47 protein-coding genes, 1 tRNA gene and 5 pseudogenes (2 of these 53 running past the window's edge) are annotated in these 57,058 nt (G+C 67.2%); 23 read left to right on the top strand and 30 right to left on the bottom strand.

Annotation, left to right across the window (positions count from 1 at the left end; genetic code table 11):
- The 4 genes and pseudogenes from QM682_RS04915 to QM682_RS04900 all read right to left on the bottom strand — a co-directional run.
- Window positions 1–319: the start of an ABC transporter substrate-binding protein gene (locus QM682_RS04915; RefSeq protein ID WP_415127683.1), read on the bottom strand. 1,316 nt of this gene lie to the left of the window's left edge; 319 of the gene's 1,635 nt are visible here — the first part of the coding sequence; it begins with the start codon at window positions 317–319; its stop codon lies off the left edge, out of view.
- Window positions 320–718: 399 nt separating this feature from the next.
- The gene (locus QM682_RS04910; RefSeq protein ID WP_415127681.1) at window positions 719–3,043 is read right to left on the bottom strand and encodes a molybdopterin-dependent oxidoreductase; all 2,325 of its coding nucleotides are present in this window, start codon (window positions 3,041–3,043) and stop codon (window positions 719–721) included.
- A 24-nt stretch (window positions 3,044–3,067) separates the two neighbouring features.
- The gene (gene msuE / locus QM682_RS04905; RefSeq protein ID WP_415127679.1) at window positions 3,068–3,631 is read right to left on the bottom strand and encodes an FMN reductase; all 564 of its coding nucleotides are present in this window, start codon (window positions 3,629–3,631) and stop codon (window positions 3,068–3,070) included.
- A gap of 156 nt (window positions 3,632–3,787) precedes the next feature.
- Window positions 3,788–4,215 (bottom strand): annotated as a pseudogene (locus QM682_RS04900) (hypothetical protein); the annotation flags it as partial.
- A 470-nt stretch (window positions 4,216–4,685) separates the two neighbouring features.
- On the opposite strand from QM682_RS04900, the gene QM682_RS04895 reads away from it, so the two are divergent.
- From QM682_RS04895 to QM682_RS04850, 10 genes and pseudogenes are all read left to right on the top strand, one after another.
- A complete protein-coding gene (locus QM682_RS04895; RefSeq protein ID WP_415127677.1) occupies window positions 4,686–4,997 on the top strand; it encodes a hypothetical protein in 312 nt (103 codons plus the stop codon).
- A gap of 38 nt (window positions 4,998–5,035) precedes the next feature.
- Window positions 5,036–5,626, top strand: coding sequence for a vWA domain-containing protein (locus tag QM682_RS04890; RefSeq protein WP_415127675.1), 591 nt, complete (start codon window positions 5,036–5,038; stop codon window positions 5,624–5,626).
- Window positions 5,627–5,640: 14 nt separating this feature from the next.
- Window positions 5,641–6,105, top strand: a complete 465-nt coding sequence (locus QM682_RS04885) for a hypothetical protein (protein WP_415127673.1) — start codon at window positions 5,641–5,643, stop codon at window positions 6,103–6,105.
- Complete coding sequence (locus QM682_RS04880) at window positions 6,105–6,809, top strand: S1C family serine protease (protein WP_415127738.1); 705 nt, start codon at window positions 6,105–6,107, stop codon at window positions 6,807–6,809. The genes QM682_RS04885 and QM682_RS04880 overlap by 1 nt, the downstream gene beginning before the upstream one ends.
- A complete protein-coding gene (locus tag QM682_RS04875; protein WP_415127672.1) occupies window positions 6,806–7,615 on the top strand; it encodes a hypothetical protein in 810 nt (269 codons plus the stop codon). The genes QM682_RS04880 and QM682_RS04875 overlap by 4 nt, the downstream gene beginning before the upstream one ends.
- Before the next feature lie 65 nt (window positions 7,616–7,680).
- Window positions 7,681–8,229, top strand: coding sequence for a hypothetical protein (locus tag QM682_RS04870; protein WP_415127670.1), 549 nt, complete (start codon window positions 7,681–7,683; stop codon window positions 8,227–8,229).
- 24 nt (window positions 8,230–8,253) lie between these two features.
- Window positions 8,254–8,817, top strand: a complete 564-nt coding sequence (locus tag QM682_RS04865; protein ID WP_415127668.1) for a virulence factor SrfB — start codon at window positions 8,254–8,256, stop codon at window positions 8,815–8,817.
- A 61-nt stretch (window positions 8,818–8,878) separates the two neighbouring features.
- Window positions 8,879–9,193: pseudogene (locus QM682_RS04860) on the top strand (transposase); the annotation flags it as partial.
- A 165-nt stretch (window positions 9,194–9,358) separates the two neighbouring features.
- Window positions 9,359–9,443: transfer RNA gene (locus QM682_RS04855), tRNA-Leu, on the top strand.
- A gap of 490 nt (window positions 9,444–9,933) precedes the next feature.
- Window positions 9,934–10,156, top strand: a pseudogene (locus tag QM682_RS04850) (transposase); the annotation flags it as partial.
- A gap of 17 nt (window positions 10,157–10,173) precedes the next feature.
- Here QM682_RS04850 and QM682_RS04845 read toward each other — a convergent pair.
- The gene (locus tag QM682_RS04845; protein ID WP_415127666.1) at window positions 10,174–10,626 is read right to left on the bottom strand and encodes a hypothetical protein; all 453 of its coding nucleotides are present in this window, start codon (window positions 10,624–10,626) and stop codon (window positions 10,174–10,176) included.
- A gap of 4 nt (window positions 10,627–10,630) precedes the next feature.
- Between QM682_RS04845 and QM682_RS04840 the strand changes: the two are divergent.
- A pseudogene (locus QM682_RS04840) lies at window positions 10,631–11,072 on the top strand (IS5/IS1182 family transposase); the annotation flags it as partial.
- A 189-nt stretch (window positions 11,073–11,261) separates the two neighbouring features.
- On the opposite strand, the gene QM682_RS04835 reads toward QM682_RS04840, so the two are convergent.
- Entirely contained in the window at window positions 11,262–12,359 is a 1,098-nt protein-coding gene (locus tag QM682_RS04835; protein WP_415127664.1) for a tRNA-dihydrouridine synthase, read from the bottom strand.
- A 387-nt stretch (window positions 12,360–12,746) separates the two neighbouring features.
- The gene (locus QM682_RS04830; protein WP_415127662.1) at window positions 12,747–14,018 is read right to left on the bottom strand and encodes an MFS transporter; all 1,272 of its coding nucleotides are present in this window, start codon (window positions 14,016–14,018) and stop codon (window positions 12,747–12,749) included.
- Here QM682_RS04830 and QM682_RS04825 point away from each other — a divergent pair.
- Both QM682_RS04825 and QM682_RS04820 read left to right on the top strand, forming a co-directional pair.
- Complete coding sequence (locus QM682_RS04825) at window positions 13,993–14,259, top strand: hypothetical protein (RefSeq protein ID WP_415127660.1); 267 nt, start codon at window positions 13,993–13,995, stop codon at window positions 14,257–14,259. The two genes, QM682_RS04830 and QM682_RS04825, sit on opposite strands and share 26 nt — an antisense overlap.
- Window positions 14,260–14,341: 82 nt before the next feature.
- A complete protein-coding gene (locus tag QM682_RS04820) occupies window positions 14,342–14,593 on the top strand; it encodes a hypothetical protein (protein WP_415127658.1) in 252 nt (83 codons plus the stop codon).
- Between the two features lie 30 nt (window positions 14,594–14,623).
- Here QM682_RS04820 and QM682_RS04815 read toward each other — a convergent pair whose 3' ends face one another.
- The 3 genes from QM682_RS04815 to QM682_RS04805 form a co-directional block, all read right to left on the bottom strand.
- Window positions 14,624–16,336, bottom strand: a complete 1,713-nt coding sequence (locus QM682_RS04815; protein ID WP_415127656.1) for a glycosyltransferase — start codon at window positions 16,334–16,336, stop codon at window positions 14,624–14,626.
- A gap of 288 nt (window positions 16,337–16,624) precedes the next feature.
- Window positions 16,625–17,626, bottom strand: coding sequence for a tRNA dihydrouridine(20/20a) synthase DusA (gene dusA, locus QM682_RS04810; protein ID WP_415127736.1), 1,002 nt, complete (start codon window positions 17,624–17,626; stop codon window positions 16,625–16,627).
- A gap of 220 nt (window positions 17,627–17,846) precedes the next feature.
- Window positions 17,847–18,851, bottom strand: coding sequence for a zinc-dependent alcohol dehydrogenase family protein (locus QM682_RS04805; protein WP_415127654.1), 1,005 nt, complete (start codon window positions 18,849–18,851; stop codon window positions 17,847–17,849).
- 139 nt (window positions 18,852–18,990) lie between these two features.
- On the opposite strand from QM682_RS04805, the gene QM682_RS04800 reads away from it, so the two are divergent.
- Window positions 18,991–19,341, top strand: a complete 351-nt coding sequence (locus QM682_RS04800; RefSeq protein ID WP_415127652.1) for a winged helix-turn-helix transcriptional regulator — start codon at window positions 18,991–18,993, stop codon at window positions 19,339–19,341.
- Between the two features lie 254 nt (window positions 19,342–19,595).
- On the opposite strand, the gene QM682_RS04795 is transcribed toward QM682_RS04800, so the two are convergent.
- The 9 genes from QM682_RS04795 to QM682_RS04755 all read right to left on the bottom strand — a co-directional run bounded on the left by QM682_RS04795 (window position 19,596) and on the right by QM682_RS04755 (window position 27,777).
- Complete coding sequence (locus QM682_RS04795; RefSeq protein ID WP_415127650.1) at window positions 19,596–20,339, bottom strand: amino acid ABC transporter ATP-binding protein; 744 nt, start codon at window positions 20,337–20,339, stop codon at window positions 19,596–19,598.
- Window positions 20,340–20,354: 15 nt separating this feature from the next.
- The gene (locus QM682_RS04790) at window positions 20,355–21,155 is read right to left on the bottom strand and encodes an inositol monophosphatase family protein (RefSeq protein ID WP_415127648.1); all 801 of its coding nucleotides are present in this window, start codon (window positions 21,153–21,155) and stop codon (window positions 20,355–20,357) included.
- 7 nt (window positions 21,156–21,162) lie between these two features.
- Window positions 21,163–21,876, bottom strand: a complete 714-nt coding sequence (locus tag QM682_RS04785) for an ABC transporter permease (RefSeq protein ID WP_415127646.1) — start codon at window positions 21,874–21,876, stop codon at window positions 21,163–21,165.
- Window positions 21,873–22,571 (bottom strand): ABC transporter permease, encoded by a 699-nt coding sequence (locus QM682_RS04780; RefSeq protein ID WP_415127644.1) that lies wholly within the window; start codon window positions 22,569–22,571, stop codon window positions 21,873–21,875. Before QM682_RS04780 ends, QM682_RS04785 begins: the two co-directional genes overlap by 4 nt.
- A gap of 69 nt (window positions 22,572–22,640) precedes the next feature.
- Complete coding sequence (locus QM682_RS04775; RefSeq protein ID WP_415127642.1) at window positions 22,641–23,432, bottom strand: transporter substrate-binding domain-containing protein; 792 nt, start codon at window positions 23,430–23,432, stop codon at window positions 22,641–22,643.
- Window positions 23,433–23,458: 26 nt separating this feature from the next.
- On the bottom strand, window positions 23,459–24,256 hold the full coding sequence (locus tag QM682_RS04770) for an amino acid ABC transporter ATP-binding protein (RefSeq protein ID WP_415127640.1): 798 nt from the start codon (window positions 24,254–24,256) through the stop codon (window positions 23,459–23,461).
- 368 nt (window positions 24,257–24,624) lie between these two features.
- Window positions 24,625–25,578 (bottom strand): pyridoxal-phosphate dependent enzyme, encoded by a 954-nt coding sequence (locus QM682_RS04765; protein ID WP_415127638.1) that lies wholly within the window; start codon window positions 25,576–25,578, stop codon window positions 24,625–24,627.
- The gene (locus tag QM682_RS04760) at window positions 25,575–26,543 is read right to left on the bottom strand and encodes an ornithine cyclodeaminase family protein (RefSeq protein WP_415127636.1); all 969 of its coding nucleotides are present in this window, start codon (window positions 26,541–26,543) and stop codon (window positions 25,575–25,577) included. The genes QM682_RS04765 and QM682_RS04760 overlap by 4 nt, the downstream gene beginning before the upstream one ends.
- A 73-nt stretch (window positions 26,544–26,616) precedes the next feature.
- Window positions 26,617–27,777, bottom strand: coding sequence for a M20 metallopeptidase family protein (locus tag QM682_RS04755; RefSeq protein ID WP_415127634.1), 1,161 nt, complete (start codon window positions 27,775–27,777; stop codon window positions 26,617–26,619).
- A gap of 89 nt (window positions 27,778–27,866) precedes the next feature.
- Here QM682_RS04755 and QM682_RS04750 point away from each other — a divergent pair, with 89 nt between their 5' ends.
- Both QM682_RS04750 and QM682_RS04745 read left to right on the top strand, forming a co-directional pair.
- Window positions 27,867–28,511 carry a helix-turn-helix transcriptional regulator gene (locus QM682_RS04750; protein WP_415127632.1) on the top strand — a complete coding sequence of 215 codons (645 nt, stop codon included), beginning with the start codon at window positions 27,867–27,869 and terminating at the stop codon, window positions 28,509–28,511.
- A 3-nt stretch (window positions 28,512–28,514) separates the two neighbouring features.
- Window positions 28,515–29,399, top strand: coding sequence for a hypothetical protein (locus QM682_RS04745; protein WP_415127630.1), 885 nt, complete (start codon window positions 28,515–28,517; stop codon window positions 29,397–29,399).
- 26 nt (window positions 29,400–29,425) lie between these two features.
- On the opposite strand, the gene QM682_RS04740 is transcribed toward QM682_RS04745, so the two are convergent.
- The 3 genes from QM682_RS04740 to QM682_RS04730 form a co-directional block, all read right to left on the bottom strand.
- Window positions 29,426–30,550, bottom strand: coding sequence for an aminotransferase (locus QM682_RS04740; protein ID WP_415127628.1), 1,125 nt, complete (start codon window positions 30,548–30,550; stop codon window positions 29,426–29,428).
- Window positions 30,551–30,565: 15 nt separating this feature from the next.
- The gene (locus tag QM682_RS04735; protein ID WP_415127626.1) at window positions 30,566–31,504 is read right to left on the bottom strand and encodes an ornithine cyclodeaminase family protein; all 939 of its coding nucleotides are present in this window, start codon (window positions 31,502–31,504) and stop codon (window positions 30,566–30,568) included.
- A 124-nt stretch (window positions 31,505–31,628) separates the two neighbouring features.
- Window positions 31,629–32,594 carry a LysR family transcriptional regulator gene (locus QM682_RS04730; RefSeq protein ID WP_415127624.1) on the bottom strand — a complete coding sequence of 322 codons (966 nt, stop codon included), beginning with the start codon at window positions 32,592–32,594 and terminating at the stop codon, window positions 31,629–31,631.
- Between the two features lie 153 nt (window positions 32,595–32,747).
- Here QM682_RS04730 and QM682_RS04725 point away from each other — a divergent pair, with 153 nt between their 5' ends.
- The gene (locus QM682_RS04725) at window positions 32,748–34,136 is read left to right on the top strand and encodes a VOC family protein (protein ID WP_415127622.1); all 1,389 of its coding nucleotides are present in this window, start codon (window positions 32,748–32,750) and stop codon (window positions 34,134–34,136) included.
- Between the two features lie 26 nt (window positions 34,137–34,162).
- On the opposite strand, the gene QM682_RS04720 is transcribed toward QM682_RS04725, so the two are convergent.
- From QM682_RS04720 to QM682_RS04705, 4 genes are read right to left on the bottom strand one after another with little or no spacing between them, the layout of a single operon-like run.
- Window positions 34,163–35,110, bottom strand: coding sequence for a hypothetical protein (locus QM682_RS04720; protein ID WP_415127620.1), 948 nt, complete (start codon window positions 35,108–35,110; stop codon window positions 34,163–34,165).
- Window positions 35,107–35,682: an SCO family protein gene (locus QM682_RS04715; RefSeq protein WP_415127618.1), complete on the bottom strand. Its 576-nt coding sequence runs from the start codon at window positions 35,680–35,682 to the stop codon at window positions 35,107–35,109. The genes QM682_RS04720 and QM682_RS04715 overlap by 4 nt, the downstream gene beginning before the upstream one ends.
- Complete coding sequence (locus QM682_RS04710; RefSeq protein WP_415127616.1) at window positions 35,679–37,430, bottom strand: hypothetical protein; 1,752 nt, start codon at window positions 37,428–37,430, stop codon at window positions 35,679–35,681. The genes QM682_RS04715 and QM682_RS04710 overlap by 4 nt, the downstream gene beginning before the upstream one ends.
- Window positions 37,427–44,515: a hypothetical protein gene (locus tag QM682_RS04705; protein ID WP_415127614.1), complete on the bottom strand. Its 7,089-nt coding sequence runs from the start codon at window positions 44,513–44,515 to the stop codon at window positions 37,427–37,429. Before QM682_RS04705 ends, QM682_RS04710 begins: the two co-directional genes overlap by 4 nt.
- Window positions 44,516–44,846: 331 nt before the next feature.
- On the opposite strand from QM682_RS04705, the gene QM682_RS04700 reads away from it, so the two are divergent.
- Entirely contained in the window at window positions 44,847–47,456 is a 2,610-nt protein-coding gene (locus tag QM682_RS04700) for a trypsin-like peptidase domain-containing protein (protein WP_415127612.1), read from the top strand.
- A gap of 189 nt (window positions 47,457–47,645) precedes the next feature.
- Here QM682_RS04700 and argE read toward each other — a convergent pair whose 3' ends face one another.
- Complete coding sequence (gene argE, locus QM682_RS04695) at window positions 47,646–48,782, bottom strand: acetylornithine deacetylase (RefSeq protein ID WP_415127610.1); 1,137 nt, start codon at window positions 48,780–48,782, stop codon at window positions 47,646–47,648.
- 312 nt (window positions 48,783–49,094) lie between these two features.
- Here argE and QM682_RS04690 point away from each other — a divergent pair, with 312 nt between their 5' ends.
- The 5 genes and pseudogenes from QM682_RS04690 to QM682_RS04670 all read left to right on the top strand — a co-directional run bounded on the left by QM682_RS04690 (window position 49,095) and on the right by QM682_RS04670 (window position 54,603).
- Entirely contained in the window at window positions 49,095–49,334 is a 240-nt protein-coding gene (locus tag QM682_RS04690) for a hypothetical protein (protein WP_415127608.1), read from the top strand.
- 129 nt (window positions 49,335–49,463) lie between these two features.
- Window positions 49,464–51,610, top strand: a pseudogene (locus QM682_RS04685) (TonB-dependent siderophore receptor).
- A gap of 239 nt (window positions 51,611–51,849) precedes the next feature.
- Window positions 51,850–52,395 (top strand): biotin transporter BioY, encoded by a 546-nt coding sequence (locus tag QM682_RS04680; protein WP_415127606.1) that lies wholly within the window; start codon window positions 51,850–51,852, stop codon window positions 52,393–52,395.
- 4 nt (window positions 52,396–52,399) lie between these two features.
- Window positions 52,400–53,515, top strand: coding sequence for an AMP-binding protein (locus QM682_RS04675; RefSeq protein ID WP_415127604.1), 1,116 nt, complete (start codon window positions 52,400–52,402; stop codon window positions 53,513–53,515).
- The gene (locus QM682_RS04670) at window positions 53,512–54,603 is read left to right on the top strand and encodes a thiolase family protein (RefSeq protein ID WP_415127602.1); all 1,092 of its coding nucleotides are present in this window, start codon (window positions 53,512–53,514) and stop codon (window positions 54,601–54,603) included. Before QM682_RS04675 ends, QM682_RS04670 begins: the two co-directional genes overlap by 4 nt.
- Here the strand turns inward: QM682_RS04670 and QM682_RS04665 are convergent.
- From QM682_RS04665 to QM682_RS04655, 3 genes are all read right to left on the bottom strand, one after another.
- Window positions 54,600–55,289, bottom strand: coding sequence for a nitroreductase (locus QM682_RS04665; protein ID WP_415127600.1), 690 nt, complete (start codon window positions 55,287–55,289; stop codon window positions 54,600–54,602). The two genes, QM682_RS04670 and QM682_RS04665, sit on opposite strands and share 4 nt — an antisense overlap.
- Window positions 55,290–55,535: 246 nt before the next feature.
- Complete coding sequence (locus tag QM682_RS04660; protein WP_415127598.1) at window positions 55,536–56,573, bottom strand: AbrB family transcriptional regulator; 1,038 nt, start codon at window positions 56,571–56,573, stop codon at window positions 55,536–55,538.
- A 120-nt stretch (window positions 56,574–56,693) separates the two neighbouring features.
- Window positions 56,694–57,058 carry the 3' portion of a glycerol-3-phosphate dehydrogenase/oxidase gene (locus tag QM682_RS04655; RefSeq protein WP_415127596.1) on the bottom strand. The gene runs 1,285 nt beyond the window's last position, so the window shows 365 of its 1,650 coding nt (coding positions 1,286–1,650); the start codon falls outside the window, past its right edge; the stop codon is at window positions 56,694–56,696.

Here is a 57,058-nt window from a genome sequence, read left to right as displayed (position 1 = left end):
CCTTGAGCTTCAGGGTGAATTCGGTCGCGGATTCGTTTTGCTCCCAGCTTTCGGCGATCCAGGGGCTGGCCGCGCCTTCGGGATCGACATAGATCAGCTTGTCGGTCACATGCCCCCAGATATGGCCCTGGAAGCTGGAAATCGAGCCGTTGTTCGGGATCCAGGTCGGCCCGAGGGAGTCGATCAGAAAGACAAGATCGCCACCGGCGGCGCCTTGCGCGAAAAGCTTGTTTCCGACCAGCGAAGCGGCGGTCAAAGCCGCGGACCCGACCAGCAGTTGGCGGCGCGACAGGTTGGGAGTGGGATAGGGGGTGACCATCTGGTTCATTCCTGTGAAAGTGTTCTGTTCGTCCCGGCGGCGGCGATGTCGCACAGCGGCAGCGGGAAATCCGGTTGCAGCCGTCAGGCTGGGTTGGGGTATGCGCGGTCCATGGCCCGACAGCTTTGGTCAAGGCAGCGACAGGGCATGGATTTTTCGATGGTATACGGGCCTCTGTCCGACATCCGGTCGTCCTTGTTCGATCCTGCTCATGCTGGCTATCCGCCTGGGCAGAGGCTTTCCAAGGCTGGTGCCGAAAGCCTTGCCTACAGGAGCAGATTGCGTCTCATCCAGAGATAGACTGACCTGTCCGTAGTGTCTATTTCGTAGGCTTGTCGGGATTGGGAAGCATATTCCTTCCTGACCCAAGGAAACAGATCGCCTCTCCTTTCGGGCGAGTCATCCTGTCTTGTCCGCCGAGAGATCAAGAATCTCGTGATGAGGCACGGTTCGAGGCGCTGTTCGTCCAAGCCGCTCCACGGAAACCCGCGTCAGTTGGCCGGTGCATCCCTGGCTCAGGATCGAGGCGGGGGCATCGGAAGTGACCGCATTCGGATTGCCATTCACGCAGACGCGCCCCAGCCCTGGCAGATCCATGGGCGCATACCAGGCGCCGGTGGCCAATTGTATGACACCGGGACGGATCGCGTCCGAGAGCATCGTCCCCGCCAATACCCCGCCGCGATCATTCCAGATGCGGATCACATCGCCTGCGGCGACGCCCAAAGCGCGCGCGTCGACCGGATTCAGCCGCGCGACCTCGCGCCCATCCTGCTTGGCGGCCATGCTGCCTGGGCCGAAATCCAACTGGCTGTGCAGGCGCGTGGCGGGTTGGTTGGCGACAAGCTGGAACGGATGGGCGGCTGCGCGAGGCGATCCCGAGGATTCCATGCCCGGCATCCAGACCGGATGGCCGGGCAGGCCCGCCGCCGCGACACGTTCGGAATGGATCTCGATCCTGCCGGACGGGGTTGGAAGCGGGTGCGCCACGGGATCGCGATGAAAGCGCCGTATAAGACCCTCGGCGGTGCTCAGCGGCAAAGGCACGACCATGCCCTGACGAAAGGCATCGTAATCGGGTATCGCCAGGCCGCGCTCTGCCAGCGCCGCCTGGGTCCGGGCGTAAAGCCGTCGCAGCCAGCCTGCGCTGTCCAGCCCTTCGGTAAAGCGCGCCTCGCAACCGATCCGGGCGGCCAGCGCGGTGAAGATGGCAAAGTCGTTCCGCGCCTCGCCAAAGGGTCGGCCAAGCGGCTCCATCGCGATAAGGAAAGGGTCGTTGCCGGCGGCGCCGATATCCTCGCGTTCGGCGCTTACCGTGGCGGGAAAGATGATATCGGCATGGGCGGCGGTGGCGGTTCCCACACTGTCATGCAGGATGATCGTGTCCGGCTTGGCAAAGGCGCGGGCCAGTCGCGTCAGATCCTGATGATGGTGGAAAGGATTGCCCCCGGCCCAATAGACAAGGCGGATGTCGGCATAGCGATGGGTTTCGCCCATATAGGTGAACGGGGCGCCGGGATGCAGCAGCAGATCGGCGATCCGCGCCACCGGAATGAAATCCGGCACGCCGTTTCGTCCCTGGGGCAGGGTCGGCAACGGAATGTCCATCGGCGCCTTGCCTATATTGCCGATCGAGCCCAGCCCATAGCAGAAACCCGCGCCCGGCAGATGCCCCTGTCCCAGCATCGCCGCCAGCGTCAGCGCCATCCAGACTGGCTGTTCGCCGTTCTCGGCCCGCTGAAGCGAATAGGTGACATTGATCAGCGTTCTCGCCCGCGCCGCCCGGTCGGCCAGCGCCATGATCTGCCGGGCGGGCAGATCGCAGATTGCCGCAGCCCAGTCGGGCGTCTTGGGAACGCCATCGGCATGGCCCGTCAGATAGTCAAGAAACTGTTCGTATCCAGTGGTGTAGCGATCAAGATAGGCTCGGTCGTCCTGGCCGGTCCGATGCAGATGCCACGCCATGCCCAGCATCAAAGCGACATCGGTTCCGGGGCGCGGGGCAAGGCGTGCAAGCCCTGGCAGATCCGTCATGTCATCGGCCACGGGGCTGACGGACACGAAAGCACAGCCGCGCCGCGCCGCGCGGTCCAGCACCTGCCCGACCAGATGGCGGGTATTGCCGCCGCTGCTGACGGCGGTGTTGCGCAGGGGCAGGCCGCCGAAGGTGATCAGCAGCTCGGTTTTCTCGGCCAGTTCCTCCAGATAGGGATGGTCGCGGTTCAACTGCATCGCATCGCCCCAGACCATCCGAAGAATGACCGATCCGGCGGCGGTGGAATAGGTGTCGACGCCGGACACATAGCCCCCGAAAGCCGTGTTCAGAAATCGATGCAACTGGCTTTGCGCGTGGTGAAACCGGCCGGCCGAGGCCCAGCCGTATGAGCCGCCGAACACGCGCGCGCCGTGTAGCGGGCCATCGGCGGGCGGATCGCCGCCCGCACCCAGCCGCCGCAGTTCTTTCGCGGCAAGGTCCAGCGCGGTGTCCCAGTCCAGCTCGACATATCCGTCACGCCCACGCCGCGCATCGGGGCCGGGACCGTCCTCTAGCCAACCGCGCCGCACCAGAGGCCGCCCAAGGCGTGCCGGATGATCGAGCGCCGCGGGAATGTTTACGAGAAGGGGCGAAGGGTCGGGATCCTCGGCAAGAGGATGAACTTCCAATGCGCCATCGGCACCGCGCCCCGCGCGGAAGGCACCCCAATGGCTGCTGTGCAGAAGCATATCCCTGATGCGCGACATCGCCGGTTACGCCGCGCGATCGTCTTGCGGACGGCCAGGCGCGGGGCTAAGCGCGGGGCCAAGCTGCGCGATGCCGCGATCCAGCCGCGCCAGCAGCGGCAAGGATTGCGGCATTCCGTCGATGAAATCGGACGGGCCGGCATAAAGGCCCGTCGGCAGCACCGCAGCCTCGAAAAAGGCGAACAGCGGGCGCAACTGATGCTCGATCACCAGGGCGTGTTTCTCTCCTCCGCCGGTCGCGGTCAGCAGAACGGGCTTCCCGGCCAGGTCGGCAGGCTCGATCAAGTCAAATAAATGCTTGAAAAGGCCGGAATAGCTTCCCTTATAGACCGGGCTGCCAACGATCAGGACATCGGCCGCGACGATGGCATCAACCACCTCGCGCGCGGGCGGCGGCAGGTCAGCCAGCGCAGCCGCCGCGCCAAGATGGGGCTGAAGGTCAAGCAGGTCGAAGATCTTCACCTTTCCGCCGTATCGTTCTGCGGTGCGCATCGCGGCAACCTCCACCAGAGCGCGGGTTTTCGAGGGGCGGTGAGGGTTGCCGGCAAAGCCGACGATCTGGATGGCCATTCTTGCTTCCGATGCAGACAGGTTTGTCTATCAATAAGGTGTCGGCGACCGAGGTTCCATTCCAAAGATATACGCTGCGCACCATGACCGCTCTCTCTTTTGAAGCCTCCAAGGAAGAACCCTTCCACCGGCAGGAAGCTTCGCTTGCGTTGAGGCCTGAATGCGCTGTCGGATCAGAAGTTCCCGGATGCGGAAGATCGAGCCATGGTGTGCCACTGGTTCGAGCGCCATGGCGAGGTGCGGCCCCTTGCATCTCTTCGCCCTTCACCGGCACAAAGCGCATCGTTGGACGCGTTCATCGGGGCAACCAGCTTGATACCGCGCAGATCGCCTCGGCGTCCGCAGCATCATTCTTCTGGCGCTTGACGAAGAGCTTCACATAGGCGGGCGGGATCAGCCGCACCTCATGGCCCGAGCTTGCCGATCCAGCGGCCCCAGAAATGCGCTCCTCCGCAGGCTTCCATGGCGATAGCGCAAGGCGGCAGCTGGCTGAAGAACGGCAGCACCTGGCCCGAGGCAGCAGCCCCATGCGCCTGGAACACGTTCTTGGCCAGATAGAGACCTACAGTGGCAATCTCCGACATGACTGCTCTTTTATGTGTATCATCGCAGGCCCACCCTGGCACACAGATGCCGTCGGGGGTGGTCACAGTATCAGAGGCCAGCGGACCCTTGGGCGGCATTAATCAGAATGAAACGATCAGGTGTTATTTGGTGAAAAAATGGGCGAATACCGGGGTGGCAGTGGAAACGAAAGGGGATCACGACCGAAAAACCGGGCCTGGAACTGCGCTTTTGAACAGGAAGGGCAGAAAATCATCAATCCCAAGTCACACGTACAGTAACATTGACGTGATTACGATTCGCATGGAAATGGCACGGGAAGGAGGCGGAAAGGGGACAGATGGGTTTAGTCTTGCAATTTATTGATTTTATATAATTAAAAATGAATTTTTCCTTTGTGGATCTTCTTAATGGTTAATGCCTGATGCCTCGTGTGATTCCCGCAGTTCTTTGGGTCGCCTTTGCCTTGGCGCTGGTTTTCGCAGGGGTCATGATCACACGCGCGTGTGGGGCCGGTTGGGCCTGGCTGAATTTCTGCCCGGCGAAGGTTTCGGAATTCGACCGGCTTGGCGAACGCCATGCCGCGCTGCTGGCCGCGCGTGAAAGCCGTATCGAAGTCCTGCGCCGCGCGCCGCAATGCCGCGCCCCGGAACCGGCGGCGCAGCCCCAGCCCGAGGAACAGGCCGCGCAGCAATGCCAGCCGCCGCCCACGGATGAGACGCTGGTGCTGGTCGATGTCTCGTTCAGCATGGAGATCGACTATAACCTGCCCCCGACATGCTGGCCGATACCGCGCGGGTGAACGCGGCGCTGGAGGCGGCGGCCAGTTCCTTGTAGCGGATGACGCTGGGGGCCGAGCTGGACCGATTGTATCAGCGTGGCAAGACCCCCGCCAGGCCGGACCGGATCGACGTGGCGCGCGACGCGCTGCGCCCGCTGGTCGCGGGATTGCAGGGCGATGCGCGGCTGAAGCTGATGAGCTTTGCCGAATGCCGGGTGCGGCTGCGGCAGGAAGGCAGCTTTGGCGCCGGCGATGCGGCGCCCTATCAGCGCGCCGTGGACGGGCTGCGCCTGCGCTCCTATACCGCGCTGGCCGAGGCGTTGGAGCAGTTGCCCGCCCAGACCGAGGCCGGGCGCAGCCCCGACCGGCCGGTCAATATCGTCATCCTCTCGGATGGTGAGGACAGTTGCGGCGGCGATCCCTGTGCGGCAGCGGACCGGCTGCGGCAGGCGCTGCCCCATGCCCATGTCAGCCTGGTGGCGCTGGTGCCCGGTGCCGCCGCGAACAGCTGCATCGCCGACCGCACCGGCGGCCGCTTCCTGACCGCCGACAATGCCGATGAACTGGTGATGCGGCTGCGGCAGACCACAGGACAACTCGACGCCGCGGAATGCGCCACCCTGGACGCCGCCGCCCCTCGCCCCGAATGAGGGAGAGCAAGACCGTGACCCAAGACCCCCAGCCCCAGAACCTGCCTGTCGCGGCCCGCCCTTGGCTGGCACCGGCAATTGCGCTTGGCCTTGCCCTGCTGTTCCTGCTGTTCCTGCTGTTCCTGCTGTTCCTGCTGTTCCTGCTGGTGCTGATGGTGCCCGGCGTGCTGCGCTATCGCGGCGCCCCGGACGAGGCCGCCGTGGCCGCGCTGCGCGATTCCAACGCGGCGCTGGAGCAGGAGATCGCGCGGCTGGGCCAGGCCGATCCGGCGCAGATCTGCATGTATGAGGGCGACCTGTTCTCGCGCTCGGTCGAGCAGTCGCCGACGCCGCCGGGTCCGGCGCAGCGGTTGGACCTGTGCCGCCGCTTCCCTCGCAATCGGTCCCCGCGCCCGAGGTTTTGCCCGAGGCCCTGCCGGGGGGCGACGACCAGGCGGCGGCGGGCAATGTGGACGAATTGCTGCGCCGGGGCACGGTGATGCTCCTGGCCGAGACGGCCGAGGGCTTCGGCAACGGCTCGGGCTTCTTCATCGATCGCCGGCATGTCGCGACCAATGCGCATGTGGTCGAAGGGGCGCAGCGAGTCATGATCACCAACGATACCATCCGCCAGCCGTTGCAGGCGACCGTGCTGGCGCGCACCGTCGACGACGGCTCGGGCGCGATGCCCAAGGAGGATTTCGCTATCCTGCGGCTGGATGCCGATGTGCCCTCGGCCATGCCGATGACCCTGGGCGCGGCCAGGCGCATGCAGGCGGTCTATGCCAGCGGCTATCCCGGCTTCTACCTTGAGAACCAGATTCGCGGCTATTTCGCGGCGATCCAGCAGGGCCAGCCCGCCACCCCGCCCGAGGCGGTGGTGACCAACGGCATGGTCACCACGATCCAGACCGCGCAGCGCATGGGCGGTCCCTTGGGCTATATCCCCCATACCTCCAAGATTGCCCCCGGCAACAGCGGCGGCCCGCTGGTCGACAACTGCGGGCGGGTCGTGGGCATCAACACCTTCGTCACCCAAAGCGACGAGGGGAACCTGCTGTTGCAAGGCGATTACGCGCTGACCACCGATGCGCTGGGACGATTCCTGCAAGCTAACGGCATCACCGCCCGCAACGCCCAGGGCGAATGCCAGCCCAGCCGCTTGGCCCAGGCCGGCGCCGCGCCCGAGGAAGCCCCGGAATGATGCGCCGCTTCCTGAAAGAGACCCCGGCGGCGGGCCTGCGCCCGTTGACGGTGGGCCAGCACCTTGTCCATGATAGCTGGGACCAGATCCACGCCCATCTGTCCGATACGCTGGGGCCCGCCCATGCCGCGCTCTTCGTTGAGCCGTTTCGCGGTGCCGGGTCGATTTCCTGGATGGCCAGCACGCCCGACGATGCTGTGCCCTATAGCCAGTTGCCGCCCGACCGGCAGGAACGGGTGCTGGGTCGGCTGAACGAACTGCTTGAGGATATCCGCCGCTTTGCCGCCGAATGCAACGCCGGCAAGAGCGATGCGAACCGGCAATGGGGCGCTTTGCTGGAGGCGATCCAGCATCAGCCCTCGGAAGTCGAACTGCGCGACCGGCTGTTCGTCGCCGGCGACCAGCCGGTGCTGATCCTGTGGGGCTGCCGCGACGAGGGCACGGTCTCGACCGGCAGCCTGCTGCGCGAGACTCGGGCGCTGATCGGCCAGCCGCCGCCGGTGCTGCAACCGCGCCCGCCCGCCGCGCCGGTCGTCCCCCCCGGTGGCGGGCGTCGCCGCGATCCAGGCTGCCCCGGTGGTCGTGGCCGCCGGCGGATCGGGATGGTGGCTGCCGGCACTGCTGTGGCTGCTGTTCCTGGGCGCGCTGGGGTTGATCTACTGGCTGCTTCTGGTGGCCTGCGCCCTGCACCTGCCGCCGTCCTGGCAAGTGGTGGGCAGTTGCCAGGTTCGCGCCTCGGCCGCGACCGAAAAGGCGCGTCACGACGCGCTGCTGGCGGAGTTGGCCCGGCTGCGCGGGGGGGCTGACCGCCGCCCCGCAATGCCGCATCCAGGGCGGGCCTTCGGCGCCATGGACGCGGCCGCCGCTCACGATGCCGCCCACGATGCCGCCCCAGCGCCGCACCGAGACCCCTCCGGCCCCCGGCGTGCCCGAGCGGCCCAACCTGCGCCGCGAGGAAACTGACCTGGACCGCGCGCGCGACCGCGTCGGCGGGCGGGTCGGCGACGTTACCGTCACCCTGCTGTGGAACGGCCGCAGCGATCTGGACCTGGTGGTGCGCTGCCCCAATGGCGAGGAACTGACCGGCGCCAACAGCCAGAACGTCATGCGCTGCGGCGGCCAGATCGATGTCGATGCCAATTACTGCACCAACCGCCCCGGCCCCATGGGCAATGCCTGCGACCGCTACCAGTCCGATCCCGTCGATAACCCGGTCGAGAACGCCTATTTCGTTCTGGACCAGTCGATGCCCGGCCGGTTCGAGATCTGGGTGCGCCATTACGCGGCCGCGCGCGGCGAGACCGCCCCCACCCCGATTCCCTTCGTGCTGCAACTGCGCCAGGGCGAAGAGCGCGAGCTTTTCGAGGGCACCGCCCGGCCCGGCGCGCAGGATCGCGTCGCCGAGTTTCGGATCGAATAGCCAGATTGAACAGGACCGTTGACATTGCTCAAGACCACGCTTGATTTCAACCGCAACGAGACCGTCACGCTTATCCCCAATTCCGGCGTGCAATTTCTGAATTTCGCCTTCGACATCGCCGAGGTCGAGCGGTTGAGCCGCCTCGTCACCTATGAGCGCGACGCGGTCGAGGACAACCGCGAGGACCTGGTGCTGTATCCCGTGCGCCAGGATTCCGAGGGGCTGCGCCTTTATCGCCCCCGAGGCAGCGCGGCCGAGCATGAGGCCGACGAGGAATGCACCTACAGCATGAAGGCCGAGGCGGCGCTGTCGCGGCTGGGCAGCAACCTCAACACCATCCTGGCCGAGGTCGAGCGCGAGCGGATCGCGATCAGCCGCGCCAACAGCCGGGTCCGCGACCTTCAGGCGCAGCAGCGCCTGAGCGAAACCCAGTCGCGCACCCTGTCGCGCGAGATCGCAGCGCTGAACGGCGATGTGAACCGGCTGCAATCCTCGTCGGGCAATCCAGCGCAGCAGGCGCAGTTGCGCCAGCAGATCGCGCAACGCAAGGCGGCGATCAACGCCTATGCCAAGGTAGCGGTGTTCTGAAACAGCGAGGCCCCGGTTCCGGCCGGGGTCCGCACACCGGGGACCACGCGGCGATGCTACGCCAGAGATATTCAACACCGACCAGGGCAGCCAGTTCACCTCGACCGACTTCATCAAGGTGCTGGCCGCGCGTGAGATCGGGATCAGCATGGATGGCAAGGGCACCGGGCGCGACAACGTCTTCGTCGAGCGCCTCTGGCGGACCATCAAATACGAGGAGACCTGTCTGCGGGCATAACAGCGTCTCGGAGGCCCGTGCCGGGATCGGTCGATATCTGAGCTTCTACAACAACCGCCGCCCGCATTCATCGCTTGACGGGAAAAGCCCCGATCAGCCCACTTCAACCAGCCGATACCCGAAACGGTAGCCGCGTAACCGAGGCGGAAAACCACCTGGAAAACGCCCGGAACCTGTTCAGATCAGCCGGACCACCTATAAAAGCAATTCTCCCTGCGCTAAGAGCTAGAAATGTCTTTTTAGCTGTTGTATAGGAGTGCCGAGCTACCCTCAGGCGCGCTGCACGCAGGGGATAAGCACCGTGCGGGTGTGGTGGAACTGGTAGACGCGCCGGATTCAAAATCCGGTTCCGAGAGGAGTGTCGGTTCGATTCCGACCACCCGCACCACTTTCTTCAGGCATAGTGATTCTTGCCTGTGGCGGGGAAAATCGCAAGCCTCGTAGTCATCGAAACCGAGTGTCGCGCTTACCCATGCCGCCCAAGATCACGGGTGCGTGTCGCCGGCCAGCAGATTGCATTGCAGGCGCATGATTGGATCGCGACCACCTGTCAGGTTCGCGCTTGAGTCGCGAATCGCTCAATGAGCCAGGCAGCCCCAGGCCCAGGTGGCGGCTCCGTGCGATAGATTGCCTGCATCGCGTAGACCCCGGCGCTCCCTCGTTCACGTCTACGCGGATCATTGGCTCCTGCATGCTGCCCCAGCCGAGGCCAGCCAGTAACAGCGTGAACCGCCTCGGGTTTACCGGAGAGTTTCTGGTTCAATGATTAGGCTGCTTTTTCGGCGGCGTTCAAGCTTGTGTGGAGTTCCTCTGCCTGACCTGAGCCCCTGAACCTCCTCCAGATTTTGGTAGAGTCCGTCCATTCAAGGAGACAGACTATGAAGCAATCGCGGTTTACGGAAGCGCAGATCATCGGGATCTTGAAGGAGCAGGAGAGCGGATGTCTGCCGCAAGCACGGGATCAGCTCGGCGACGTTCTACAAATACAAAGCGCGGTTCGGCGGCTTGGATGTGTCGGAAGCGCAGCGGCTGAAGGCGCTCGAAGACGAGAACGGCAAGCTTAAGAGGCTTCTGGCCGAGGCGATGCTCGACTTGGCCGCTGACGTTGCCCCCGACTTTTATCCAGCGTGAGCGAGACTCCGGGTTTGAGTTTTGCCCGTTTGGGCGGGTTGGGCAACGGGGGCTGGCGCGGAGCCTTGCGGCTGGGCCTGGGCCGCGCGTGCACCGACATTTTCCAGCAGCGCCTGCGTCAGCCCGTCGACCGAGGCGCCGAAGGCCGCGACATCGCCATCCTCGATCGGGAACACCAGCGAGCGCCCGCCGGCCTGCAATTCCGTCAGCCTTTCAAGCTGCGCGATGGCATCGTCGTGATAGGCCCGCCCAGGCCGGGTCTTGAGAAACAGCGCGAAGGTCGCGATGCCCAGGTCCTCACGCAGGCGCGTCGCCAGCAGTTCCGGCGTGGTGCCTGCGACCGAGCTGCGGGCTTCGCCCACCAGCATGCCCGCGTCGCTGACATAGATGATATAGCGCCCGTCGGGCTGCGCCCAATCCTGCTGCTCGGCCAGCCGCATGCCGCTGAGCCCACCTCTGTCGGACGACCACTTCCCGGTCGATGGCACGCTTGTGGAAGCCTGGGTTTCGATGAAAAGCTTCCGGCCTAAGGCCGAGGCCACGCCGCCTGAAGACGATGATCTTCCCACCCCTGATGACACGCCCGCCAGATCCGAGACGCCCCCGATGCCCCGCCCAAAACCCACCCCCCCGCGATGCCGAGATCGACTTCCGGGGCGAGCGGCGCTTCAATGCAACCCATGCCTCGACCACCGGCCCCGACGCGCGCCTTTACAAGAAGTCGCCGGGCACCGGCACCACGCTTTGCTTCATCGGCCATGCGCTTATGGAAAACCGGAACGGGCTGATCGTCCAGGCAGATCTTACGGGTGCCAGTGGGCTGATCTGGCGAAGCGCGATGTCATCGCTGTCATTCCACCGAAATCGAACCGGCGGTTCCCGACGAGCTTCGACAAGGAGACCTGCAAGTGGCGGCACCTTGTCGAGAGTTTCTTCGGAAGGCTAAAGGAAATGTCCGAAACCTATCCCGAAAGGCCAACCCCATTAACCCACGGGGAAAGCTTCCTGCCTGCTCTTCACCATGCCTCCTCCGACCGTTTGTGGCTTTGGGAGCATAGGGCAAAGCTCAACCATTCTACGCCGATCGCGCGTAACCACCATTATAGGCATCGCTCTTTCTGCGAACCTTGGAATGTTCGACGACCCTTTCGCGGGCGATCCCCCGGAACTCATTGATCGAGGAATACCCCTTGCGCTGCATGTAGTCCCCCAGATCGCTTGTCAGTTCATGGATGAGGTTGACGCCGATGCCGCCGCTGCCCTTTTCCTCCATCGCGGCCGTGCATATTTGCAGATTTCCGGCGCCATGCGCGATGAAATTGAAGGCTTCGCGGAAACCTCTTATCCCGCCGATCCCGGAAATGGATTTATCCGGGAACGCGCGCGAAATATCCGACACGCGTTGCAGGGCCTGATGCAGGATGGCCAGACCACCCAAGCCGCCGGACGTGACCAGCCCGTCCACCTCGACCTCGAACTTCAGGGTCTCCGGGTCCATGAGCGGCAGGGAGGGGAAGGTATTGCACAGCGAGATAGAAGCGGCACCCGCGTCATAGGCGGCCCTTGCCCCGTCAACCAGCGAAGAGGATGAAGGTGTCAGCTTGACCCAGATCGGCACGCCGACCGCTTCGGTCACGGCCTTCAGGACCTGTCGGATGATGGTCTCGTCATTGGCGATATGCGCCCCCATGTCCTTGCGGTCCATATGGGGGCAGGACATGTTCAACTCGACCGCATCGCAGCCGGCATTCACGACCGCCCGCGCGAGCTTGCGCCAATGGTCCATCTCTTCCTCGCTGCCCGCGCCCGCCATGATCGAGCCGATGAGCATGCGATCCGGCCAGATGGTCTTGATTTCCTCCAGGTCGGGAAGCCACTGATCCAGCGGCTGATCCGAGATGAGTTCCCAGTTCCAGGAGGAATGCGACACGGTGTCCGGCCGCTTGCTGCGCGAGACATAAGGCTTTGTCTCGCTGGCGCGCTGAAAGATCGTTTTTGGACCGGCGACGTTCTCGACCGGATGCAGTCCGATCGTCTTGGTCACGACGCCGCCCCAGCCTGCCTCGAAGGCCCGCATGATCTTTTGCTTGCTTTCCGTCGGCGGCGCGGAAGCCAGAACGAAGGGATTGACGAACTGAAGGCCAGTGAAGTTTGTAGCAAGCTCATAGGGCATGGCGCACTCCCAGGTTCTGATAGACAGAACCCGATATTTTTACCAATCAGTCAATAATTTTCTCGATACCCTCGACGTGGGCCTGTGAAACAGGACGTTATATGGCGCGCGCTGGTCGAAACATGGGCATAATGTCGTGCTCGACATGGGTTGGCGGGGTGGAGCATTATCAGGACCAATCCCGCGCCAGCATCGGACTGGCCCCGCCGAAGATCAACATTCATCATGGCGACCGGAGGCAGGGCCCCATTGCGGCGGCAGGGTTCCCGGCTTGCCTCGCTGCCGCGCTGTTTCATGCAAGCCGGTTGAAACGGCGGTTGAAAATCCTGACGGCGCTTTCAATGGCACGAGCCGCCTGTGGCCGGAAAGGTTCACGGAACGGGCGGTTCAGCGAGGCTTTGGGATTGGATCCTGGCGGCCGTCCAGCCGCTCGATCCGGCGCAGCACCGGAAAGGCGGTCATCCAGATCGCCACCACCGCCAGCGTGCCCAGACCTCCGATCACCCCAGCCGCGACTGGTCCCATCATGCCGGCCATCATGCCGCTTTCAAACTCGCCAAGTTGGTTCGATGTGCCGATAAAAAGCGAATTGACCGCATTCACCCGGCCCCGCATCTCGTCCGGGGTCATCAACTGAACCAGGGACGACCGCACCACGACGCTGATATTGTCCGAGGCGCCCACCACCAGCAGCGCCACGATCGACAGCCAGACATTGCGCGACAGCGCGAACAGGATGGTGGCAAGGCCAAAGACCGCCACCGCCGCGAACATCTTGCGCCCCGCCCCAGAGACGATGGGCATCCATCCCAGCATGATCGACATGCCGAGCGCGCCTATCGCGGGCGCGGCCCGCAGCAGCCCCAGCCCCAATGGCCCGGCCTGAAGGATGTCCGAGGCATAGATCGGCAGCAGGGCCGTGGCGCCGCCAAGCAGCACCGCGAACAGATCCAGCGAGATCATGCCCAGCACGGCCGGAGTGCGGCGGATGAAGGCCACGCCGGCGAATACCGTCCTTAAGCTCACCGGGCTGCGCGCGATCGGCGTCGCGGTCAGCACCCGGATGGTGCCGACGCTGTAGCCCGCCGCCAGAAACAGCAACCCCGAGACGACGAAAGGCACCAGATGCCCCAGCCCATAGAGCAGACCGCCAAGCGCCGGCCCGACGATCAGCGCCGTCTGCATGAACGAGGTCGATGTGGCGATGGCGCGTTGCAGCATCGCCGGCCCCACGATCCCCGGCACCAGTGAGGCCATGGTCGGCCGCTCGAATGCCTGGGCCGCGCCCATGACGGAGACCGCGACCAGGATGCCGGTCGGGGTCAAGCTGCCCCGCCAAACCAGCAGGCCCAGAACCAGCACGGTCGCGGCTTCGACCCATTGGCAGATCAGCCCGATGCGGCGGCGGTCATAGCGGTCGGCCACGGTGCCGACCACGAAGGTCAGCATCAGCATGGGCAGGAACTGGCAAAAACCGATCCAGCCCAGCATCCAGGCCGAGCCGGTCAGTTCATAGATCATCCAGCCCATCGCCACCGTCAGCGATTGGAATGCCAGCGACGAGCAGGTGCGTGATGCGAGGAAGTGCCGGTAATTGCTGTTCTGGAGCACCGAGGGAGCCGAGAGCCGCTCCTTGGTCGAGAAATCCTGCGTCGTCATGCCGAAAATCCTGAAGCTGTCGCTTACGCCTCTGCGCCCGTCGCCGGGCGGCGTCAAGGTCATGGGGCGGGATCACGCGAATTGTGAGGGGGAGTTGGCGCCGTCGGATGCCGATCGCAAGGACAGCGCCGATTGCCGGGTCGGAATGGGTATTTGCAAAGCAAAGAAGACCGGACGCAAGGTCGATGACCGGCGCCGTGCAATCTTGCCGGTCAAAGGCAGTCTTTCGGGGCGCACATGAAATCCGTCGATCCTTTTGCCCTTGTTCTTGCGCGGCTTGTCGATTTTTGTCGCCACTCGGCTGGACAGCTATCCTCTGCCGGATGCGTTCCATTTCCGAATGCTTTGCATTGCTGTTCGGCAATCGCGACCTGGTGAAGCCGGTGGCACCGGCCATCAGGCTGGCGACGCCCTTTGTCACCGCCCTTGCCCTGACGGCGGCGGCCATGGCGCGGGTGCTGTTCGAGATGGTGGGCGGCGGCATCTCGGCCGCACGGGGGGCTTTCCTTGCCGGCCGCGCCGGCCTGGCCCGCGACGCGAGGGCATCGACAAACCGCGCTGGCCGGATTGGCTGACCGAGGGGTGCCCGCCGCATGACCCGAAAATCAGTCGGGTCGGGCCGTCGATGTCACCAGCGCCGCCAGTTGCGGGCGGCCGATCGCCCGCAGCGCCGCCACGACGCGCCGCCGGCTGTGCGGCGTGCCAGAGCGGGCAGTTTCCATGGCCAGCGCCTCTTGGTATCGCCGCAACTGGCGGGCCGGGCGGTAGAGGGAATAGAACTTCGCCTCGGTCATGCCCCCATCGACGCAATCCAGCACCACGCGGGACAGCGCATCAACCTGGCGCAGCATCTGCGCGCTGAAATGGCCGGAATAGCGGGTCTTCAGGAGTGTGACGTTTCCGCCCCGCAGGCGCTCCGCGTGGCGCCGGTCCATTTCCAGCAGCGGATCATAGAAGATCCAGGCGTCGCGCGCCTTGGCCAACCCTTCCGCCGCGTCCCGAAACAGCCCGTGCCAGTTCCACCGCTGGCCCTGGGGATAGCGGGTGTCCCACGGGACGAGATCCGGCGCGAGACTCGACTGAGGGGAGAAGGCGATCACCGTGCTACCGGGAGCCAGTGACGAGAAGGTGCAGGCGGCGAATGCTCCCATGGATGTGCCGGAGAAGACCACCTTGCCGAACTGATTGAAAAAGCCTTGCTTGGCCAGCCGGTTGAGTTCTTCGAACAGGCCCCGGTCGCGGAACCAGTTTTCCCGGAAGGACTGCACGCCAAGTTGTGACCAGTCTTGCTTTCGCGCGAAGTCGTAACCCCATGGTGCCCGCAGCCGGTCGCGGCTTCGAACCTCGGCAAGGTTGTCGAATGTGACATAAAGGATCCGCTTGTCCCGCATCACATGCTGAAGCGCGAATGCCGCGTCCGAGCGATAAAATCCACGGTGAGAGCCATCCGAAATTTCGGTCAGCCAGCCGGGCCTGGGGGCTGGGGTCTCATCTTTGCGCGGCGCGGGCAAGCCGGCGGCCTTCATGCCCGCCGGCGTCAGGAAGGCAAAATCCCGCAGGATTTCCGGCCGCACCTCATCGTCCCGCATCCTGACCATGCCCCGCTTGCGCATGATCTCGGGAGAAATCGACGTGTCATTGTTGCCATTGTTCGTGACCAGCGCCTGATGGCCGGTGATGATCACCGACCTGAACCGGCGGCCAAGGGCGAAATGGCCAAAGGAATAGACGCTTTTCGTCGGGTGGCGCACGGCGGTGCCCGCGCTCATGAAGGACACGGGCCAGCGATAGATGCCTTTCTGCTGGCCGTTCAGCACCGAATAGAGCACGCCGGCGACGCTGACCGAGAACGGCTCATCACCAGTCATAAGGGGTGAGGCGTGCTGTCGCAGCAATGCGACGAATTCGGCGCAAAGGCAGTCGTCATCGTCCAGGCGGAATTGCAGCGTGTCGGCGAAGCTGGCCCGGATCCGGTCGAAAGCGACGCATTGCGCCTCGTCCACGGCTGTGGTGCCGAAATAGAAAACCCTCACCTGCGGCACCGCCGCGCAGATCGCATCGAGGCGCGCGCGGTAGGTCGCCGGCATCTGCTCGGATGCGAGGACGACAAACCGGAAGTCCTGATCAGACTGGGCACGAAGCGATGCGAGGGTCAGGTGCTCGAACGTGGCAAGCCGGGCCTCCATCCGGTCCGGCGCGAAAAGTTCAGCCGCCTTCTCGCGATAGACGGCCTCCAGCTCGGCTTCCGATTTGCCCTGATATGCCTTCCAATCGCCTCGGCCGAGCAGGGAGAATCGGCAGATCCCGACGATATTCATGCGCGCGCTCCTATGGTTCGCGGAACCCTAGCAATGCTTCGGCAAGCGAACAACGGTTGGCGCCGACGCATATTGCGCGGCAAGGATCGTCGCCTGATACGCGTGAAGACAACCATCAAGCGGCAGCCGCTTATGTCGGCGGAAGGCGACGATCACTGCCCGCCATCCAGCGACAGCGCCACGGACCGCCGCAGTCGTCGTGGCGCTTGCTTGCTGCAACCTGGCCCGCATTCCGCATTCCGCATTCCGCCGAATGCAATGCCGCCGGCGAAACAGGGGATCAAACGGCTAGGCCGCCTCGGCCAGGGCGGCGTCATAGACGGCCAACGCCTCGGCCGGGGTCTCGGCCCGCGAGGCGCCTTCCGACAGCAGCCTCCGCCAGCCCCGCGCGCCGGGACGGGCGTGAAAAAGGCCCAGCATATGCCGGGTGAACTGATGCAGCCGCCCGCCCTGGGCCAGATGCGCCTCGATATGAGGACGCATGGCCTGGGCGGCCTCGGCCGGATGGACAAAGGGCGGCGCCTGGCCCCAGAGCAGATCGGCGCGGCCCAGGATGTCCCAGGGCTGGTGATAGGCGGCGCGGCCCAGCATCACCCCATCCATGACGGCAAGATGCCCGCGCGTCTGGTCCAGTGCCCCGATCCCGCCATTGATCGACAGATGCATATCGGGAAATTCCGCCTTCATCCGATGCACCAGCGGATAGTCCAGGGGCGGGACCTCGCGGTTCTCGCGCGGGGAGAGGCCGTTCAGCCAGGCTTTGCGGGCGTGAATGGTCATGCGGCGGATGCCCGCCTCGCGCATGGTGGCGACGAAAGCCGGCAGCACCTCATCGGGCACCTGATCGTCCACGCCGATGCGGCATTTCACCGTGACCTCGACCGGGCTTGCGGCGATCATCGCCCGGACGCAATCCGCGACCAGGCCGGGCCGGGTCATCAGCACCGCGCCGAAACAGCCCGACCGCACCCGGTCGCTGGGGCAGCCGACATTCAGGTTGATCTCATCATAGCCCCAATCGGCGGCGATGCGGGTCGCCTCGGCCAGAAGCGCGGGTTCCGAGCCGCCGAGTTGCAGCGCCAGGGGATGCTCGGCCGCGTCGTAATCCAGAAGCCGCCCCCGCTCGCCATGGATCACAGCCTGGGCGGTCACCATCTCGGTGTAAAGCAGGGCGCGACGCGAAAGCAGGCGGTGAAAGACCCGGCACCGCCGATCGGTCCAATCCATCATCGGCGCGACGGAAAGCCGGGCGGCCTCGTCCAGAGCGGGCGATCCTGGGTTGGCGGGCATATCCATGGCGGCGGGGTCCGAGGGGTTTCGCGAAGCCGGCCTTTTGCCCGAAAACCCGCCTGCTCGCAACCCGCCGGCCTTTCGACCGTCCCTGAAAGGCGAAAACAGGCCGGGAACCGCGCCGCGCACGGGCCTGTCCCGCCGGCATCGGCGGGACGCCTTCGCTTTTCACCGGCGGGCGCCTGTCCATCCTGCCGGGCTCACATGCCTTCACCCTCGCTTACCATTTGAGGCATATCTTTCCGAAATGCTTGGCGGACTTTTGCCAGGCAAAGGCTTCGGCAATGGCCTCCAACGGATAGCTGCGGTCGATGACGGGACGCCAATCGAAGCCCTCAAGCGCGCGAACCATGTCCTGCTGATGCTCGCGGCTGCCGACGATCAGGCCCTTCAGGCTTGCCTGCCTGGCCATCAGCGCGGCGGTGGGAACGTCACCCGAAAAGCCGGTCAGCACGCCGATCAGCGCGATATGGCCGCCGGGCGCCACCGCGCGGATCGACTGCGCCAGCGTCGCGGGGCCACCGACCTCGACCACGATATCCGCGCCACGACCGCCGGTCGCCGCCAGCACCGCGTCGCCCCAGTCCGGCTCGGCGCGGTAGTCGATCACAGCCTCGGCGCCAAGCGCGCGCAAGCGCAGGGCCTTTTCGGGACTGGATGTGGTGGCGATCACCCGCGCGCCCATCGACCGCGCCATCTGCACGGCCAGGACCGACACGCCGCCGCTGCCCAGCACCAGCACCGTGTCCCCGGCCTTGATGCGGCCATCGACCACCAGGGCCCGCCAGGCGGTCAGGCCGGCGGTGGTCAGTGTCGCGGCCTGTTCATGGCTATAGCCTTTGGGCGCATGGGTAACGGCGGTGGCGGGCAGCGTCACGGCCTCGCGCGCGAAGCCGTCGGTGCCGTCGCCGGGAACGGCGGCGAAGCCGGTCGGCACGGCATGACCGGCCTGCCACCGCGGAAAGAAGCAGGATACCACCGCATCGCCAATCGCGAACTCACCGACGCCCTCGCCCACCGCCGTCACCACGCCGGCGCCATCGGCCATCGGGATCAGATCGCCCATGGCCCGCGGCCCCGTCGCAACGAGCAGGTCGTGATAGTTGAGCGAGCTGGCGTGCAGGCGCAGAGTGATCTCTCCAGCGGCGGGGGCCGGCGGCGGGGGCAGATCGACCAGGCGCAGGTTTTCAAGCCCACCGGGCGCGAAAAGTTGGATCGCTTTCATGATCTCGACTCCGGTTGCTGGCCGGCATCATTGCGGGCCATCGCTTTCTTTACTAAGGTCGCCACATCGAATATCGCAAGAACGCACAATTTTCGCTTATACTGACATAAATGTAAGTCATGATCCAAGGAGGACCGGAATGCGAAAGCTGAACAGCAAGAGCGGCTGCGCGGTAGAGGTGACGCTTTCGGTGATCGGCGGCACCTGGAAACCGATCATCCTGTTCCAACTGCTGCGGGGTCGGATGCGCTTCAGCGAATTGGGACGCGCCATTCCTTCGGTCACGCAGCGTATGCTGACGCTGCAACTGCGCGAACTGGAACAGGCCGGGATCGTCTTTCGCACCGTCTACCCCGAGGTGCCTCCACGGGTGGAATACGAACTGACGCCGCTGGGCCATTCGCTGCAACCAGTTCTGGTGGCGATGCGCGATTGGGGCCGGACCTATGCCGAGAGCGCGCGGCATGCCGAGCAAGGCGAGGCGGGTTAACTGCGGCGCCAGCGTGGCCTTATGGTCGGCCAAAGCCCGCGCCTCGCGGCGATGTCGCGCCACGGGGTCCGGTGCCCGGCCCAGCCCTGTCCGGCCCATGGAACGATTTGCGATATGCGGCGGTGCGAGACCCAATGGCCGCACATCCCTCGTCCGACGGTTCCGGCACGCTCGCGGCCGGCCCCGATCCGGCGGGCCGGTTCGGAGGGGCCCCCTTGCATGTGCCGGCTGCCGGGGCCATGCCAGGCAAAGCTTCAGGCGTGCTCGATGCGCTTCAGGAAATCGCGGGTGCGCGCGTGCCGGGGCCGCTCGAAGAAATCGGCGGGCGCGGCCTCTTCCAGGATATGGCCGCCATCCATGAAGACGATGCGGTCGGCGACCTGGCGGGCAAAGCCCATCTCATGGGTGACGACGATCATCGTCATCCCCTCGCGCGCCAGGTCCACCATCACGTCCAGCACCTCCTTGACCGTCTCGGGGTCCAGGGCCGAGGTCGGCTCGTCGAAAAGCATGACCTTGGGCTGCATGCAAAGCGCGCGGGCGATGGCGACGCGCTGTTGCTGGCCGCCGGACAACTGGCCGGGATAATAGCCCGCCCGGTCGGCGATGCGAACCCGGTCAAGCAGCGCCATCGCCCGCGCGCGCGCGGCGGGGGCGCTGTCCTTGCGCACGATCCGGGGCGCCAGCATCAGGTTTTGCAGCACGGTCAGATGCGGGAACAGGTTGAACTGCTGGAACACCATCCCGACCTCGCCGGCGAAGTCGTCCATGTTGCGGCAATCGGCGGCCAGATCATGGCCCGCGACGCGGATCTCTCCGGCGCTGCGGGTCTCAAGCCCGCTGATGCAACGGATCAGCGTCGATTTGCCCGATCCCGAGGGACCGCAAAGCACGACCTTCTCGGCCGGGCGAACCGCAAGGCTGATCCCCTTGAGGATCTGGGTCGCGCCATAGGACTTGTGCAGGCCGGCGACGTGAATCATGTCGGGATCGGGCATGGGTCTGTCTCTCCGTCAATGACCGTTGAGCCGCGCCAGCACCCGGTCATGCAGCGTCGGATCGCCTGTCGCGGCGCAAAGCGCGGTGCCCGAATGCAGGCCCAGCGGGCGCCCCTGCCAATCGCTGATCACCGCCCCCGCCCCGGCCAGGACCGGCACCAGCGCGCAATAGTCGAACGGGTCCAGCCCGGCGTCCAGGCAAACATCCAGACTGCCGTCGGCAACGCGGCCATAGGCCATGCAACTGCCGCCATAGACGCACCAGGCGACATCCGCGCGCAGCCGCTGAAAGCCCGCCTGGGCCTTGGCGTCGAAGCTTTCGGGGCCGCCATTGCTGATCAGCGCGCCGGGCAGACCGGCGCAGGGGCGGCTGCGAATGGCGCGGCCGTTCAGGGTCGTCGGACGAGCTTCAAGGCCGATCCAGCGGTCCCCGGTCGTGGGGTTGTCGATCACCCCCAGCACCGGCACGCCCCCGCGCGTCAAAGCGATCAGCGTGCCGAAGACCGCAAGCCCGCCGACGAAGGCTTTGGTGCCGTCGATCGGGTCGATCACCCAGACATATTCCTGGTCAAGCCCGGTCGCGGCGAATTCCTCGCCCAGGATGCCGTGGCCGGGAAAGCGGTCCAGGATGCGCTCGCGCAGCGCGGTCTCGATGCGGCGGTCGGTCTCGGTCACGGGGCTGAGGTCGGATTTCGTGTCGGGCCGGCGGCTTTTCGGAAAAGCCTCGGCAACGATGGCGCGGGCGGCATCGGCAAGCTCATGTGCGAAGCCCGCCTGCTGGGCCAGCCAGTCCTGATCAGAGGTAAGGGTCTGCATGGGTCAGTCAAGCCTTGTTCTGGACCGCCACGGGCGGCGCGCTGCGCATATGGGCCGAAAGCCGCCATTCCACCCAGCGCAGCAGCCGCGTCAGCGACCAGGCGATGGCAAGATAGATCAGCGCGGCGGCGATGAAGATCTCATAGGGGGCGAAGGTGCGCGACACGATGGTATTGGCCATGCCCGTCAGCTCCATGATGGTGATGGTGCTGGTGATCGAGGTGCCCTTCATCATGCTGATCACCTCGTTGCTGTATGAGGGCAGCGCGGTGCGCACGGCCTGGGGCAGGATCACCAGGCGGTAAAGCTGGAACCGGGTCATGCCGCAGGCCCGCGCGGCCTCGATCTGGCCGCCCCCGACATTGGCGATGGCGCCGCGCAGGATGTTGGCCGTATAGGCGGCCGTATGCAGCGACAGCGTCAGCAGCGCGCAGGGCCATGCCTGCCGCAGGATCGGCCACAGAAAGCTGGCCCGCACCGCCGGAAACTGCGCCAGCCCGTAATAGACGATGGCGATCTGGACCAGCAGCGGCGTGCCCCGGAAGAACGAGATGTAAAGGCCGATGGGCCAGCGCAGCCAGCGGCTTTGCGCGCCGGCCCCGATCCCCAGCGGCACCGCCAGCAACCCGCCGATCAGCAGCGTCAGGAACAGCAGTTGCAGCGTCACCACCGTCGCGCCCAGAAGCGCGGGCAGGTTTTCGATCATGACGTTCCAGTTCATGCCGCGACCCGCCTGTCCCCGCGCCGCGCGCGCGCCTCAAGCCAGCCGACCAGCCGGCTGTTGGCCATGGTCAGCACGAAATAGATCAGCGCCGCGATCATGTAAAAGCGGAACGGTTCACGCGTGACCGAAGTGGCCATGGCCGAATAGCCCATCAGGTCGTGCAGACCCACGACCGAGATCAGCGAGGTGTCCTTGATCAGCGAAACCCAGTGATTGCCCAGGCCCGGCAGCGCATAGCGCAGCATCAGGGGCAGGCGCAGATGCAGGAAGACGCGCCAGGGCCGCAAGCCCAGGGTGCGGCCCGCCTCGATCACGCCGACGGGCACGGCCTGCCATGCCCCGCGAATGATCTCGGCCGCGTAGCCGCCGAAGACCAGGCTAAGGGCGAAGACCCCGGCTTGCAGCGGCGGAACCTCGACGAAGCCCTTGGATTCGACGAACAGGTTCAGCGCCCGCGTCAGCGCCATGGTGCCGCCGAAATAGACGATCAGGATCACCAGCAATTCGGGCGTGCCGCGCATGACCAGGCTGAAGCCCCGGCCAAGCGCCGCCAGCACCCGGTTCGGCGAAAGCTGGGCCAGCGCGCCCAGCATGCCCCAGACCAGCCCCAGGGCCAGCGACAGAACCGCCGTAAGCATGGTGATCCAGGCGCCATGGGCGATCTCGTCCGCCCAGCCCATGAAAGGGTCCATTGCTATCCTCGCGATTGGATCGGGAAAGAAGGCGGCCGCCCTGGACGGGCGGCCGGGATCAGGCCGGGATCACTCGGCCCAGGCGCCGGGCAGAACCGGGAAGGTCCAGTATTTCAGGTTGATGGTCTTGAAGGTGCCGTCCTTGAACATCCCTTCCAGCGCCGCGTTGACCTGCGTTTGCAGTTCGGTGTCCTCTTTGCGGATACCGATGCCCACGCCGGGACCGAAATACTTGGTATCGTTGATCTCGGGACCGACGAAGCCGTAATCCTTCCCCTCTGGCTTGCTCAGGAAGTCGCTGTCCATCTTGATCGGCCCGTGAAAGATCAGGTCGACCCGGCCCGATTGCAGGTCCAGGATCATGTTGTCGGCCTTGTCATATTCCGCGATTTTGGCGCCGGGGAATTTGTCGGTGAAATAGGGCAGATAGGTCGAGGCGCGCTGGATGGCGACGGTCTTGCCCTCGATCCCCGCCGGATTAGGCTGGCCATCTGGCGTCACCGGCTCCAGCCCGCTGTCCTTCGGGCCAACGAAGCGCGCCGAGGACGAGCGGTAGGGGATCGAGAAGTTGATGCTTTTCATCCGCTCTTCGGTGATCGACATCGAGGCCGAGATCAGATCGTATTTTCCCGCCAGAAGGCCGGGGATCATGCCGTCCCAAGCCTGGCAGACGATCTCGGTCTCGCGGTTCAGGCGCTTGCCGATCTCATTGGCGATGTCAACGTCGAAGCCCTTGATAACGCCGTCGCTGTCCTGATAGCCGAAGGGCGGATAGGTGCAGTCCGCCGCGACCTTCAGCGGCTCGGCAAGGGCGGGGGCGGCAAAAAGCGCCATGGCCAGCGCCGCGATCATGGATTTCATTGTCGTGGTCTCTCTGTTGGTTGTGTCTATGCGGTCTGGGCCTCGGCCCGGCCCCTGTGCAGGGCCGAGGCGACAAAGCGGCGGCAACGCTCGGAATTGGCATTGCCGAAGATCTGGGCGGGCGGGCCTTGCTCCTCGATGCGGCCATCGGCCAGGAACAGCACCTTGTCCGAGACCTCTCGGGCAAAGCTCATCTCATGCGTGACCAGGATCATCGTGCGCCCCTCGGCGGCAAGGCTGCGCATCACGCCCAAGACCTCGCCCACCAGTTCCGGGTCCAGCGCGCTGGTCGGCTCGTCCAGAAGCAGCACCTCGGGCTCCATCGCCAGGGCGCGGGCGATGGCCACGCGCTGCTGCTGGCCGCCCGACAGATGCGCCGGATAGTGATCCGCCCGCGCCGACAGGCCCACGCGGTCCAGGTAATGGCGCGCGCGCGCATCCGCCTCGGCCGTGCCCAGCTTCAGCACATGGCGCAGCGGCAAGGCGACATTCGCCCGCGCCGAAAGATGGGACCAAAGGTTGAAGCCTTGAAAGATCATGCCCATCCGCGCCCGCAGGCGGCAAAGCCGCGCCTCGCCGGGGGCATCGGCGGCGCCCAGGCGAAACTCGTCCTGGCCCAGCCGGATGGTGCCGGAATCGGCGTGCTCCATGAAGTTCAGGCAGCGCAGGAAGGTGCTTTTCCCCGAGCCGCTGGCGCCGATCAGCGTGACGATCTGATGCGCCTCCGCCTCAAGCGAGACACCATGCAGAACGGTCAGCGGGCCATAGCTCTTGCGGATGTCGACCGCCGACAGATGCGACCGCCCCGCGCCTTCCCCGGTCATCGCCCCACCGCCCGGCACGATGGCGGGCGGGTCACGGGCGGGACCGCCGCGCGCAAGAGCCGCATCATGCGCCTGGACCCCACGCGCCGATGCCAAAGCCAGACAAACCCATCCAGAACCCCTTTCATTTGGACAAAATTATCCATCTGAAATCTTCCTGTCCATAACGCGCCAAAAGCGACAACGATATTCTGCCTGTTTTTTGGCATGACATGGACCATTTTCAGAAGATTTGCCTGAAATTACTTCCGAAAACAAAGAATATGCCGCTTGCGTGGGCATATTCAGAATTAAACAGCCCCGTCCAGCGGCGCTGGAACGGGGCTGGGTCGCGAAGGGCGGCGAAACTTCGAATCGGCCCGCCCCGGTCATGTCAGCGCGATGGTGCGAATCCGCTCGGCGTCGAAATTCGCCCCGCAAAGAAGGACCACGTTGCATTGACCGACACATGCATCCGCTATCTTCAGATAGGCCGCCATGGCCAGCGCGGCGGCGCCCTCGACCAGCATGTTCTCTTCGCGGGCAATAATGCGCAGGGCCTGGGCGATCTCATCCTCGGTGCAGCTGACCACCTGATCGACCACGGCGCGGGCCAGCGGCAGGGTCAGCGTATCCACGTCGATCCCGCCCGCCACGGCATCGGCCAGCGTGTCCAGATGCAGGCAATCCATCACCCGCCCCGCCTGCATCGAGACCGCCAGCGCCTGCGAGTTGACCGCCGAGGCCCCGATCACGCGGGTCTGCGGGCTGAACGCCTTGAGGACCGCGCCGATCCCGCCGATCAGCCCGCCCCCGCCCATAGCAATGAAAACGTTGTCGATCTTCTGGGCCTGCGCCAGAAGCTCCAGCCCGATCGTGCCCTGCCCCGCGATCACCAGCGCGTCGTTATAGGGCGAGATGTAATGCCCTCCGCCCCGCCGGGCCAGATCCTGCGCATGCTGCTCAGCCAGGCCGGTTTGCGCGCCATGCAGCACGACATGGACGCCGAAGGCGCGGATCTTCGCAAGCTTCTCGGGGATGACCGTCTCGGGCAGCACGACGGTCAGCTCGCGCCCCAGCGACTGCGCCGCCCGCGCCGCGCCGATGCCGTGATTGCCCGAGGAGGCCGTGATCAGCGCCTGCCCCAGAGGCGCCGCCGTCATCACCGAGGCCGCGCCCCGGATCTTGAACGAGCCGGTAAGCTGGAAATTCTCGGCCTTGAAGAACAGGTCTCCGCCGCGCGGATTGCGCGCGGGCAGCAGCGGCGTCTTGTAGACATGCGGCCTGATGCGGCCGCGCGCGCGGACCGAGGCGGCGGCGGATGCGGTGACGATCTCGTTCATGACTGGCCCTCCTTGGCCTGCGCGCGGGCCAGGACCGCGCGGGCCATGGCGATATCCTGGGTCGCCACGCCAGTCAGGTCGGCGATGGTAATGTCCTGGGGGCGCCGACGGCCGGGCGCCGCGCCGCTCAGCACCGCGCCCAGTTCGACACAATCCCGCGCGGCGATCAGCCCGGCCGCGCGGGCGGTCGCGAATTCGCCATGATCCAGGCTTTGCGACAGCATGTCCGAGACGCGCCGGTCGGCCTGCGCGACCAGGGCCGTCTCAAGCTCCTGCTTACCGGGGCTGTCGGCCCCCAGCGCGGTGACATGGCAACCGGGCCGCACCCATTCGGCGCGCACCAGCGGTGCGGCGGCGGGGGTCACGGTGACGATCACATCCGCCCGGCGGCAGGCGGCCTCAAGCTCGGGCTCGACCTCGACGGCGGTGCCGGCCCGCGCCAGCCGCGCGGCCAGGGCGCGCGCCCGATCCGGGTTGCGCCCCCAAAGCGCGATCTCGACCGGCCCCGGCGCCAGATGGCCGATGGCGCGGGCCAGCCAATAGGCTTGCGTCCCGCTGCCGACGATCGCGAAGCGCCGGGCATCCGGGCGGCACAGGGCGAAACTGGCGATGGCGCCGCCAAGCCCGGTGCGCAGGTCGGTCAGATAACCCTCGTCGTTCAGAAGCGCCTGGATCTGTCCGGTCCGGGCCGAAAAGACCAGTACGACCCCCGTGCTGGAAGGCAGCCCAAGCGCGGGATTGTCGTAAAACCCCGCCGCGACCTTGACGGCGAAGACCTCATCCCCGGCGATATGGCCGTATTTGACATGACAATCGCCCCTTGCGCCGGGAAAGGCGATATGGCCGACCGGAGGCAGGTTCGCGCGCCCGTCGCTGATCGCCATATAGGCATCGCGAACCGCCTGGACCGCGGCATCGTCGACCGAGATCAACTCCTCGATCTGGCTTCGCGAAAGCTGAAACATCCGGTCTTGCTCCCTGGGCACCGGGCGAGCTTCCGAAATCTGGACAGTCTTGTCCAGATGAAATATTTTCGTCTCAACCCGGTGCGGACCCCAGCGCGATCCGCGCCGAAAGCGCCAGCAAGCCCGCGCCCGGCGCGATCACCGCGTCGTTGAAATCGTATTTCGGCTGATGCAGCCCGGCCTCGGGCTGAAGCGGGCCATTGCCCAGAAAGGCATAGGCGCCCGGCAGATGGGCCAGCAGATCGCCGAAATCGTCGCCCCCCATCGAGGGCGGATAGGGGCCGCCCAGATCCAGCCCCGCCGCAAGCGCCGCCTGCCGCATGATGTCGCGCTCGGCCGGGCGGTTGACGACAGGCGGGCAAAGCGGCTCGTCGAATTCCAGGTCCCAGGCGCAGCCCGCCATCTCGGCCGCCGCCAGGGCGACGGCCCGCACCCGGCCGCGCAGATGCAGCAGCATGGCGCCGGAATAGCCGCGCAGGGTGCCGGTCAACTCGGCCTCTTGCGGGATGATGTTCTGCGCATGCCCGCCGCGAAAGCTTCCCACCGTGACCACCGCGCTTTCGAACGGATCGACCGAGCGCGCGACGGCCTGCTGGATGCCGGTCATGAAATGCCCGCCCGCCAGCAGCGGATCGCCCGTCAGATGCGGCATCGAGGCATGGCCGCCCTCGGCCCGGAAGCGCAGGGTGAATTCCGAGGTTCCGGCCATCACCGGCCCGTCATGGACCACGACCTGCCCCGCCGGCAGGCCGGGCCAGTTGTGCAGGCCAAAGACCCGCGCCATGGGATAGCGCAGCAGCAGCCCCTCTTCGACCATCAGGCGGGCGCCGCCGAACCGCTCCTCGGCGGGCTGAAAGATCAGATGCACCCGGCCCGCGAAATCGCGCCGCCGCGACAATATCATCCCCGCGCCCAGCAGGATGGCCATATGGCCGTCATGGCCGCAGGCATGCATGACGTTCGGACGGCACGAGGCATAGGCCAGGCCCGTCCGCTCGGTGATCGCCAGCGCATCCATGTCGGCACGCAGCCCCACGGCGGCGCCCGGCCGTTCGCCCCGGATGGTCGCGACCAGCCCATGGCCGCCGATGCCCGTCTCGGCCTCCAGACCCAGATGGCGCAACTGCTCGGCCAGATGGATCGCCGTCCCTGCTTCCTCGCGCGAAAGTTCGGGATGGCGGTGCAGATGGTGCCGGATCGCCCTTAGCTGCTCAAGTTCGCTGGTCGTCAACATGGTCGAAAGGCTCCGGTCTGGATGGATCTGTCCAAATTGCAACTCATGGTATAGACCACACCCAAAAGCAACGAGAGCCGCCGATCCGAATGCCTGCCGATCCAATGCGCTGCCCGCCCCTGCTGGCACCTTATCTGGCGATATGCGACGCGATTGCGCTGCTGTTGCAGCCCCATGCCGAAGTCGTTCTGCATGATCTGGAAACGGAAACGGTCGTCCATATCGCCAATCCCTTTTCGCGCCGCGAACTGGGCGAGCCGTCGCTGCTGCACGAGATCGACCTTCGCCCAGATGACCGCCTGATCGGCCCCTATGAAAAGCTGAATTTCGACGGCCGCCGGATCAAGTCGGTCAGCGCCGTGCTGCGCGGGGCCGAGGGGCAGGCCCTGGGGATCCTCTGCATCAACCTGGACGTGACGCATCTTCAGACCGCGATCGACCTGCTCAGCGCGCTGACGCGGGTGGCGCCGGATCACGGCCAGCCGCCGGTGCTTTTCAAGGAAGACTGGCACGAGCGGATCAACGAATACATCCACGCCTGGACGCAGCGCCACGGCATCACCGTCGCGGACATGAGCCGGGCGCAGAAGCGGCAACTGGTGCTGGAACTGGCCGAGGACGGCGCATTCGGCGGCAAGCACGCCGCCGCCTATATCTCGCGCGTGCTGCAAATGGGCCGCGCGACCGTCTACAACTACCTGCGCGCCTCCAGACAGGCTCCTCCGAACGAGTGAACCATGCAGTTTAAGACCGATCTGAAAGACGGCGCCACCACTACCACCTTCGCCGGCGGCGGGCTTTTCGCCAAGGCGAGGCTGCTTTGGGCCGCGCCTTATCCCGGCGGCTGGGCCGTTCTGACCGACCGCACGCCGTTTCATCCGGTCAGCCTGACCTGGCCCGACCAGCCGGGCGACCGGGGCCTGATGACGGTCGCGGACGCAAGCTTCCCGGTGCTGGACTGCCTGACGGGGCTTCTGGACGCCCGGACCGGCCTTCTGCTGACCGGCGCGGATGCCCAGGCCCTGCCGCGCGGCACCCCCGAGACGCGGGCGGTCGTCCTGCATCTGGTCCAGGGCGACCCCTCGGCCCATCTGGGCCAGACCGTCGGCCTTCAGGTGGACGCCCACCGCCGCGCCGCCCTGTCGCTGCAACATACCGGCGTGCATCTGGCCGCCCTGGCCCTGAACCAATGCGCCGGCGGGTTCTGGACCAAGGATTACGCCGACCGCGACGCGCTGGGGGCACCGAACCTGGACAAGGCGGCGGTCGGCCGCTCGCTGATCGGGGAAGACGGTTCGACCGACATCTACCGGATCGGGAAATCCCTGCGCAAAAAGGGCTTCGACCGCGATGCCTTCCTGGCCGACCTGCCCGCGCGAACGGCCGAGATCAATGATTGCCTGCGCCGCATGCTGGCCGCGCCCGCCCCCGTCAGCGTGACACCCCAGGAGGGTCCGCTGGACGAGCGGCGCCTGTGGTCCACGCATCTGCTGGGACAGGACGCCGCCATCCCCTGCGGCGGCACCCATGTCCCGCATCTGGACCGGATCGCCGCGATCGAAGTCGCGCTGACCCCCGAGGAAGAGGGTTTCGCCATGGTGACGATAAGCCGGGCGCGCTGACGCGCCCCATCTTTAGCCGCCCCGCCTTAGCCGCCGTGCCGCGCCAGGAAGGCCGAGATCTGGCGCAGGCCGCGTTGCAGATCCTCGGTCGGGTTGGTGAAGCCCAGGCGCAGCCAACCCTCCATCTCCATCGTGCTGCCGGGGGTCAGCATGACGCCCTCTTCCTCCAGCAGCTTCACGCAGAACTCGCGCGAGGTCATCGGCAGGTCGTATTTCAGCAGCGCCGTCGTCCCCGAACGCGGCCGGATCCAGGACAGAAGCGGTTCGCCCGCGATCCAGTCCGCGACCAGGGCCAGGTTCCCCCGCGACAGCGCATGCGCGCGCTTCATGATCTTGTCGCGGGCCTCAAGCGCCATGATGGCGAAATATTCGTCGATGCAGCCGACCGAGATCGTGTTGTAATCGCGCTGGATCATCACCGCCTCGATCACCTCGCGCGGCGCGACGATCCAGCCCAGCCGCAGCCCGGCCAGCGAATATGCCTTGGACATGCCCGCGGTCGAGATGCCCTTTTCATAAAGATCGGCCATCGAGACGCTGTAGCCGTCGCCCACCTGGTCGGTGCCGCGATATACCTCGTCACAAAGCACCCAGGCGCCGACCTCGCGCGCGATCCCCGCGATATCCTCAAGCAGCGCGCGGTCCATCAGCGCGCCGGTGGGGTTGTTGGGATTGTTCAGCGCGATCAGCCTGGTATCGGGCCGGATCATGGCGCGCAGCTCGGCCAGATCGGGCAGGAAATCGTTTTCCGGCCGCAGATGCAGCAATTCGACCTCGGCCCCGATGCTTTCGGGGATCGAGTAATGCTGCTGATAGGTCGGAATGACCGAGATCACATGATCCCCACGGCCCACAAGTGTCTGATGCAGCAGCGAATTCGCGCCGATGGTGCCATGGGTCGTGATCACGTTATGGGCCGTCTGGCCTTCGTAAAGCCCGGCGATCAACTCGCGCAGGCGCGGGCTGCCCTCGATCGCGCCATAGCCCATGCGCATCGCCAGAAGCTCGTCCCAGACCGCGTCGCCCCGGCCCGACATCTGGACCAGATCACCCAGCGTGATCGAGGCAACGCAGGTCTCGGCCAGGTTCAACCCGCATTTCGTTTCGAATTCGTTCATCCAGATTTCAACACCGAATGGCTTGATCTGCATGGCATTCTCTCCTTTTCAAGCGCGCGCGGCGGCCAGGATCGCCTGGGCCACGAAAATATCCTCAAGTCCCAGCCCGACCGAGCGGAAAAACACCGGCCGCGTGCCCGAGGGCGCGGGACAGGCGCCCGTCGCAAGCTCGGCCAGGTCGCCCCGGATGGCCTCGGGGGTCCAGCCCTGTTCCTGGGCCAGCCGCATCTCGCCCGCGACGCCGGGCGTGGTGCGGCGATAATCGCAATAGACATCGGCCCCGGCCAGGAAGCCCGGCGCGACCTCATGCGCCTTCGCGACATTGGTGCTGATCGAGGTGACAAGGACGCCCGGCCGCAGCGCGCCCGTGTCCAGGACCGGCACCCCCGACGAGGTGCAAAGCATCACCACATCCGCCCCTTGCGCCGCGTCCTCGGCGCTGGCGGCCAGGCTGACGCGCGGATCCAAGCCCCGCCAATACGCGGCCCGATCCCCGCCCAGGCCCGGCGAAAAGACCGAGATGCCCGTCCAGTCCCGCAGCGGCAGGACATGGCGCAGATGCGCCTCGGCCACCTTGCCCGTGCCGACGATGGCAAGGCGCGCCGCCCCCCGGCCGGCCAGATGGTCCACCGCCAGCGCGGTGGTCGCCGCCGTCCGCTCGGTCGTCAACCGCGCGGAATCGCACAGCAGCACCGGCGCGCCGGTCTGCATCGACATCAGCAGCGTCCAGGCGGTGATGACCGGCCCGCCCTGCCGGACCAGATAGGGCGAGAGTTTGGCCCCGAAAAGCTGCGCGCCGGTGCTGGCCCCCAGATAGGTGATGAAATCGCCCCGACCCTCGGGGAACAGGGCCAGCGTCTGGGGCGGCTGGACGGCCTGCGCCCGGCCGAGTTCCGCGAACATCCGGCGCATGGCATCCAGGATATCGGCCTTGGGCAGCAGGGCCAGAACGGCGGCTTCGTCCAGGACAAGGGGCGTTTCGGTCATCGGATTCTCCATTTTCACGGCGGGATAGCACAGGCCACCGCAGCGTTACATCCGCAGCAAGAAACAGTTAGATCGAATTTTCCGATCTATTTGCCCAGCCTGTTCCTCAGCCTATTCCCGCAACCTACTCCGCCAGCGGCACCACCGCGCCGCCGCGGGTCAGATCCCCTTCGACAAGCGGCTGATCGTCCACGCATTTCAGGAAACCGCGCAGGATGATGCCGGCCTCGCCCCTTTGATGCGCAAGATAGATCGGGGACAGGTATTGCAGATTCCTTCCGGTGGGCAGGCGCACCAGCGCCGGATGGGACATGCCCAGATAGTCGGGCAGAAAGCCGATGAAGCGCCCGCTGGTGATCAGCAGCAGATGCGTCTCCATCTGATCGACCTTGGCGGCGGGGCGCAGGTTGCCCGGCGCGGCCCGCCCGCCCCTGCGGATGAAGGGAAAGCGCCGCAATTCGCCCGCCGTGATGATCAGCGCGAAATCGGCCAGATCCTCGACCCCGACGCGGGCCAGCCGCGTGATCGGATGATCGCGCAGCGCGTAAAGGGAATGCCGCTCCTGGAACAGGGGACGATAGGCCAGGCCCGCCCGTTTCTCGGGAAAGGGCCCGATCACACAGTCGCGCTTGCCTTGCGTCACCAGATCCTCCATCAGATGCGGCGCGTCCAGCGTCAGATCCACCAGCGTTTCGGGCGCGCGGCGGGAAAAGGCGCCCAGGACCATGGCGACGGGCCAGGCGGTATTGGCCTGCATCGCATCCATCAGCCCCACCCGCAGGACGCCCTTCAGCGCCCCCGAGATGGTGGCGATCCGGTTCTGGAACCGCTCGGCCGCGTCCATCAGATCATCCAGCGCGGCCAGCAGAAGCCCGCCCTCTTCGGTCAGCGCAAAGCCCCGCCGGCCGCGCTGGCACAGGCGAAAGCCCAGCCGCGCCTCAAGCTCGGCAAGCTGGGTGGACAGCGTCGACTGCGAACAGTTCAGCACCGCCTGCGCCCCGCTCAGCCCCCCGGCATCAACGATGGTGCGAAAGATGCGCAGCAGTTTCAGATCGATGTCATGCAGGGGCGGCATTCGATGTTCAGCCATGTTGGATCGAGAATGCCGATGCTAGGCGGGTTCCCGGCGGCTTGTCCAGTGTGCCGTTCCTGGCGCGATCCAGGGGCGGCCTGGGAAACGCGCCATCGCCATTCCCGCGATCATGCGCTAAGCCTTGGCCAGCCCATCTTGCAGGATCGCGCCATGCCTCGCCTTGTCGAACCCGATCTGATCCGCGCCCGCTTTTCGGCAGCCCTCTCGGCCATGTATCGCCAGGAGGTGCCGGCCTATGGCACGCTGATGGAACTGGTGGCGGCGGTGAACGCCCGGACGCTGGATCAGGATCCGGTGCTGCGCCAGCAACTGGAGCGCGGCGGCACGCTGGACCGCGTCTCGGTCGAACGCCATGGCGCGATCCGGCTGGGAACGGCGCGGGAACTTCACGACATGCGCCGCATCTTCGCGGTCATGGGGATGTTCCCGGTGGGCTATTACGACCTTAGCCCGGCGGGGGTGCCGGTTCATTCCACCGCCTTTCGTCCCGTCACCGCCCAGGCGCTGGCGGTGAACCCGTTTAGGGTCTTCACCTCGCTGCTGCGGCTGGAACTGATCCAGGATAAAGATCTGCGCCGCATCGCCGCCCAGGTGCTGGAGCGGCGGCGCATCTTTACCCCCCGCGCGCTGGAGCTGACGGCGCAGGCCGAGACGGCGGGCGGGCTGACCGAGGCCCAGGCGGCGGAGTTCGTGGCCGAGGCGGTCGAGACCTTCCGCTGGCATGCCGAGGCGCGCGTGAACGCCACGACCTATCAGCGCCTGCATGACGCGCATCGGCTGATCGCGGACGTGGTTTCGTTCAAGGGGCCGCATATCAACCACCTGACGCCGCGCACGCTGGACATCGACGCGGTGCAGGCGCTGATGCCCGAACATGGCATCGCCCCGAAGGCGGTGATCGAAGGTCCGCCGCGCCGCGCCTGTCCGATCCTTCTGCGCCAGACCTCGTTCAAGGCGCTGCAAGAGCCGGTCCTGTTCCCCGATGCCGGCGGTCCCGCGGTCCCCGGCCGGCACACCGCCCGCTTCGGCGAGATCGAGCAGCGCGGCATCGCCCTGACCCCAAAGGGCCGGGCGCTTTACGACAAGCTGCTGGCCCAGACCCGCGCCGTCGCCCGCCCCTCGGCCGATGGCGGGAACGCCGCCGAATATGTCGCGGCGCTTGAGGCGACTTTTGCCGCCTTCCCCGACGACTGGGACCAGATCCGCCGTCAGGGCCTGGGCTATTTCCAGTTCGCCCCGGTGCCGGGCCGGGCGATCGACCCCAAGGCCGACCCGGAAACCCTGCTGGCCCAGGGCGCGATCACCGCGACCCCGCTGGTCTATGAGGATTTCCTGCCGGTCTCGGCGGCGGGGATCTTCCAGTCGAACCTGGGCGATCACGCCGCGCGGGACCTTCAGGCCAGCCCCAACCAGCGCGCTTTCGAAGAGGCTTTGGGCGCCGGGGTGCTGGACGAGTTCCAGCATTACGCCGCCATCCAGGCCGCGTCCCTGGAAAGCTGCGGCAAGGCCGGGGCCGGACCGATCGCAACCCTTGACTGATCGCAGCCCTTTTCCGCGCCGCAAGGCTAGGGCCGGCCATAGACATCGACCAGCGCGGCAGCATCAAGCCGGCGCAGTTCCTCGCCGAAGCGGGTTCTGCCGGGCTGGCGGCCCTGCTGGCGCAAAAGCTCAAGCGCCGCGCGGATCGCGGCATAGGCATGGGCGGCCTCGCCCGTCGCATGGTCGCGGACGGCCCAATCCATCGCCTCGGGACCGGGTCCGACGACGACCGGCTGGACATGGCGCGCAGCCAGGGCGGGCAATTCCGGGCCGATCTCATCCAGCGTTCCGGCCACGCGATCCGCAGGGCCGCCGGACATGCGCCGCAGACCGGGATCCTCGCGCAGCAGGGCTTGCAGCCGCGCCTCCTCGGCCGCGCGCAGACGGGGCAGAAGTTCGGAAAGCACCGCTTCCAGGTCCAGAAAGGCGGGCGCCGCCGGGACGATGCGGCGGCCATAGGCGCCGCCCTCGGCATTGAAGGCGGCGATGGCGGCCAGGGCAGCGGCGCGCGCGGGGGGATGGGCGGGCAGCGTCACCGCGATGCTGTCGGCGCCCAGGCCCAGACCCTCCTGCCCGTCCAGCGCGGCCAGATGACCGATCAGCGCGTCGATCACCGGGGCCGGCGCGGAAAAGCGCGGCATCCGCCCCGAGATCACCCGCCCCGAAGGCGTGATCCCCTGTTCCAGCAGCCGCAGAAAGCCCGCGCGGTCATAGGCTGGGCGGTCGGGTCCGGGCGCCGAAAGCCTGGCCCAACCGATGCCGGGCGCGGGCTGGGCGCCGCCCTCGGCCCCGCCGCGCCCGTCCGGGCCGTGGCAGCCCGCGCAGGTCAACCGCCCCGCCGGCAGCGCCGCGCCCTGGGCCGAGCCGAGCCGCGCCGAAAGCCCCGCGCCGCGCTGATAGACGCTTGCGCCGTCCTGCGCCCGCGCCTGGCCTGCGGCAGCCAGCACCAGCGCCAGCGCCAGCCACCGGATCATCGCATCCGCCGCGCCAGCGCCAGCATCTCGTCCGGCTGGGCGTCGGCGGGCAGGCGGCGAAAAAGGCCGGTCCGCAGATCGCCCAGCAGATAGACCGGCTCATGCTGCTCGACCGGCCCCGGCGTCAGGCCGAACGCCGCCAGCAGCGCGGGCGTGTCCGGCGCGCTGGCCACGACCCAATCCCAGCGGTCGCTGGCCTGGACCGAGCGCGCCAGTTCCGCCAGCACCTCGGGCGTGTCGCGGGCCGGATCGACCGAGATCGCGACCATGCGCAGGGGCGGCGCGCCCGGTGCCTGCAAATCCTGATCCAGGATCGACATGACCGAGATCGTCAGCCCGCAATATTCGGTGCAATTGGTATAGATGAACGACACCAGCAGCGGCCCCGCATCACCATATCGCGAGACGAAGCCCTGGCTGCGGCTGCGACTGTCGGTGACGGGGATGTCGGGCAGGGCCAGATGCTCCTCGGCCCGGTCGGCCTGCATCGGGATGGCGCGGACATGGCCCTGATGCGCCGGGGCAGGCAGGCATAGAAAGGGCAGAAGCAGGGCGGCAAGGCGCAGGCTCATGGCGGCGCCTCCAGGACCAGAGGCGCGAAGGCGCCGGTTTCGGGATCGGCGGTCACGACCAGCGGCAGGCGCTGGCGCAGGTCCCAGCTTTGGGTGGTGACGCCGCGCGGATCGGTGCGGAAACCCTGGCGCTGGCGCCAGTTCCCGGTCAAGGCGGCCAGATCCAGCATCCCCGCCAGATCGGCGGCGGGCCGGCCGTCGCCCGCCAGGAAAAGCAGCCGCAACCGCCCCTGCGCATCCGCCTGGGCCTGGATGCGCCCCGGCTGGTCCTGAACGGCTTCGAGCTGGGGCGGGACCGGCAGCATCGCGCAAAACGCCATCTGACCCAGGCCCGCGCTGACCACCAATTCCCATGCGCCGGGCCGGGGCAGGCGCGCGCTGGCCAGGAAGCGGCCCGGCCCGGCGGGACGCAGGCCCCGGTCCAGCGCCACCGCCAGGCGCGGGATGCCGCCGCGCAGGCGCATCGCCTCCATCGCGGGCTTGCCGCTGACGGCATGGCGGCGGTCCAGGACAAAGCCGGTAAAGCTGTCCGCATGGATGGCAAGCATCGCCGGCTCGGGCGAAAGCGGCACCAGCAGCCGCGCCTCTGGACCGTCCGGCGCGCCGCGCGGCCCGATGGAGACGCGGCCCAGCACCGGCTCGGCGCCGGCGGGCGCGGCGCCGCGCAGGTCCATCACCCCCACGGCCGAGCCATCGGCCAGCCGCAGCATCGCCGTCTGGGGCAGGAAGGCCACCTCGGCCACGGGGCTGTCGGTCAGCGCGCTCTGGACCATGCGGCCCCGCGCCAGATCGACCACCCCAAAGCCCAGCCGATCGGGTGCGGAAAGCACCACCATGCGCCCCTCGGGGCTGACCGCGATGCGCTGAAAGCTGCCGTCCAGCGCGATCCGCTGGGCGGGCGCCAGCGGCGCATCCAGCCAAAGCACATGCAGCGCATCGGCGCCCAGCCACAACGCCGCCTCGGGGCCAAGCCCGACGGCCAACGCACCGGGAGCGGGGGCGGAAAGCAGCGTGGTGCCGTCATCGCCCAGCACCGTCAGCCGGTCGGAGGACAGCACCGCCAGCCGCCGCGAGGGCGCCCCGTCCCCGGCAATGGCGCGCGCGCCCAGGCTCCACCGCTGGCCGCGATCCGGGCGCAGCACGTCGCCGCTGCCCTGCTCGACCAGCCAGGCCCCGCCCGATGCGGCGGCGACCAGCGGGCCGGGGCGGTCCAGGCCGCGCGCCACCACCCGCGTTCCGCCCATAGGGTCCAGCGCCACCAGCTCGCCCCGCTCGGGCAGGGTCAGAAGGAAGCGCCCCGCGGTCGGGTCGGCCGCCAGGTCCAAGGGCGCCGGGTCGAAGCGATGCGCGGCCAGCAGGTTCGCCGTTCCCAGCGCCCGCTGCGGGTCCAGCACCGTCATCGCCCCGTCCCGCGCCAGCACGCCCAGCACACGGCCGTTCAGATCGACGCTGCCAAGGGCGGCGCTGCCGGTGGCGCGATAGGCGGCGGCGGTTTCGGCGCAAGGCAGATCGCCGGGACCGCGCTGGCGCAGCCAGGCCAGCGGCGCCAGGTCCGAGGGAACCGAGCCGATCCGGGCCGCGAAGCTAAGCGCCACCTGAAACGGCTGGCCCGGCACGACCTGCGCCAGATCCGCGCCCTGCGGGTCCAGAAACCGCACCGAGGCATCCAGCGGCGGCTTCAGGTCCTGGCCCTGGGCCACCCCAGCCGCCAGCAGGGCCACCGCCAGGCTGGCCCGGACCCTGCTCATTTGGCGCAATGCCGCTGCGCGAATTCCAGCAACCCCCAGGTGCCCCCCGCCATCAGGAAGTTAGGCCCGTCATGCCACAGCACGGTGCCCTCGACCGGGGCGCGGCCAGGCTGCGTCGCGGAAAGGACCGTCGGCGGATGCAGCCAGGCCGAGACAGACTTGCCCGGCGCGACCAGCGCCGCGTTGGGAAAGCCGAAGCCCGCGAACAGGTCGTCATAGCCCAGCCCGTTCATCACGAAGGCCCTTTGCCGCGCCCGCCCGCCGGGATGGACCACGCGGATCAGCACCTGATCACCCGGACAGGCCATCAGCGTCAGCGGCTGGCGGTCGGGATCGGTCGGGCCGCCGTCGCGCGCCGTGCTCTGCCCAGCGAAGAAGCGGCCTGGAAACAGCACGGCGTTCAGGTCGTCGCTGGCCTCGACCCGGCCCCTGCCGCCGATATCGGCAAAGCGCAGCAGGCTTGAGAAGGGGCGCGAGCGGTAGCTGACGCCCTGCTCGCCCAGATCATAGCTATCGTCGCAGATGGCGCAATCGGGGGTCGGCTTTTCCGCCCGCAGCTTGCCGTTCAGCCGCCATTCGATTTTCGACCTGCTATCGTGATGGTTCAGCCCATCCTGATAGAAGATCACGAATTCGCGGATGTTCCGGCGCGGGCCGGTTCCGCCATCGGGATCCGGGTCCACCCCGGAATAGCTTGCCGGAGCACCGAAGTTCAGCGCCGCATCGCGCGTTTCGGGCGGCACGGCGGCGGCGGCGCGCCAGCGCGCATCCCGCGCGGGCTGACCGGCATCCAGCAGGTCCAACGCGCGCAGATCGGCCAGCCGCCGGCGGTCGCCCTCGGGCTGGTCCATCGGCGGCGCCAGGCTGGCGGGGATCGCCCAGCCCTGCGGCAGAACGTCGATCACCCCGAACAGCCCATGCGTGGTCTGCGAGACGACATCCCCCGTGACCCGCACCGGCACCGGGCCGAAGGCATAGGGGATCCAGTGGAAATGCTTCTGCAATTCCGCCTGCGCAAAAAGGTTCAACTGGTCGATCTGCTCCTTGGTCAGTTCCAGTTTGCTGTTGCCCTTCACGATCCAGTAATCCCGGCCCAGAAGCGTGAAATGCGCGGGCTGCCCCTGGTCCTGGGACGTAAAGGTTGCATCGCCGAGGTTCCATTCAGTCCGCAGCGCGTTGACGATGTCGCTGGCAAGGTCGTTGAACTTCTGGCTGTCCGAGATCCCGATCCGCAGCCTGCCGGCATAGAACTGGAACATCTCCGAGACCGAGGCCGTGCTTTTCGTCGCAGGCTCCAGCCCGGAAGCGTTGATACCGAAGCCCAGGGGCAGGTTGCGGATCAGATCGCCCCCCGGCAGCCCGACCGACAAGGCCAGCCGCGCCGAGGGCCGCAACCCCGTGATCGGCCCGTCCGGCACGGTGGGATGCAGCGTGCCCGTAACCTGCTCGCCAACCCGCTCGACCTCGGGCACCGGATCGACGTTCAGACCGGCGATGCGGGGCATCAGCGCGTCGCCCAGGGCGTCGGGCATCCCGCCTTTCGCGGTCTCTTGCAGCAGGTTCACATAGCGTAGCGTGACGCAATCGCCCGCGTTGACGCGCATGACGAAGGGCTCGGGGCGGGCATAGGCGCGACGGATGGCGGCGATCACCTCCCCTCGCGGCAGGGCCAGCCAGTCGTCCCTCAGGGTAATGTCGCGCTTCAGGTCCTGCGGGTTCAGCAAGGCCAGCATCAGCCCGTCGGGGTCGTGGCGATGGGCACCGTAATCAGTGCCTCCGGGCCAGACATCGGCGGTGCGGACCGCGACCGCCAGGCCCGCGACGTTCTGGCCGATACGGCGCGGCCCCTTGTCGCCTGCATCCGCCGCCAGCATCTCGCGCGTGGGCAGCGGACAGGTCGCCCCCGAACCGAAGGCATCGGGATCGGTCGTCGCCGAAAAACTGGATTCCCGCGCATCGGCCCCCGGATTGACCGGCTCCAGTGCGGCAGGCGCGGAGTGCCCGGCCCATGCCGCCAAAAGACCGGCCCGCGCCTTGCTGCCGGGATAGATCCGCACCAGACCCCAGGCGCCGTTCCACAGCGAATCCACCGTGCCGAAATTATATAGGTAATCAGAGGCTTCGCGCAGCCCTTCATCGGGTTTCCGCTTGGCGCCCGTCGCGGGATACGACGCCAGCGCGGCCGGCGCGCCAGGGGCCATTTCCATGGTGGGCGTATCCGCCCGCATCCGGCCCCGGATCTCGAAATGCTCCGAGATGCCGACCTCCTGGGCGAAGGTATAGCCCTCGATATTGTCGCAGCGCGCCAGCGCCCGCTCGAAGGCGTGCCAATAATCGCCGTTCTGCGCCAACCCGTCCGGCCCCTTGCTCAGCCAGTCCTCATATGCCTCGGGATGGGTCTTGCGCAGCACCTCGAAGCAGGCCCGGCGGGCGGGCGGTTCCGAGACCGCCAGATCGCGCATGCCCTGCGGGAAACGCTGGTCGATATTGCGGGGCGCCGCCAGCCCGGCGATGTTGAACACATGCTGCACCTCTTGCGCGCCCTGGACCAGGCGGAACAGCAGCCGTTCGTCCTGATAGCCCTCGAAAAGCGGCGTCTCGGGTTCGCGCCGGGGCCGGTCGCGGTCATCGGCCACCCAGGAACTAAGCACCTGACCCGCATCGCCGCCCGCGTCGTCATTCAGTTGATACTTGTAGCTGCAAACCGGCATCCCGCCTTGCATCAGCGTCTGCACCACCTGGCTTTGCGGGTTCAGATAGGGCCGCAGGCCCGCCTGCGTCATCGCCAGCGGCGCGCAGTCGGGGCTGGGCGTGCCGTCCCGGTTCTTGCCCGCCAGCCGCAGCGGCAGGGGGGCGTTGCGGTAATTCACCAGATAGGGATCGTGATGATCGACCGAGATCGATTCAGGCCGCGCGGGCGGCGCCACGGGCTTTGCCAGAACCGGCGCGACCCCCACCCCGTCGGGAGAGGCGGCGCGGCCGCGATAATAAAGCAGGTGCCGGCGCAGTTCCTCGTGATCCTTGTCCAGCACGGAAGACACCTTCCGGTCCGGGTTCACCGACAGACCCGCCGCCCAATAGGCGGGGGGAATGTCCGGCTCATCCAGGGCGGGCTTGCCGCATTGCTCCTGGATCGCGACGCGGGATGTGGCGGTTTCCGCCAGCTTCGCCTCGCAGTAAAGCCGGGCCATGCCGCTATGCTCGGCATCCTTCGCGGGCTCGATACTGTCCGCAGCCTCGCGGTCGCGGGGATCGTAAAGCAGGGCGAAATCCGCCACCGCCAGCGCGAACTCCCGGTAATTCGGGTGGAAAGGATCCTTGTCGTCATAGCGCACGATCTTATGCGCGCCGACCCATTGCCGATCCCCCTGATGCAGGGCGTAGCGGTCCACGGACCCGGCGGCGGGCAGGGGCTCGACGCAGGCGGGGCGCTCGGGATGGGCTTGTGGATCGTCATACGTCTCGCGGCAGGGCTCATGCGGGTCGCGAATATCGGTCTGCTTCTGGATCCTGCCATCCTGCGAGATCGCCGCGCCCGGCTCGATCAGCAGCGCGGTGTAAAAGCCGTGCTGCTGGATCGAGGAAGGGCCGAAATGATCATGGCTGAAGACGGTCCGCATGGTGCGGTCCTGCTGCGCGCCCATGCCATCATGGGTCAGGATCGGATCGGCGAACCAGCGTTGCACCGTGGTCTGGAACAGAAAAGGGAAACGCCCGCGCGGCAGGCGCCAAAGGCGGCTTTCGCGAACGGGGGGTGCCGCGCAGAAATCGGCATCGGGGAAAAGCGCGCCCAGATCGGGCTGCGCCGCCGCATGCGCGCGCCCGCCCAGTTCCTGGACCCGTTCCTTCGCCTCAGCATCGCCGGTCGCGGCCCAGGCGCAAAGCCGGGCGGCAAGCTCGTCGGCGGCGAAGGTCCCATCCTCGTAATTCCAGCCATTGCCCGAGCCGTCCGAGGCCGTCACGTCGAACTTCACCAGATGGATATGCTGGCCGATGGTGTCGGTGGGCGTGCGGACCTGGAAATCGTCCAGGTCCAGTTCCTTGGGCAATTCGTTGGTGTGGCGGAACTCGATGCATTCGCCCGAGCGGGCGCGAAAGAAGAACGGCTCGGCATCGTCGCGCGTCGTGGGCGAGATGCGCGCCCCGCTGTCGCCCGGCAGCTTGAAGCCGTCCGAGCCCGCATAGGCCCCGCTGGCATGGGTCAGCACGTCGATGCGCGCCTGCGGGTCGTGCCAGCCCGCCTTGTTCACCACCAGATCAAGCTGCACCGCCGAAACCTCATAGCGGCGAAACCCGACCAGCTTCGGATCGACGACATAGTCCACCCGCCCGGTCAGTGGATCGGTGCCCGAGGGCTGGCCCTCACGGGAGACGGCGCCGCCGCAGGGATCGGCGAAGGGCGCGCCCGGCGCGGGCGGGGCGCCGTTCACCTGATAAACCCCGTCGGGCTGCCCGGTCCCCTGGGGCAGCGGTGCCCTGGGCATGGGATAGCCGCCATCGACGGCGGAAAATTCGCTTTGGTCGGGCTTCTTGTGCTTGGGCAGATCGGTGCCGTCCGGCGCGCGCACGGTCAGCCCGGCGCCGTCATGGTGGAACGCCTGGGCGGCCTGTTCCAGCGGCTCGCCCTCGGGGTTCAGCAGGCGGATCCGGGCGCTGTCCAGATGCGCGGTCATGTCGCCGCGCGCCAGGGCCTTGGCGACGATCCGGCCGCGCAGACGCTCCAGTTCCTCCGCATGGCCGGGCTGGTCCAGGGTTCGGGCCAGTTCCGCCTCGCGCAAGGCGATGTCGGCGGGCAGATCCGCCTTTCGCTGGCCTGTCAGCAGGACATGCCGGCCCAAGGCACCCGTCAGCAGTTCGTCGCCTGGCGCATCGCCGTTCAGTGCCCGCGCGATGTCGCGCGGCGCCTGCGGCGGGCGGTGCCCGGCACTGCCCGCGACATAGAAAGGATAGCCGGGCATCGCATCAAGCGGCGGGGCCTTTTCCAGAACCTTTCCTGGGGCTTGCGGTCCAGGCACGCTGGCCTGGGCGCGGACGATCCGCTCGGGCGGGGCGACGGGTCCCTGGGCCAGGGCCGAGGCGCCACGGCGCGGCAATGCCGCCGCCGCGCGGCGCGGTATCGTGGATGCCTGGGCCTTTTTCCCAGAGGGCGCATAGGTCGGCAAGGGCGGCAGCGCCTCGCCCGGCAGGGGAACCAGGGCCGGCACCGGCGTGCCCGCCCCCTCGATCCTGCCGGGGGTCGTCGGATCGTCGCGGTCGTCCAGCCATGCGCCTGTTTCCGGGTTCACGCTGCCGCTGCGGGCGAAAAGCGCGCCCTTTTCCAGATAGGCCGGGTCGCCGCCGGGGAAATAAAGCTTCGCCTCGGCCCGAGGGTCGCGGATCTCGGCCGAGATGCCGGCCTTGGCCTGGCCGTCAGGAAGCTTGCGCGTGCCATCCTCGAACACGTCATGGACGCGCCACAAGGCCCACATGCCCTGCGCGAAATGCGGATACAGATGGCAGTGAAAGATCGAATCCCCGACCGTGCGGTTGCGATTGCCCGAGCCGGCCGTATACCAGCCGCCGCCAGCCTTTTCCCGGCCGCCGTGATAGATATTATAGGTAAACCCCTGCCCCGGTCCGACTGTCTGGCTGTCCAGATAGCTGCCCCGCCCCGGATCGTTCCCGGCGAACCATTGATGCGCATGCAGGTGAAAGACATGGGTTTCCTTCGGCCCGGCATGAAAATTCCGAAACACGACCGGATCGTTCAAATAGGAATGATGCACATTCGAGGGATCGTCGGGAAACCATTCCAGAAGCGCCGGATCGCCATTCGCCCATGAGGTCAGAAAGAATTCCTCATATAGGCATTCGGCGCAGCCCGCCGCCGGACCTATTCCCTTGCGATTGGCCAGAAGCATCGTGCCCATGCCGCTTGAACCGTAATTGATCGCAAAACCGTCGCGCACCCCGGCAAGCTGGCCGAAGCGGGCCAATTCCTGGAAGTTCCGGGTGTAGAATCCTTTCAACTCGTCATGAAAAAACACCGAGAATTCCCGAAAAGCCAAATCCTGCGCTTCCTGGGTGGTATCGGTCGCCTCGCGCCCGGCCCCGCAGCCCAGCGGCGCACCCGCCTGGGCGGCGGGCGCGTCCGTATCGCACCAGACAATGGCGTTCAGGTCGGCATGGACCAGCTCGACCGCCTTCGCCTCGCGGAAGGGGCCGCCGCCGATCACGCGCGCCATGTTCAGGACCGGCACGCCCTGTTCCAGCCTTTCATAGTCCAGCGCGCCGCTGCGGGCATGGCGGGGCTGATCCTTGGGCGCCCAGACCGCGTTCATCGCTGCGGCCGAGACCTGGCTGCGATACCAGCGCGTGCCGGGCCGCTCGGCCAGAACCGCGCCGAAAAGGCCATGCGTGATCGAGCCGCCATCCCCCTCGCCCCCGGCGGGCGCGGCGCGGCTGGCGAAGAAATGCGTGCCTTCCTGCACCACCTCGTAAAGACAGGTAAAACTGCTTTGCGGCGCCACGGCGTCCAGGCCCAGGCAGGCGGGATGCGGCTTGTCCTGGCCCGGCAAGGCCAGCGGCATCAGCCCCTCGGCCACCAGGTTCAGCCCCCGCGTGCGGGGCCAATCGGCACCGCTCAGGCCGTTTTTCCCGTCATCATCACCGTTGGGCGTGCGCGGATATTCGCAAAGCGCCTCGCCGTCCTTGACCTCGTCCTTGTTCCCCTGCGAGAGCAGGCCCTTGACCGGAAAGGCGCCATCGGGACAGAAATCGCGCGAAAGCTCGCGCGCCAGAACATCCTCGGGCGATTTCGGCGGCGCCTCGGCAGGTTCGGCCAGCAGGTTCGTCACGCGCAGGTAAAGCAGGTCCCCGACATTGGCGCGCAGGACCAGCGGGCGAGGCCGGTGGCAATCGCGCAGGCGCACCTTGCCGGCGGTCAATTCGCCCGGATCGGGCTGCACCGCCATATCCCCGCCACATTCCGGCAGCTCCTGCGCATCGTCCATTTCCTGCACATCGCGGCGCAGGGCGAAAATCATGCCGTAAGGATTGAACGAGCCGAAGCGGTTATAGACCAGCATCTGATCCAGCGCGACCATATCCGCGCAGACGACGCGCCCCGGCCGGCCCTGGCCCGATCCGCTGCACGCCTCTTGGAAAGCCCGCTCAGGACCGGGAACCTGCCCCCAAGCGAATGACGAAATGAAAAGCGATACCGCGCAAAAAAGAACAAGCCCGGCTTTCCGATGGAATCCGAACATCCCCATCACCCCCAAACCAACGCACCGGGCATGGCAGCCCCGGCCTGGTCTTGAAAAATATCACATATAATTTCCTGGGTGGTCTTAGGGATCCATATTGCCCCGAATCAGCTAATTGCGCAACATCTTTGGATCGGTTTTGTATTTTCCCATTTTTCTGGTGCATGTCATGAGTAAGGATTATACCCGGGTCGCCGCGCGCCGCCTGCTTGCCGTCGATGCCGGAAATGAGCGGACGCGTTCCGTCATCGACCAAAGCCATCCCTTTCGCCCCACGACGGATTGGCATGACACCGACGACCCCAGGATCGCGGCATTGGCGCAATCCGCCGCGCCGCTGGTCGCCCGGCTTGAGGTCGGGGTCCAGGGCGATTGGATCCCGATCGGGACGGCCTGGCCCGTCAGCGCGCAGGCGGGCCGGCCCACGCTGCGCTTCCTGACGGCGGGCCATGTGCTGAAGGCGTTTCGCACAGGCATGGGGGCGATGAGCCATGCCGCCGATCTGGACGCGGACGGGATACGGACGGGCCGAGTGGTTTTTCCCGACGGCCGGACCCATGACATCGCCCGCTGGGTCTGCGCCGCCTTGTTCGATGTGGCGGTCTTCGACATCGCGCCGACGGCTCTCCAGACGCCGCCGCGGGGGCTGGCGCTGCATATCCCCGCAAGCGATCCGCAAAGGCTGGCCGTGATCGGCTATCCCCTGCAAGATCAGTGGTTCTTTCGCAGCCGGTTTCCGAACTATCCTCAAGCCCGCGCCCAGTTCCTGTGCCTGGGCGGTCCGCCGCGGCCGGGGGCGGAACCGGGCACGTTCCTGCATGACGCGACGACCCTGCCGGGCTGTTCCGGCGCCCCGGTCTTCGACCTGGATACGGGCCTGGTCGTCGGCCTGCATTACGAAGGCTCCGCCGGCGGAGCGGTGCTGGCGGGGCCCGGCTCGTCGGATTGGAACGACGCGGTGGCGAATGCCTCGCTGATGGAGGGCTGGCTGGGTCAGGTCGTCCTGGGAAAGCTCGGCACCGCCCCGCATGAAAAATGCCACGCCTGGGAGGGCGGGTTCACTCCCGGCCCAGAGGAAATGGCCGCCGATCTGCTGGCCTATGCAGGACATGGGGATGGCGGCTGCGTGCGTGGCGACGGCCCCGGCGTGACCGAGGATCGCGCCGACAGCCGGGATCGCGCCTATGTGCCGGGCCTGACCAGCGCCAGCCGGGTCGTGCCCCCCTGGATCGGCCCCGTGGGCGACCAGTCCTTCGAGGGAAGCTGCGCCGCCTTCGCCCTGGCCGGCGCCATCGAGCATCAGTTGCAGCCGCGCGAGGGCTATCGGCCCCGCCCCTCGGGCTTCACCGTCAGCGTGCGCATGCTGGACCGCATGGCCCGGCGCCATGACGAATGGCTGGACGACGTGCCCGAGGGCACCAGCCTGCGCGCCGTGATCAAGGGCTTCGACCACAATGGCGTCTGCCCCGAGGAGAATTGCCCCTATCGCCCCGGCCTGCCGGATTTCTTCATGACCCGCGAAATCGCGAAACAGGCGCGCCGGATCACGCTGCGGTCCTATCTGCGCGTCGGGCTGAACATCGACGACATGCGCATGGCGGTGCAAGAGGCGGGCACCGTCATCGTCACCGCCCGCATCCATGACGGCTGGTGGCTGCTCGACCCGGATTTCGGCATCCCCTACGATCCGCTCTCGCCGCCCCAGGACCGGGGGGCGCATGCCTTTCTGATCACCGGCTATGACGAGAACGGCTTCATCGTCCAGAACTCGCGCGGGTCGGGTTGGGGCGGCCATGACGGCCATCCGGGTCTGGCGCTGTGGAGCTTCGAGGATTGGGCCGCGAATTGCCGCGACGCCTGGGTGATCCGCCTGGCCCCCGTCGGAGAGAAGGCCGCCGCCGTCGCGCTGGCCCGGACCGGACCCGAGACCAGCCCGCGCCGCCTGCGCCTTCTGGGCCATATGCTGCATGCCGAACGCGACGGGCTGATCGAGGATGGCACGCTGGGCCTGGGCGCGCGCGGCGTGGCCGAAACCGCCGCCTTCCTGGGCAGCGACAAGGGGATCGAGGACTATCCGGCGATCCTGTTCCTGTTCCACGATCCCATGCTGGACGAGGATACCATCGCCCGGCTGGCCCTGCCGCTGACGCTGCGGCTGAAGGCGCGGGGCGTCTATGCGTTTCATGTCGTCTACGGCATGGACGAGATGCTGGGCCTGCGCCTGCGGCTGACGCAGGCCGTGGCGCAAGCGGCGGCGCGCTACCTGCCCGAGGCGGGTTCGCGCGACGCCGCGCTGATGCGGCAATTGCGCCCCGTCATCCGCGCGCAGGTCGAATTCTATCGCCAGGGCGCCGAAACGGCGGCAAGCCGGGTGCTGGCCGATGCCCTGGCCGTGCTGCCGCTGACCTCCAGGACGCGAGGGCGGCGGCTGCGCCTTGTGTCGGCCGGGCTGGGACAGGTGCCGGCGGCGGCGCTGGCCCAGGCCGCGCCCGAGTTCCGCCTGCCGCATCTGGCCATCGCGCCGCCCTTGCCGGTGGGCGAGCATGTGCAAAGCTGGATGCTGGACCGGCGGCTGCGCGGCGCATCCGACCTGCCGGGGTGGCGCGGCTCCTGGGCGGATCTGATCGCGACGGCGCATGACCGCGAGATCCGCAGCACGAGCGGCGCCAAGGCCGAGACGGCGCAGGATCTGCTGGCCGCGACCGATACCCCGACAAGCCTTTTGCGGCGGCTGGGGCTGGGCAAGGCGTCCGCCCGCCCCCCTGGACAGACCCCTTAATCCCCCGCCCAGGACTGTCCGAACGGGATGGTTCAGGCCCTTGGGCAGACGGGAAAATCGCTTCTGGCTAAGCGTCGGGCGGACGCCGCGCCTGCGCCCGTTCCTTTTCGCGACCGCGGCTCCGGGCTGATATGCTTGCGGATAGCGCATATCATCCGGGCCGGAAAGGCAGGGTTGCGGGTGGGCGGATCAGATCCCCCAGTCGCCTTCCCGCGCCAGCTTGCGCAGCATCGCGCAGCAATCGCCCAATTCCTGCGGCAGGATGTATTCGTCGGCGCGATGGGCGCGGTCGATCCGGCCCGGCCCGCAGATGATCGAGGGAATGCCGGCCGCGCGGAACAGCCCGGCCTCGGTGCCGAAGCTGACCGACTGCACCGCCGGGCGTCCCGCCAGACCCTCAAGGCAGGCGGTCAGTTCCGGCCCCGCCGGCGGCAGCGCGGGATAGGCGGAAAGGGTCTGGGCCGTGACCTCCAGCGCCGCGCCCCCGGCCACCAGCGCATTGGCCCGGCCCAGCAGCCGGGCCATGACTGCGGCGGGGTCGTCGCCGGGAATGCTGCGCACCTCGGCATCCAGCGTGCAGCCTTCGGGAACGATATTGACCGCCGTGCCGCCATGGATCACGCCCGCGACCACGGTGGAATGCGGCGGATCGAAATCGGCGTCGAAAGGCCCCTGGACGGCCAGTTCGGCGTTCAGGTCGCGCGCGGCCAGCGCCAGCGCCGCGCCGGCATAGACCGCATTCACCCCTGCGCCCGGCTGCGAACTGTGCGAGGCCCGGCCGCGAAAGGCGAAGCGCGTGCTTTCCTTGCCCTTGTGCGAGCGGACCGGCCGCATGTCCGACGGCTCGCCCACGATGCAGGCCAGGGGCGGGGCGCAAAGCTCCGGCAGGGCCGCGATCAGATGCGGCACGCCCCGGCAGCCGATCTCTTCGTCATAAGAGAACGCCAGGTGGATCGGGCGGGTCGTCCCGGCCCGCTGGAACTCGGGCACCATGGCCAGCATGCAGGCCAGAAAGCCCTTCATGTCGCTGGTCCCGCGCCCGTAAAGCCGGCCCTCGCGCGCGGTCAGGCGGAACGGGTCGCTGGTCCAGGATTGCCCCTGGGTCGGAACCACGTCCATATGGCCGGACAGGATCACGCCCGGCACATCCCTGGGGCCGATGCTGGCAAAGATGTTCACCCGGTCGCCCTCGGGGCCAGGCAGGACGCTCGGCTCGACCCCCATGCGGCGCAGATGGTCCAGCACGCAGCCCGCCACGACGGCATTCGGGGCGCCGGGCAGATCGGCGCAGGCGACAAGATCGGCAAGGATGGCTTCGGGGGTCATGGCGGCTCCGGGTCTTTGCGGCGATCCTGGCCGCGTCTCGCGGGGGATGATGCCGAATCCCATCCGTGGGCGCAATTCCCTGCCGGGAAAGCCGCGCGGATCCACGGTCTTTGTTTCGGACGGTGATGCAGGCCGTGATTTCAGGCCATGATTTCAGGCGGTGGGGAAAACCCGGCATCCTGACCCGCGCCCTTGCCATTCAGACATATTGCATGAACCTTGCGGCGGATGGTTTCATGCGTCGCGACCCCAAAGGCTTGTCACCTGGCACAGGGAAAATGGCGGCCCGACATTTCGACCCTTGGAGAGAGCATGCAAGACGATTTCGCATTGAACCGCATAGCCGAGGTCATCCAGGCGATGACGCAGCCCGTCGCGCGCCAAAGCCTGCCCGCCGTCGATCTGGCCGACATGAGGGCGGTTTTCACCGAGGCCGGCCCCGCCCTTCATGGCACCGGCACCGCCTTCGGCAAGCCGGGCGACGGCCGCGCCGCCCGCGCCGCGCAACTGGCGCTTGCCGATCTGAACCTTCAGCTTGGGAAGGACCGCTGAGGCCCGGCCCCATTCGCCCAATGCACCGCCCCGAGACCGCAGGGAATTGTAGGGAAATACCTTCTTGATCAAACCAGCCGCGCGCAGTAACGATTTAGGCTAATATGACAAAACAACTAAGGTAATCAGATGCCCATCCCTCGGCGTTCCTACAGCACGATTGCGCACCGCAAGCACGGCAGCTTGCCAGGGCTTCTGCTATGCTGCACCGCGCTGGCGCCGGTCGGTGCCCTGGCCCAGGAAACCGAGGAACCCGCCGGGTCCATCCGCCTTTCGCCCGTGACCATCCAGGCGGGTGCCTCGGCGGATGACGACGCCAATTCCATCGTCGCGCAAGAACTTTGGGTCGGCGGCAAGGTCGCGACCAGCATCCTGGACACGCCGGCCTCGGTCACGGTCATCACCTCGAAAGAGATCCAGGACCGCGACGCCGCCACGGTCGAGGAGGTGCTGCAATACTCCGCCGGGATCGTGACGGGTTACTACCCCAGCGACGACCGCAACGATTATTACCTGGTGCGCGGTTATCAGGCGACCACCTATCGCGACGGGCTGACTCTTGGCTCGATGCGCGGCGTGCGCGAAGAGCCTTTCGCCTATGAGCGCGGGTCGAGGTCCTGCGCGGCGCGAACTCGACGTTGTTCGGCATGGCCGATCCTGGCGGTTCGGTCAATTTCGTGACCAAGACCCCGCGCTTCGAGCGTTTCGGCGAGGCGCGGCTGACCTATGGCTCATTCGACCACAAAGAGGCCACCGTCGATTTCGGCGACGTTCTGAACGCCGAGGGCACGCTTGCCTATCGCTTCACCGCCAAGGTCCAGAAAAGCGATCTGGAATACGACCATTCCCGCGACGACGAGACCTTCCTGATGGCCGGGCTGGGATGGGAGATCACGCCCGACACCCGCCTGGACGTGGTGCTGGACTATCTCAAGCGCGACGGCACGGCCAATAGCGGCGGCTATCCGCTGGACCGCGAATACGACCGCTCGGATTTCTTCGGCGAGCCCGATTACAACGACCATGAGGTGAACCGCAAAAGCCTGACCGCGATGCTGTCGCATGATTTCGGCGGCGGCCTCAGCTTGCAGGCGAACCTGCGCTACAGCGATCTGAGCGACGATTTCGGCTATGTCTATCTTTACGACTATGCCGGCCGCGCCGGCACCACGCTTTCGCGCTATTACTATGGTCAGGATTCCAGCGGCCACGAACTGATCGGCAACGCGATCCTGAAATACGATACCAGCTTCGGGCGCTTCGACAGCAGCACGCTGTTCGGCCTGGAGTTCCGCGATGCCGCGACCGACAGTATCTACTATTACGGCGGGGCCTCGTCCATCGACATCGCGAACCCCGTCTATACCGGCGCACCGGCCAGCCTGTCCGTCTACAGCACCGAAAAGAACGATTACCGCGCGAAATCGGCCTTCGTCACCCAGAACCTGGCCTTCGACGACCGCATCGTCGCCACCATCGGCATGCGCCATGACTGGCTGGACCTTTCCAGCAAGGGCGAAAGCCTGAACTGGACCACCGGCGGTTATGACGCCTTCGACGACAGCGACAGCTTCTCGGAAACTTCGTGGCGCGGCGCGCTGACCTACAAGATCACGCCCGAGGTCTCGGCCTATGTCAGCTATGTCGAATCGGTCGCACCGCCGGATATCGGCGTCGAACCGAAACGCGGCGAGCAATACGAAATCGGGGTGAAATACCAGCCCCAGGGCACCAATGCGCTGATCTCGGCCTCGGTCTATGACCTGAAGCAGGAAAACATCACCGTGGCCGAGGTGCAGGACGACGGCAACATCATCCGCCGGACGGTCGGCAAGACCCGCGTGCGCGGCTTCGACCTGGAAGGCAAGGCCGAACTGGCCCAGAACATCAGCATGCTGGCCTCTTATTCCTATATGGATTCGGAATATGTGAACGATCCCAGCTATGCCGGAAATCGGTTCACCTCGGTTCCCCATCACCTGGCCTCGCTATGGGTGAATTACACCGTGCCGGGCAACGGGACATTCGGCGACATGACCTTCGGCCTGGGCGCGCGCTATGTCGGCTCGTATTACTTCAACAGCGCCAATACCGGTGGCAAGTCGCAGGCGACCACGCTGCTGGATCTGGCCTTCAACTATCAACTGCAAGAAAACACCGCCCTGACGCTGCATGTCAGCAACCTGCTGGACGAACAGCATATCGTCGGTTCGGGCACGGCCGATTATTACAACCCCGGCCGCGAGATCGCCGCGACGCTGAGCCGCCGCTGGTAAATCCCCGCACCCGGCCCCGCCATGATCGGCGGGACCGGGCCGAACGGCGAAGGGATCGGATCCGGGGTCCGGCCGCATCGAAAAGCGCGGCCGATGCCGGCCCGTCGGTGGATCGCGAAGATCAGGCGGCCGGTTTTCCCAAGCCATGGGCCACGAGCGCGCGGCTGGTGCCGAAGGTTGCCCAGGCCCGCGCGGCCCTGTATTCCTGACGGCGCAATCAACCGAACAGGATGCGACCGATGGAAAAAGACCTTGCCCAAGTGGCGCTTTTCACCGCGATGATCGCGGCGCTGGGGCTGGTGCCCGCCATCTCGCTGGGCTTCGGCGTGCCGATCACCGCGCAGACGCTGGGCGTCATGCTGGCGGGGGCGCTTCTGGGCTGGAAGCGGGGGATGCAGGCATGCTTCCTGTTCGTGCTGCTGGTCGCGCTTGGCCTGCCCCTGCTGGCGGGCGGACGCGGGGGCCTGGGCGTCTTCGCCTCGCCCACGGTGGGTTTCCTTCTGGGCTGGATCCCGGCGGCGGGGCTGACCGGCCTGTTCGTCCAACGCTCGGGCATCCGCAGCCCCGGCCTTGCCGCCGGGATCGGCGCCGTCCTGGGCGGGATCGTCGTGCTTTACGCCTGCGGCGTCCTGGGCATGTCGCTGGTCCTGAAGAAATCCCTGGCCGAATGCCTGGCACTTTCCTCGGCCTTCATTCCGGGCGACCTGATCAAGGCGGCGCTGACCGGGCTGCTGGTCCAGGCGCTGGCCAAGGCCCGGCCCCAGCTTCTGGCGCGCCGCCGCTAAAGCCTTGGACTGGTTCCGAAACGGCGGGCGGATCGGGTCGGCCGGGGCGCGCGGGCAAAGCCGCGACGCGCTGGCCGCGCTGCTGGACTGCCTGACGCGGCGCCGTGCCATCCTGACCGGACCCGCGATCCGCGCGGGCGGGCCGCAGCCGCTGGTCCATTGCCGGACCTCGGGCTCGGGCGGGGCGGCCAGGACGGTGCGGCGCAGCCAGTCCTCGTGGATCGCAAGCTTTCGAACCAACCGGGATCTTTTCGCCGTCACCCCCGCCGATTGCTATGCCGTGCTGGGCGAATTCGGCCCCTCGCTGCCGCTTTACGCCACGGTCGAGGCGCTGCATCTGGGCTGCGGCCTTCTGGCGCTTGGCGGCGACGGCCCGCGCGCGCAATTGCGCCAGATGACCGATCTGGGCGCGACGGTGCTTTACGCCACACCGACGCAACTGCGCCGCTTCCACGGGGCGGCCCAGGCGCTGCCCCGCATCCGGCTGGTGCTGTGCGGAGGCGGCAAGCTGGACCCCGCCTGCCGCGCTCTGGCGGCGCGGCTTTTCCCGAACGCCGCGCTGCATGAGTTCTACGGCACCGCCGAGACGAGCTTCATCACCCTTGCCGACGCCTCGACCCCGCCGGATTCCGTGGGCCGCCCCTATCCCGGCGTCTCGCTGGATCTGGACGCGCAAGGCCGCATCCGGGTCGCCAGCCCCTATCTGTTCCAGGGCTATGACGACGCGCCCTCGGACGGGATCGTGCAAGACGGGTGCGTGCTGGTCGGGGATCTGGGCTGGCGCGACGCCCAGGGCCAGCTTTACCTGAACGGCCGCCTAAGCCGCATGATCACGGTGGCCGATCGCAACGTCTTCCCCGAGGCGATCGAGGCGGTGCTGCTGGAACATGCGGGCGGGCGCGCCTGCGTGGCGCTGGCCCGCCCCGATCCGCAGCGCGGCCATGCGATCCTGGCAGTGATCGAGGGCGCGCCGGACCCCACGCTTGAGGCCCGGCTGCGCGCCGCCTGCCGCGCCCGGCTGGGGCCGCATTGCGTGCCGCGCCGGATGCTGTTTCTGCCGCGCCTTCCCGTCCTGCCCTCGGGCAAGCCCGACCTTCCGGCGCTGGAGCGGCTGGCATGAGCGTGATCCTGGCCGCGCGCCGCACGGCGGTCCTGCCCCGCAATGGCGGCTTCGCGGCGCTGGATCTGCACGAGCTGGCCGCGCCGGTGATCACAGCACTTCTGGCCGATGCGGGGCTGGCGCCGGGCGACGTGGACGAAATCGTGGTGGGCAACGCCCTTGGCGCCGGCGGCAATCCGGCACGGCGGGTGGCGCTGGCCGCCGGGCTGCCGCTGACGGTGGCGGGCCTGGGACTGGACCGGCAATGTTGCAGCGGGCTGGATGCGATCCTGCTGGCCGATGCGCTGATCCGCGCCGGGCGGCACCGGATCGTGCTGGCCGGCGGGGTAGAAAGCTATTCCCGCCGCCCCCTGCGCCTGCGCACCTTCGCCGATGGCCGCCCGCCCCAGCCCTATGAGCAGGCGCCCTTTACCCCCTGGCCCAAGCGCGATCCCGACATGGCGCAGGCCGCCGCCGCGCTGGCGGCCCGCCTTCGCATCGACCGCGCCCGCATGGACCGCTGGGCGGTCGAAAGCCATGCCAAGGCCCTTGCCGCGCGCGACCGCCTCGCGCCCGAGATCGTGCCGGTCCGGGGCATCGTGCAAGACGGCTTTCCCCGCGCGATGACGGCGGCGCTTTGCGCCCGCGCCAAGGCGCTGGCCGGGCCGATCACCGCGGCCAATACCGCCGTGGCTGCGGATGGCGCCGCCTTCTGCCTGGTCGCCGCGCCTGGCATCCTGCCAAAGGGGCTGGCGCGGATCCTATCCGGCGCGACCCTGGGCGACGACCCCGAATTGCCGGGACTTGCGCCGGTGCCCGCGATCCGCGCCGCGCTGGAACAGGCCGGGCTGCGCGCCCGCGACCTTGCGGTGGCCGAGATCATGGAAGCCTTCGCCGTGCAGGCCATCGCCTGTCAGGATCTGGCGGGCATCGACCCGCGCATCGTCAATCCCGGCGGCGGCGGGCTGGCGCGCGGGCATCCCATCGGCGCCTCGGGCGCGATCAACGCGGTGCGGCTGGTCCATGAGCTGCGCCCCGGCCAGGCCGGACTTGCCACCATCGCCGCCGCCGGGGGCATCGGCACGGCGCTGGTGCTGGAAAGGCTTTAGAAGCCCGAAAAGCGGGTGAAGCCTTCCAGCGGCTCGCGCGCCGTGCGGACGGCGTTGGCCGGGGCCTTGGGATCGGCATGGCCCACCGCGATGCCGCAGACGACCATCTCGCCCTCTGGCAGGCCCAGATGACGATGCGCCACGGGACCGTAATTCGCCAGCGCGCCGATTCCGCAGGCGCCATAGCCCAGATCCTCGGCCGCCAGCAGAAAGCCCATCAGGCTCATGCCCAGATCCATGAAACATCCCTTGCCCATGGCACGCTCGATGGTCACGACGACGCCCACCGGCGCGCCGAAGAAATCATAGTTCCGCGCGAACTGGGCGTGGCGCCCGGCCAGATCGCGCCGTTCGATCCCCAGGGCCGCGTAAAGCGCGAAGCCCGCCGCGCGCTGGCGGGCCTTCAGTTCGGGCGGCATGGGATCGGGGAAATAGCTGTATTCCGAGACCTCGGGCACGCCGTTTCCGATCGCCTGCGCCAGGGCCCCGGAAAGCGCGGCCAGAGGCGCGCCGGTCAGGACATGGAAGCGGCCCGGTTGCAGGTTGGCGCCGCTGGGCGCGGTGCGGGCCAGTTCGCAGATCCGCTCAAGATCCGCGCGTGGCACGGGCTGGGCGGTGAAAGCCCGGCACGAGCGGCGGCGGCGCATCAGATCGGCAAGCGGGCGGGAAAGCGAAGCGTTCTGCATCGGCCGGGGATGCCCGCCGCCCCGCCTCCTGTCAATCCCGCCCATCACCAGCGGGCGGAATGGTGGCCGCGCGGGCCGCTTTGGCGATGGGGATCGGCCTGTCCAAGGCCGCGGCGGACGGGACGCCGGCATGGGCATCCCGCTGGGCCGGCACGGCGCCGTCGAAGGGTCAAACCGGACCGGCGGCATCCGCGCGCCACGCGGCTTGGCAGAGAGGTGACGCGGATGCCGCCCAAGGCGGCCGTGCTAGCCTTGGCGGCCGCGCCCGATCATCCGCGCGGCGATGGGCGACAGCGTGATCACCAGGACGATACGCAGCAGGTGATGGCTGACGACATAGGCCAGATCCGCGCCGGCGATGATGGCAATGACGACCATCTCGGCCTGACCGCCAGGCAGATAGGCCAGGAAGGCGTCGATGGCGGGGGCCAGGCCCAGATGCATGATCAGTTCGATGAAGGCCAGGCTGATCAGCGCCAGGATCACCGCATAGACCAGCCCCGCCGTCACGTCGATGCGCAGCTCGCGCGCGGTGATGCCGACATATTTCACGCCGACCGCGATGCCGATGAAGAACTGCGCGGCCTGGATCATCTCGGCCGGCGGGCGGTGCTGGATCAACCCGGCCAGCGACAGCGCCGCCGTCAGGATCATCGGCCCCAGGATCGAGGCCCCGAACAGGCCCGCCCGCTGGGCCAGCTTCCAGCCGGCCAGCCCCGAGGCGGCCATCAGCGCCACCTCGCCCAGGTCGGCCGCCCGGATCGGCACGCCGGGGGGCAGTGACAGGTCCACGCCCCAAAGCCCATGCATGATCAGCGGTGCGACGGTGACGATGACCAGCACGCGGGTGGCATGGACCAACGACAGCGCACGGATGTCGCCCCCTGCCTCTTCGCCAAAGACCAGCATGTCCTGCAAGCCGCCGGGCATCGCGGAATACCATGCCGTCGGGTGATCGAAGCCGAAGACGCGGCGGAACAGCGGATAGCCGACCAGCGCGATCACGGTGATGAAGACCGGCACCAGCAGCAGCGAGGCCGCGATCCCCGGCAACTGGCCCAGCAGCGCCGGGGTGATCGAGGCGCCGACCGCCACCCCCAGGAAGGTCCGCATGAAGGTGCTGAACGGCTCGGCTCCCATCAGCGGCGCCCCGGCCAGCGCGGCGATCAGGCAGGCCAGCATCGGACCCAGCAGCAGGGGCAGAGGCAGGCCCAAAGCCAGGAACAGGACAGCGCCCGCCGCCGCCAGCGCAAGTGTAAGAAGGCGTCTTCCGGCTGCCGTCATGGTCTTTCGTCGTCCCCGCGCTAGCCCGCCCTTGTGCCCCGCGCGGGCCAGGGCCGTCCGCCACAAGGCCCGGCTAGGGCGAAACGCCCTCAAGGTCCAGCCTTTGGCGCGCGTTTCGCCCTAGCCCAGCAGGCGGATGCGATGGGTGTCGCGCAAAAGGCGCAGCGTGGCGGCAAGCTCGGCCTGGACGCGGGTCTCGTCCCAGCCCAGGGCCGTGCCGCAAAGCGCGCCAAGCCGCGACAGGTCGCGCCGCGACAGCCGCCCCGTCACCGCGATGGCGCTGCGGCGCATGACCAGATCGGCCAGGCTTCCCACCATCTCGTGCCGGGCGATCCAGTCGAATTCGGCAAGCCCGTATTCCGGCGCGTCCGCCAGCGCCTGGGGCGTGGCGCCCTCATGCGTCAGGATGGCCTCGGCGGTGCTGCCATAGCGATCCAGCAGCAACGCGGCCCGATCCGGCGCCGCATTGATCGCGCCCGCCACGC

The sequence above is a fragment of the Paracoccus sp. (in: a-proteobacteria) genome (genome assembly GCF_047605025.1).
Lineage (GTDB): Bacteria > Pseudomonadota > Alphaproteobacteria > Rhodobacterales > Rhodobacteraceae > Paracoccus.
The sequence above is the reverse complement of the archived record's forward strand: the minus strand, read 5'-3'. Positions and strand labels throughout refer to the sequence as shown.

Bases quoted from the DNA above. Each gene is read 5' to 3' on its own strand.
- QM682_RS04910 (WP_415127681.1), bottom strand. From the start codon at position 3,043: ATGCTTCTGCACAGCAGCCATTGGGGTGCCTTCCGCGCGGGGCGCGGT.
- msuE (WP_415127679.1), bottom strand. From the start codon at position 3,631: ATGGCCATCCAGATCGTCGGCTTTGCCGGCAACCCTCACCGCCCCTCG.
- QM682_RS04895 (WP_415127677.1), top strand. From the start codon at position 4,686: ATGATCACACGCGCGTGTGGGGCCGGTTGGGCCTGGCTGAATTTCTGC.
- QM682_RS04890 (WP_415127675.1), top strand. From the start codon at position 5,036: ATGACGCTGGGGGCCGAGCTGGACCGATTGTATCAGCGTGGCAAGACC.
- QM682_RS04880 (WP_415127738.1), top strand. From the start codon at position 6,105: ATGCTCCTGGCCGAGACGGCCGAGGGCTTCGGCAACGGCTCGGGCTTC.
- QM682_RS04875 (WP_415127672.1), top strand. From the start codon at position 6,806: ATGATGCGCCGCTTCCTGAAAGAGACCCCGGCGGCGGGCCTGCGCCCG.
- QM682_RS04870 (WP_415127670.1), top strand. From the start codon at position 7,681: ATGCCGCCCACGATGCCGCCCCAGCGCCGCACCGAGACCCCTCCGGCC.
- QM682_RS04845 (WP_415127666.1), bottom strand. From the start codon at position 10,626: ATGCGGCTGGCCGAGCAGCAGGATTGGGCGCAGCCCGACGGGCGCTAT.
- QM682_RS04835 (WP_415127664.1), bottom strand. From the start codon at position 12,359: ATGCCCTATGAGCTTGCTACAAACTTCACTGGCCTTCAGTTCGTCAAT.
- QM682_RS04830 (WP_415127662.1), bottom strand. From the start codon at position 14,018: ATGACGACGCAGGATTTCTCGACCAAGGAGCGGCTCTCGGCTCCCTCG.
- QM682_RS04820 (WP_415127658.1), top strand. From the start codon at position 14,342: ATGCGTTCCATTTCCGAATGCTTTGCATTGCTGTTCGGCAATCGCGAC.
- QM682_RS04815 (WP_415127656.1), bottom strand. From the start codon at position 16,336: ATGAATATCGTCGGGATCTGCCGATTCTCCCTGCTCGGCCGAGGCGAT.
- dusA (WP_415127736.1), bottom strand. From the start codon at position 17,626: ATGCCCGCCAACCCAGGATCGCCCGCTCTGGACGAGGCCGCCCGGCTT.
- QM682_RS04805 (WP_415127654.1), bottom strand. From the start codon at position 18,851: ATGAAAGCGATCCAACTTTTCGCGCCCGGTGGGCTTGAAAACCTGCGC.
- QM682_RS04800 (WP_415127652.1), top strand. From the start codon at position 18,991: ATGCGAAAGCTGAACAGCAAGAGCGGCTGCGCGGTAGAGGTGACGCTT.
- QM682_RS04795 (WP_415127650.1), bottom strand. From the start codon at position 20,339: ATGCCCGATCCCGACATGATTCACGTCGCCGGCCTGCACAAGTCCTAT.
- QM682_RS04790 (WP_415127648.1), bottom strand. From the start codon at position 21,155: ATGCAGACCCTTACCTCTGATCAGGACTGGCTGGCCCAGCAGGCGGGC.
- QM682_RS04785 (WP_415127646.1), bottom strand. From the start codon at position 21,876: ATGAACTGGAACGTCATGATCGAAAACCTGCCCGCGCTTCTGGGCGCG.
- QM682_RS04780 (WP_415127644.1), bottom strand. From the start codon at position 22,571: ATGGACCCTTTCATGGGCTGGGCGGACGAGATCGCCCATGGCGCCTGG.
- QM682_RS04775 (WP_415127642.1), bottom strand. From the start codon at position 23,432: ATGAAATCCATGATCGCGGCGCTGGCCATGGCGCTTTTTGCCGCCCCC.
- QM682_RS04770 (WP_415127640.1), bottom strand. From the start codon at position 24,256: ATGACCGGGGAAGGCGCGGGGCGGTCGCATCTGTCGGCGGTCGACATC.
- QM682_RS04765 (WP_415127638.1), bottom strand. From the start codon at position 25,578: ATGAACGAGATCGTCACCGCATCCGCCGCCGCCTCGGTCCGCGCGCGC.
- QM682_RS04760 (WP_415127636.1), bottom strand. From the start codon at position 26,543: ATGTTTCAGCTTTCGCGAAGCCAGATCGAGGAGTTGATCTCGGTCGAC.
- QM682_RS04755 (WP_415127634.1), bottom strand. From the start codon at position 27,777: ATGTTGACGACCAGCGAACTTGAGCAGCTAAGGGCGATCCGGCACCAT.
- QM682_RS04750 (WP_415127632.1), top strand. From the start codon at position 27,867: ATGCCTGCCGATCCAATGCGCTGCCCGCCCCTGCTGGCACCTTATCTG.
- QM682_RS04745 (WP_415127630.1), top strand. From the start codon at position 28,515: ATGCAGTTTAAGACCGATCTGAAAGACGGCGCCACCACTACCACCTTC.
- QM682_RS04740 (WP_415127628.1), bottom strand. From the start codon at position 30,550: ATGCAGATCAAGCCATTCGGTGTTGAAATCTGGATGAACGAATTCGAA.
- QM682_RS04735 (WP_415127626.1), bottom strand. From the start codon at position 31,504: ATGACCGAAACGCCCCTTGTCCTGGACGAAGCCGCCGTTCTGGCCCTG.
- QM682_RS04730 (WP_415127624.1), bottom strand. From the start codon at position 32,594: ATGGCTGAACATCGAATGCCGCCCCTGCATGACATCGATCTGAAACTG.
- QM682_RS04725 (WP_415127622.1), top strand. From the start codon at position 32,748: ATGCCTCGCCTTGTCGAACCCGATCTGATCCGCGCCCGCTTTTCGGCA.
- QM682_RS04720 (WP_415127620.1), bottom strand. From the start codon at position 35,110: ATGATCCGGTGGCTGGCGCTGGCGCTGGTGCTGGCTGCCGCAGGCCAG.
- QM682_RS04715 (WP_415127618.1), bottom strand. From the start codon at position 35,682: ATGAGCCTGCGCCTTGCCGCCCTGCTTCTGCCCTTTCTATGCCTGCCT.
- QM682_RS04710 (WP_415127616.1), bottom strand. From the start codon at position 37,430: ATGAGCAGGGTCCGGGCCAGCCTGGCGGTGGCCCTGCTGGCGGCTGGG.
- QM682_RS04705 (WP_415127614.1), bottom strand. From the start codon at position 44,515: ATGGTCGCGCTGGATCAGATGCTGGTCTATAACCGCTTCGGCTCGTTC.
- QM682_RS04700 (WP_415127612.1), top strand. From the start codon at position 44,847: ATGAGTAAGGATTATACCCGGGTCGCCGCGCGCCGCCTGCTTGCCGTC.
- argE (WP_415127610.1), bottom strand. From the start codon at position 48,782: ATGACCCCCGAAGCCATCCTTGCCGATCTTGTCGCCTGCGCCGATCTG.
- QM682_RS04690 (WP_415127608.1), top strand. From the start codon at position 49,095: ATGCAAGACGATTTCGCATTGAACCGCATAGCCGAGGTCATCCAGGCG.
- QM682_RS04680 (WP_415127606.1), top strand. From the start codon at position 51,850: ATGGAAAAAGACCTTGCCCAAGTGGCGCTTTTCACCGCGATGATCGCG.
- QM682_RS04670 (WP_415127602.1), top strand. From the start codon at position 53,512: ATGAGCGTGATCCTGGCCGCGCGCCGCACGGCGGTCCTGCCCCGCAAT.
- QM682_RS04665 (WP_415127600.1), bottom strand. From the start codon at position 55,289: ATGCAGAACGCTTCGCTTTCCCGCCCGCTTGCCGATCTGATGCGCCGC.
- QM682_RS04660 (WP_415127598.1), bottom strand. From the start codon at position 56,573: ATGACGGCAGCCGGAAGACGCCTTCTTACACTTGCGCTGGCGGCGGCG.